Here is a 56693-nt window from a genome sequence, read left to right on the forward strand (position 1 = left end):
TGGGAGAGTAGGACGCCGCCGGACACCCTTCACAGCCAGGCCCCCCACACCACACGGTGCGGGGGGCCTCGCTGCATGTCAGGAGCGGGTCGCGGTTCCCACCGACTCGTCGATCTCGAACATTGCGGCCGACATCCCCGGTCGATGAGCGTGGGACAATCATTCACTGACCGGAACGAGAGGATGACAGTGAACGACACTCCGCGCGAGGACCGTCCTGCCCGAGGCGAGGACGGCCCGCGACGCCCCCAGGGGCAAGGGCGCGGCGACGGGCCGCGTCGCCCCCGGGACGACCAGCGACGTTCTGACGGTCCTCGTCGTGACGGAGGCGACGGTCGCGACGGATCGGACCGCCGCGGTGGCGCGCGTCGTGGCGAGACCGACGGCCGTCGCGGTGGCGACCGCCGCACCGGTACGGCAGGGCGTGGCGGCGCCAGCGCGCGGGGCGGTCGCCAGGACGGCAAGGCGTACGGCGGCGACAGGGGCCGGCGCGACGAACGGCACGGCGGCTCGCGTGGCCACAGCCCTCGCAGTGGCGCGGACCGCCCGGTGCGTCCCGAGCGTCCGCGGGACGCGGACCGCACTCCTGACCCCGAGATCCCCGAGGGCGTCGACGCACGCCAGCTCAGCAAGGACGCCCGAGCTCGCCTGCGTGGCCTCAGCAAGGACAACGCCGACGGCGTCGGTGCGCACCTCGTGATGGCCGGCCGGCTGCTCGACACCGACCCGGAGCAGGCCTACCTGCACGCGCAGGCAGCGGTCCGGCGCGCCGGGAGGATCGACGTCGTCCGGGAGGCCGCGGGTATCGCGGCGTACCGCACGGGACGCTACGCCGAGGCTCTGCGCGAACTGCGCACGGTGCGGCGGCTGAACGGCTCGTCGGAGCATCTGCCGCTCATGGCCGACGCGGAGCGCGGACTGGGACGCCCCGAGCGGGCGATCGCTCTGGCGCAGTCGGAAGAAGCGGCCACGCTCGACTCCGAGGCGCGGACCGAGCTGGCCATCGTCGTGAGCGGTGCGCGGAGCGACCTGGGCGACCATGACGCTGCGCTGACGGTCCTGGACCGGATTCCGGCCCCGGAGCGCCAGGGTGATCTCGGCCTGCGCGTGCTGCAGGCGCAGGCCGTCGCTCTCGAGGCGGCGGGTCGGGACGACGAGGCCGCGCGGGTGCTGTCCGGGCTCGACCCGGCGGCCCTGGACCGCGCTGCCGGTGTGCCCGAGGGCGACGAGGACTACGTGGTCTACGACGCCTTCGACGAGGAGGCGGACGACGAGGAGGCCGACACGTGAGCGCGTCGCTGCTCGGCAGCGACCGGCCGTTGGCCGACGTGCACGACCTGGCCCTCGTCGACCTCGACGGCGTCGCGTACCAGGGGCGGCTCCCGATCGCGCACGCTGCGGCGTCGCTGGGTGAGGCGCGCACGAGAGGTCTTCGCCTGGTCTTCGTGACGAACAACGCCTCGCGCGAGCCGGAGGAGGTGGCGAGCCGGCTGACCGGTCTCGACATCCCAACGGATCCTGACGAGGTCATGACAGCCGCGCAGGCGTGCGCGAACCTGCTCCGGACCCGCCTGGAGCCGGGCGCCAAGGTGCTTGTGGTGGGCGGCAAGGGACTGACCACGGCCGTGACCGAGGCTGGTTACGAGGTGGTGACGTCGGCCGAGGACGGACCAAACGCCGTCGCCCAGGGCTACTCGCCGGAGCTCGCCTGGCCGGACCTGGCCGAGGCGGCGTACGCCGTCGCCGGCGGAGCCTGGCACGTGGCGAGCAACCGAGACCTGTCGCTCCCGACGGAGCGAGGCCTCGCGCCGGGCAACGGGGCGCTGGTGGCCGCGGTCGTCGCCGCCACCGGGGTGGACCCGGACAGCGCCGGCAAGCCCGAGCCGACCATGTATCGCATGGCCGTGGAACGGGTCGGCGCCCGGCGCCCGCTGGTGATCGGGGACCGGCTGGACACGGACCTGGCTGGCGCGCGCGCCGGTGGCTATCCCGGCCTGCACGTGCTGACGGGCGTCTCGAGCGCTCGAGACGCCGTCCTGGCCGGACCGGGCATGCGCCCCGACTACCTCGGTGCTGACCTGCGGTCGTTGCTCGAGCCGCACCCGGCGCCGAGCGAGGCCGAGGACGGCTGGTGGCGGTGCGCAGGACGTTCCGCCCGCGTGGTGGACGGCTCGCTCGAGCTGGACGGCGAGGGCCCTGCCGGGATCGACGTGGTCCGCGCCGCCTGTGCCGCGGCGTGGTCCGCCGTCGACGACGGGGCGCTGCTGGACCCCGCCGGCGTTCCCGAGCTGACCGCTTGACGGCACCCGCCCGTGCGTCGTGCCGGGGCCGCCGCCCCCAGCAGGTAGCGTTGCCCCGGGACGGACGAGCAGCGAGGAGGGGACATGTCGCAGGACGCGGAGGCGCCGCGCGCGCCGGCACCGGAACGTCCTGAGTCACCTCTTGCGCCGCTCGACGGCCTGGACGAGCTCTCGACCGACCAGCACGTCGCACGCTTCGAGGCGGTCCACGACCGCCTGCGAGCGCGACTCGACGACGGCCCGGCGGACGACGAGGCGGGTGACTGATGCCCGAGCGTGCCGACGCCGAGCTCGTGCGGCGTGGCCTGGCCCGGTCGCGCAAGCAGGCCTCGGTCCTGATCGCCGCCGGCCGCGTCCGGATGGACGAGACGGTCGTGGCCAAGTCCTCGACCCCGGTACCGTCCGGTCGTGCACTGGTCGTCGAACCTGATCCTGACGACCCCGGCTACGCGTCCAGAGCCGGGGGTAAGCTCGCGAGCGCCCTCGAGGCTCTCGCGGGCGACCCCGCGGGACGCGAGCTGACCGACCGCCTGCCGGGCGGGGACTGCCTGGACCTGGGCGCCTCGACCGGAGGTTTCACCGATGTGCTGCTGCGGCGCGGCGCCGCGCACGTGACGGCGCTCGACGTCGGCCACGACCAGCTCGTGCCGGCGCTGCGGACAGACCCGCGCGTGACGGTGCGCGAGGGGTTCAACGTGCGACACCTGGGGGTCGACGACCTGGCCTCGCCACCGGACGTCGTCGTGGGTGACCTGTCGTTCATCTCGCTCCGGCTCGTCGTCTCCGCCGTCGCCGGGGTGATGGCACGTGGCTCGTTCACCCTGCTGCTGGTCAAGCCGCAGTTCGAGGTCGGTCGTGACCGGCTCGGCAACGGGGGGGTCGTCCGCGACCCCGACCTGCACGTCGGGTCGGTGGTGGACGTCGCCGCGTCGGCGGCAGCCGCGGGCCTCACCGTCCTCGGCGTCGTCCCGAGCGCGCTGCCGGGCCCCAGCGGCAACCGCGAGTACTTCTGCTGGATGCGCCGGGCGGACGCGGCGCCGGTCGACCGCAGCGCGTTGACGGAAGCCGCGCGAGCCGCTGTCGACTGGCAGCCCGGCGGTGGGGGCCTTCCGCCGGTGGTCCCGGTGCCGGCGGGCGTCTCCGGAGGTGCGTCATGACCCGTCGCGTGCTCATCGTGACCCACGGCGGCCGCCCTGAGGCCGTCGCCGCCATGGCCGAGGCGGTGGCGGAGCTGGAGAGGGCAGGCTTCGAGGTGGCCCTGCACGACGACGATCTCGCCGAGACCTTCGGCGACCAGATGTCGGCCACGCGGGTGCGCGAGGGCGTGGCCGAGTCGGAGATCGTGATGGTGCTCGGTGGTGACGGCACGATCCTGCGTGCCGCCGAGCTCACCCACGGCACCGACGTCCCCCTGCTCGGGGTCAACCTGGGCCACGTGGGCTTCCTCGCCGAGTCGGAGCGCGACAACCTCCACGACGCCGTGCGCCGGGTCGCCGCGCGCGAGTACGTGGTCGAGGAGCGCAGCGTCGTCGACGTCGTGGTGCACCGGCCGGGGGAGAGCGAGCCGGTCACCGGGTGGGCCCTCAACGAGGCCACCGTGGAGAAGGCGCAGCGGGACCGGATGATCGAGGTCGCGATCGCTGTCGACGAGCGCCCCGTCAGCTCGTTCGGCTGCGACGGCGTGGTCGTGTCCACCGCGACCGGGTCGACGGCCCACGCCTTCTCGGCGGGCGGGCCGATCATGTGGCCGGACGTGGACGCGGTGCTGCTGGTGCCGCTCTCCGCCCACGCGCTGTTCTCGCGTCCCTTGGTGATCGGTCCGCGCTCGGAGTTCACGGTCGACGTGCTGGCGCGCAGCCCGCTGCCCGCGGTGCTGACCTGTGACGGGCGGCGCAGCATCGACCTCCCGGTAGGGACAAGAGTGCAGGTACGGCGAGGGGCGGTGCCGCTGCGGTTCGCGCGGCTGGCGCACGCGCCCTTCAGCGACCGGCTCGTCTCGAAGTTCAACCTGCCGGTCATCGGCTGGCGCGAGGCCGCGGGTGAAGCGGCGGCGCGCCGGGCGGCGCGGTACGCCGTCGACCAGGACGACCAGGACGACAAGGAGGCATGAGGGTGCTCGAGGAGATCGCGATCGAGGACCTCGGGGTGATCCGCGCCGCCCGCGTCCCGCTGGCCCCGGGCCTGACGGTCATCACCGGTGAGACCGGTGCCGGCAAGACGATGGTCCTCACAGGGCTCGGTCTGCTCATGGGAGGCAAGGCCGACCCCGGGACGATCCGGTCGGGTGCGGACCGTGCCGTGGTCGAGGGCAGGTGGGACCTCGCCCGCCATCCCGCCGCGGCGCGCCGGGTCGACGACGCCGGGGGCACCGTCGACGACGACGGCTCCGTCGTCGTCCTGCGGACCGTCGCCGGAGGCCGGTCCCGGGCGCACCTGGGCGGGCGCGGGGTGCCGCAGGGCGTCCTTGCCGAGATCGCGGACGACCTGGTCACGGTCCACGGGCAGTCCGACCAGCTCCGTCTGCGCACCCCTGCCAAGCAGCGGGCCGCCCTCGACCGCTTCGCGGGGGCCGATCACGCGGCGGTGCTGGTCGAGCACCGCGCGGCATGGGCCGAGCGTGCGGCCCTGCAGGCGGAGATCGACGACCTGACCTCCCGTGCGGCGGAACGGGCGCGCGAGGCCGAGCTCCTGCGGCTCGGGCTCGCCGAGGTGGAGCGCATCGATCCTCAGCCGGGCGAGGACGTCGAGCTCGCGACGCTGGTCGCGCGTCTGGGCAACGCCGAGCAGCTGCGTCAGGCGGCCCAGCTCGCCCACGACGCGGTCGCCGGTGAGGACATGGACACCGAGGGGTCGGCCGTGCACGCGGTGGAACGCGCCCGCCGCTCGCTCGAGAGCGTCGTGGCCGACGACCCCGGGCTCGAGGACCCGGCGCGTCGGTTGGCGGAGGCGGGCTACCTGCTCGCGGACATCGCCACCGAGCTGTCCGGGTACGTCGCCGACCTCCAGGCCGACCCCGCGGCGCTGGAGACGGCCCACGCCCGGCTCGCCGAGCTGGGGACGCTGACACGCAGCTACGGCAGCAGCATCGATGAGGTGCTGCAGTGGGCGTCGGACGCCGGGTTGCGTCTGCTCGACCTCGACGACGGCGGCGGTCGGCTCGAGGGCATGCGGGAGCGGGTCGCCGAGCTCGACGAGCAGGTGGCCGACCTGGCCGCGCGGGTCACCGCAGGCCGGACCGATGCCGCGGGGCAGCTCGCTGCCGCCGTCACCGCCGAGCTGGCCGGGCTCGCGATGAGCGGTGCGCGGCTCGAGATCGAGGTGTCCGCGGCGGACCCCGGGCCGGCGGGCGCGGACCAGGTGACGTTCCTGCTCGTCCCGCACCCCGGGGCGCCGGCCCGGCCGCTCGGCAAGGGTGCGTCGGGCGGTGAGCTCTCCCGGGTGATGCTCGCGGTCGAGGTGGCGCTCGCCACGGCCGCGGACGAGGCCGCCGACACGGTGCTGCCGACGTTCGTCTTCGACGAGGTGGACGCCGGCGTCGGCGGCCGGGCAGCCGTCGAGGTCGGCCGCCGGCTCGCGTCGCTGGCGCGCAGCACCCAGGTCGTCGTGGTGACGCACCTCGCCCAGGTGGCGGCGTTCGCCGATACCCATCTGGTGGTGACGAAGTCGGCCGGCGACGACGGCGACGCGACCGTGACCGGTGTCCGGGCGGTGTCCGACGACGAGCGGGTCCGTGAGCTGGCGCGCATGCTTTCCGGCCAGGACGACTCGGAGACAGCACGTCGCCACGCCGTCGAGCTCATCGAGTCCTCCGTCGTGGGACGATAGCCCCGATGAGACTGACCCTGCGCCGGGCCGACCGCGGCCCTGAGACCAGCGACGACGCGACCGAGCACTGCGGTCCGGCTCGCGTCGGAGCACGTACGAAGGACCTCACGAAGCGTCTCTCCGCCGGTGACGTGGCCGTGATCGACCACGCCGACATCGACCGTGTCGCGGCCGAGGCCCTCGTCGCCGCACGTCCGTCGGCGGTGCTGAACGCCGCGCCGTCGACCACCGGCCGTTACCCGAACGCGGGCCCCGGCATCCTCCTCGAGGCGGGGATCGTGCTCGTCGACGGGCTCGGCCCTGAGGTGATGGACATCCACGAGGGCGCTCGCGTCGCCGTCGAGGAGGGCGCCGTCCTCGTCGACGGCAAGCCGTGGGCCACCGGTACGCGACAGACGCCCGAGACCGTCGAGACCGCCCTCGCCGCAGCCCGGGACGGGCTGTCGGACGAGATCGAGCGGTTCGCCGAGAACACGATGACCTACCTGCGCCGTGAACGGGACCTGCTGCTCGACGGCGTCGGCGTCCCGGACGTGCGGACCAGGTTCGCCGGCCGGCACGTCCTCATCGTGGTGCGCGGCTACCACTACCGCGAGGACCTGGCGATGCTGCGGTCCTACATCCAGGAGAACCGGCCGGTGCTGGTCGGGGTGGACGGCGGTGCGGACGCGATCCTCGACGCCGGCTGGCGTCCGGACATGATCGTCGGGGACATGGACTCGGTGTCCGACAAGGCGCTGGCCTGCGGTGCGGAGATCGTCGTGCACGCCTACCGGACCGGCGACGCCCCGGGCCTGGAACGCGTCCGCGAGCTCGGCGTGGACCCGGTGGTCTTCCCGGCGACGGGCACCAGCGAGGACATCGCCATGCTGCTCGCGGACGACAAGGACGCCGAGCTCATCGTCGCGGTCGGCACCCACGCCACCCTCGTGGAGTTCCTCGACAAGGGCCGTGCGGGCATGGCGAGCACCTTCCTCACCCGGCTCCGCGTCGGGGGCAAGCTGGTGGACGCCAAGGGCGTGTCCCGCCTGTACCGCACCCGCATCTCGAACCTTCAGCTCACGCTCCTGTCGCTGGCGGGCGTGGGGGCCGTGCTGGCGGCCCTGTGGTCGACGGCGGCCGGACAGACCGCCTTCGGACTCGTGGGCGCCCAGATCGACGACATCGTCTCGTGGGTCGGCAGCCTCTTCGGCGGCTGACCCATCGCGACCCCTGAACCAAGGAGTACCCGCACGCCGTGATCGATTTTCGCTACCACCTCGTCTCGCTGATCTCCGTGTTCGTCGCGCTCGCGGTCGGCATCATCCTGGGCGCGGGGCCACTGCAGAACGCGATCGGTGACCAGCTCACCGACCAGGTGGAGGCCCTGCGGTCCGAGCGCACCGACCTGCGCGAGATCCTGGTCGAGACGGAGTCCGAGCTGGCCGACCAGAACGCCTATGCGCTGGCCGCCGGGGCGGAGCTGGTCGACGGCTCGCTGACGGGCGTCACCGTCGCGGTGGTCGACGCCGGCGGCACGGCCGACACGCTCGAGGTCGACGTCGTCAGCCGGCTGGAGGACGCCGGAGCACGCATCGTCGCCCAGGCGTCGCTCACCGACGCCTGGAGCTCCGCCGAGGACTCCGTGCTGCGGGGGACGGTCGCGGACGGCCAGCGCGAGCACGTCGCCGACGCGATCGACGAGGAGGCCGGCACGGCCGAGGTCCTCGGCGCGGTCCTCGGTCTGGCGATGACCGAGGCGGACCAGCAGATGCCGTCGGCGCGCAGCGAGCGCTCCATGGAGCTGTATGAGCTGATGCTGCGCGTCGGACTCGTCGAGTCCCGGTTCGAACCGTCCGGACCGGCCGACGCCGTGCTGCTGCTCGGCGGCGCCGCTGCCGACGAGGACGCGACGGCTGACGGAGCCGGTTCCGAGGAGCCCGAGGACGTCGACGTCGTGGCGCTCGTCTCGGCGCTCCAGGCGACGGCGCAGGACGTCGTGGTCGCGGGGCCGACGGCCGCGGACGGCGACCTGGTCTCGGACGTCCGTGCCGACGACGACGTCGTGGCGCGAGTGAGCACCGTCAGCGGCACCGAGCGCGAGGTCATGCGCCTGAACGTGCCGCTCGCCCTGGCCGCCCAGATCGCGGGCGAGGTGGGTCAGTACGGGTTCGAGGAGGACGCCGCCGTGGTGCCGCCGGCCGTCGACCTGCCGGGCCCGGACGACGAGGCCGACGACTCGGGCGACTCCGGCGGTGACTCCTGATGGGTCTCGCACGGACGCTCGCCGCCGGCGTGGTCGCTGCCGCGGTGACGCGGGCGGCGCGCAGGGCGCTGGACGCCGCACCGCCTGGTGGCGCGGAGCGTTGGACGCGCACCAACCACGGTGGTGAGCCGGTGTCGATGCTGGAGGGCCCCGCAGTGGCCGCCGGTCTCGTGGCCGGTGCCGCCGTCGCGGGCGGCGGGCCGCGCGACCGGGCGGCCACCGTGCTGGCGTGCGCGGGGGCCGGGGTGTTCGGGATCCTCGACGACCTCGCCGAGGACACCACCCACAGTGCCAAGGGTCTGCGGGGGCACCTCGGGGCGCTGGCCCAGGGCCGGCTGACCACCGGCGGCCTGAAGGTGGTCGGCATCGGGGCGACGTCGCTCGTGGCGGCAGCGGTCGGGACGCGCCGGCGGGGCGGCGTCCTCGGGCACGCGGCCGACGTCGCGGTCAACGGGGCGCTGATCGCCGGGACGGCCAACCTCGTCAACCTGCTCGATCTGAGACCCGGCAGGGCGCTGAAGGCCTCCGCCCTGCTCGCCGCGCCGATGCTGACCGGCTCGGGCGGGCAGACGGGGGCGCTGCTCGGCGCCTCGGCGGCGGCGGCACCGGCCGACCTCGGTGCGCGTGACATGCTCGGCGACGCCGGAGCGAACGCTCTGGGTGCGTTCGTGGGGACCCGGTGGGCGCTGTCCGCGCCGCGGCCGGTGCGTGCCGTCGCGCTGGCCGCCGTCGTGGGCCTGACCCTGGCGTCGGAGCGGGTCAGCTTCTCCGCCGTCATCGAGCGCACGCCGTGGCTGCGTCGGATCGACCAGGCGGGGCGCACGCCGGCCGTCGCGCCGCCGCATGACCTGGAGGCGGCCTCGGACGAGGGTCCGACGGCGTGAGCATGCCGGGCGGTCGCCGCGCCGCCACGGCGGTCGCCGGTGCGGCGATCCTCATCACCGTGGTGACCCTGGCCAGCAGGGTCGTGGGATTCGGCCGCTGGCTCGCTCAGGCGCACTTCGTCGGGACCGACGGCGTGGACGGGCCGTTGAACGCGGCGAACTTCCTGCCGAACGTCCTGTTCGAGGTCGCGGCGGGTGGTGCGTTGGCCGGTGCCGTCGTCCCGTTGCTCTCCGGGTTCCTGGTGCGAGGTGACCGGGAGAAGGCCTCTCGGACGGCCTCGGCGCTGCTCGGTTGGACGCTCGTCGTGCTGGTCCCGCTCGGTGCGCTCGTCGCGCTCCTCGCCGACCCGTTGGTCCGCCTCACGGGTCTGAACGACCCGGTCAACGTCGCCGTCGCCGTCGACTTCCTGAGGGTGTTCGCGGTGCAGGTGCCCCTGTACGGGGTCGCCGTGGTGCTCGGCGGGATGCTGCAGGCCCACAACCGGTTCTTCTGGCCGGCGTTCTCCCCGCTGGTGTCGAGCCTCGTCGTGATCGGGGTGTACTGGCGGTTCGGGGCGTTGGCCGACGGCAACCAGCAGGACGTGGCCGAGCTGTCGTCGCAGGCGCTGGGCTGGCTGGCCTGGGGGATGACGGCGGGAGTCGCCTTCCTGGCGCTGCCGTTGGTCTGGCCGGTCGCCCGGTCCGGGCTCCGGCTGCGGCCGACGTTGCGGTTCCCGGCCGGCGAGGGACGCCGTGCCGCACGCCTCGCCTCCGCCGGGATCGGAGCACTGGTGGCCCAGCAGCTCGCGCTGCTCGCCACGATGAAGGCGGGCAACGAGGCCGGCGGGGACAGCACCTGGACGATCTTCCTCTACGCGCAGAACGTGTACTTCCTGCCGTACGCCGTGCTGGCCTTCCCCATCGCGACCAGCGCGTTCCCGCGGTTCGCCGAGCTTGCGTCGCAGGGACGGCGCGACGACCTGGCGCGTCTGGTCTCGTCGACGACCCGCGTGCTGGTGGTCGTCTCGGTGGCGGGTGCCGCCGCGCTGGTGGCGGCTGCGCCGCTCGTGGAGAACGTGTTCGACGGCATCGCCCGCCCGAACGCGGACGGGCTCGCCGCGGCGCTCGCCTGGATGGCGCCCGGGCTGCTGGGCTATGCGCTGATCCTGCAGCTCTCTCGTCTGCTGTACGCGGTCGACGCCGCCCGGGCCGCCGTCGTGGCGACAGCCGCCGGCTGGTTGGTCGTCGCCGTCGGGGTGTCGCTGGCGGTCCCGATGTTCTCCGGGGAGGCCGGTGGCACCAGGAGCGACGTGCTCGCCTGGCTCGGGGGCGCCACCACCGTCGGCATGACGGCGGCCGGTGTCGCTCTGTTCGTGGCCGTGCGCCGCGCGGTCGGCGCGGCGGCGGTGTCGGGCGTCGTCCGGACCGCGGCGGTGGCGCTCGGTGCGGGTGCCGTGGGTGCTCTGCTCGGGCGCTGGTGCGTCCCGGTGGCGGACCGCACGGCCCCGGTGGACCCGACCGGTGCGGACGGGGCGCCGGCCGAGACCCCGCTCGAGCTCGGCTGGTTCGCCGCGGACGTGGGTCTCGGGCTCCTCGCCGGCCTGATCGCGGCCGCCGTGGTGCTGCTGGCCGCGGCGTTGGCGGACGGCGCCGTGCGTGCTCGCCTCGCCGCCGTCGGACGGCGTGCCGCCCGCCTCTGACGGGCTACCCTCTGTGCCGCATCCCACCCCGGGACGGGCGAGTCCCGGACGCCGTGGCGCGAACTCTCGGATAGCATGGAGTTCCGTGGCTGACTCCGTGAACCGAACGTCCTCCCGCTCCTCCAGCCGCGCCGGTGCGACGCACCAGACGCGCCACATCTTCGTGACGGGCGGTGTGGCGTCCTCCCTCGGCAAGGGCCTCACGGCCTCCTCCCTGGGTCGCCTGCTGCGTTCCCGCGGGCTGCGGGTGACGATGCAGAAGCTCGACCCCTACCTCAACGTGGACCCGGGCACCATGAACCCGTTCCAGCACGGCGAGGTGTTCGTCACCGAGGACGGCGCCGAGACCGACCTGGACATCGGGCACTACGAGCGCTTCCTCGACATCGAGCTGCCGGCCTCGTCGAACGTCACGACCGGTCAGGTCTACTCCCGGGTGATCGCCAAGGAGCGCCGCGGCGAGTACCTGGGTGACACGGTGCAGGTGATCCCGCACATCACCGACGAGATCAAGCTGCGCATGCGGGACCAGGCGGGCCCCGACGTCGACGTGATCATCACCGAGATCGGCGGGACGGTCGGTGACATCGAGTCCCAGCCCTTCCTCGAGGCCGCACGGCAGGTGCGCCACGAGCTCGGCCGCGACGACTGCTTCTTCCTGCACGTCTCGCTGGTGCCGTACATCGGGCCGTCCGGCGAGCTGAAGACCAAGCCGACGCAGCACTCCGTCGCCGCGCTGCGCTCGATCGGCATCCAGCCGGACGCGATCGTGCTGCGCTCGGACCGCATCGTGCCCGAGAGCATCAAGCGCAAGATCGCGATGTCCTGCGACGTCGACAACGAGGCGGTCGTCAACGCGGCGGACGCCCCGAGCATCTACGACATCCCCCGTGTGCTCCACTCCGAGGGCCTCGACGCCTACGTCGTGCGGCGTCTCGACCTGCCGTTCCACGACGTCGAGTGGGGCGGTTGGAACCGACTGCTCGAGCGCGTCCACGAGCCTGAGCACAAGGTCGAGATCGCGCTGGTCGGCAAGTACATCGACCTGCCGGACGCCTACCTGTCGGTGACCGAGGCACTGCGCGCCGGTGGTTTCGACAACGACACGCGGGTCGCGATCCGCTGGGTCGCTGCGGACGACTGCAGCACCCCGGCAGGGGCGCAGGAGGCGCTCGACGGCGTCGACGCGATCCTCGTGCCCGGCGGCTTCGGCGTGCGCGGCATCGACGGCAAGATCGGTGCGCTGCGCTGGGCGCGGGAGAACCTGGTACCCACGCTCGGCATCTGCCTCGGCCTGCAGTCCATGGTCATCGAGTACGCGCGCAACGTGCTCGGCCTGGCGGATGCCTCGTCGACCGAGTTCGAGCCGGACACCGAGTCGCCGGTCATCGCGACGATGGCCGAGCAGCTCGCCATCGTGGGTGGCGACGGCGACCTGGGCGGCACGATGCGCCTGGGCGACTACCCGGCGGCGCTGGCCGAGGGGTCCGTGGTGTCGAAGGCCTACGGCTCCACCCAGGTCACCGAGCGTCACCGCCACCGGTACGAGGTCAACAACGCCGTGCGCGACCAGCTGGAGGAGGCCGGCCTGCGGTTCTCCGGCACGTCGCCCGACGGCACTCTCGTGGAGTTCGTCGAGCTCCCCGCCGACGTGCACCCGTACTACGTGAGCACGCAGGCGCACCCCGAGTTCAAGTCGCGGCCGACGCGGTCGCACCCGCTGTTCCACGGTCTGGTGGCCGCGGCGCTGGTGCGCCAGGGCGCGACGGCGTGACGGCACGACGGCCGGACGAGGAGCGCGTCGAGGACCGTGTCGCGCCGCGACAGGTCGTGCGTCGCACCGCCGTCCACGAGGGCAGGATCTTCGACCTCGTGCAGGACGACGTCGACCTCGGTGACGCCGGGGTCGTCGCCCGCGAGTACCTCGACCATCCCGGCGCGGTCGCTGTCGTCGTGCTCGACGAGCACGACCGGGTGCTGCTCCTGCGGCAGTACCGGCACCCGGTGCGTGCCGAGATGTGGGAGATCCCCGCGGGCCTGCTCGACGTCGTCGGCGAGCCCGCCGTCGAGGCCGCGGCCCGCGAGCTCGCCGAGGAGGCAGACCTGACCGCCGGGCGCTGGGACGTGCTCGTCGACTTCGCCACGACGCCCGGGGCGAGCAACGAGGCCCTGCGCGTCTTCCTGGCCCGTGACGTGCGGGAGGTCCCGCACGCGGACCGCCACACGCGCACCGGCGAGGAGTCAGAGATCGTCACCCGCTGGGTCCCCCTGGACGAGGCGGTCGAGCGGACCCTGGCCGGCGGACTGCACAACCCGTCCGCCGTCGTCGGCATCCTTGCCGCGGCAGCGAGCCGGGCCGACGGGTGGGCGTCGTTGCGGGACGTCGACGTGCCGTGGCCCTACCGCCGGGGCGAGCTGCCCGACTGACGGTCAGCGGGTGCGTAGCCGCAGCACGGCGTTCGCCGTGGCCCACACCAGCAGCCCGGCACCGAGCATGTGCACGCCCACGAGCAGCTCGGGGAGCCCGGTGAAGTACTGCGTGTAGCCGACGGCACCCTGGGCCAGCGTGACGACCAGCAGCAGCCAGGCGCCGCGGCGTGCGCGCCGGACGAGGTCGCCGGCGGGCTGGCGCAGCAGGAGGAGCAGGAGCAGGGCGAGCACGGCGACGAACAGCCAGACCGACGTCGAGTGCGCACGGGTCATCGCCAGGGGGTCCACGGCGAGCCGGTACCCGACCTCGGTGTCGCCCGAGTGCGGACCGGCACCGGTGACGATGACGCCGAGCACGACGACGGGCACCACGAGCACCCCGAGAACCCGGCCGGCGAGCGTCACGGCACCCGAGCCGACCGGCTGCGCGGTACCGTCGCCCTCGCCGTGCCGGTGCAGCAGGTAGGCGGACCACCACACGAGCGCCGCCGACACCACGAAGTGCAGGGAGACCCAGCCGGGGTGCAGGTCGAGCAGGACGACGACACCGCCGATGACGGCCTGCGCGGCCACGCCCACCAGCGGGACGACGCCGAGCCGGCGGTAGGCGTCCGACCGGCGCCGGTCCGTCCACACGAGCAACAGCACTGCGAGCGCGATCACCGCGAGGACGCCGGTCATGGTGCGGTTCCCGAACTCGACGAACGGGTGGTAGCTGGCCGCCTCGTGGAACACCGGGGTGAACTGACCCGGCTCGCACAGCGGCCACGTCGAGCAGCCGAGCCCGGACCCGGTCAGCCGCACGGCGCCACCGGTGACGATGATGCCGATCTGTGCGACGACGTTCGCGATCAGGATCCCGCGCGTCCACCCGCGGAACCGGGCGAGCGGGTCGGCGCGCCCGGCACGTGGCGGGGCGGACTCCGAGGTCGTGTCGGAAGGGGTGGCGGGCGCGGGCGTGCTCACGGCACCACGATAGTGGCCGACGGCGCCGCACCGGCCCGTGCGGGCGGCGTCGGGCTGTGAGATCGGTCGTCCACCGGTCAGTGCCAGCGGAAGAGCCTGCGCGCCCCGACCCCGAGGGCGGCGGCCCAGGCGAGCAGGACCACGGCGCTCAGCGGCGGCACTCCGGTGCCGAGCAGCGCACCACGCAGGCCTTCGCCGAGCGCGCCGGACGGCAGGAAGGTGGCGAGGGGAGCCAGCGGGCCCGGCAGCTCGGCGGGCGGCACGATCAGCCCACCGCCGACGACAAGCAGTACCAGCACGAGGTTCGCGACGGCGAGCACGCCCTCGGCGCGCAGGGTGCCGGCGAGCAGCAGGGCCAGCGCGGTGAACGCGGCGGTGCCCGCCAGGCCGAGCCCGATCGCGGGCACGACGCCGGAGAGCTCGGGCTGCCAGCCGAGGGCGAGCGCCACGACTCCGATCACCGCGACCTGCACTCCCTGGACCGCCAGGACCCCGAGGACCTTGCCGGCGAGGAGGCCGCCGCGACCGAGCGGTGTCGTGGACAGCAGCCGCAGCACACCGTTGCGGCGGTCGAACGCGGTGGCGATCGCCTGCGACGTGAAGGACGTGGTGACGCACGCCAGAGCGAGGATCCCGGGCGTCACGAAGTCCACGCGGTCGACGCCGCCGGTGTCGAGCCCGACCACCGACGTGCGCACCAGCCCCACGAGGAGCAGGACGGGCATCACGATCGTCACGAGCAGCTGTTCGCCGTTGCGCAAGATCGCCCGCGTCTCGAACGCGGCCTGCGCAGCGACACGCCGGTGGGCCGGGGCGGGGGAGGAGATCGTCATCGCAGGTGCCGTCCGGTGAGGTCGAGGAACACGTCTTCGAGGGTGCGGCGGCCCACGGTGAGGCGTGTGGTCAGGGTGTCCTGCTCGGCGAGCCACCCGGTCAGCTCCGCGAGCGTCGACGGTCCCACGGCGCCGGTGACCACGTACTCGCCGGGCTCCGGCTCGGTGGCCGACCAGCCGCCGTCGGGCGCACCGCGGGTCAGCCGCTCGGCCAGGGCGCCGACCGCCAGGCCGGGGCGCGCGGCGAACCGGACCTGGGGCGCGCTGCCGGAGGCGCCGTCGGAGAGGAGCGCCGGGACGTCGCCCGAGGCGATGACCCGGCCGTGGTCGACGACGTGGACCACGTCGGCCAGGTCCTCCGCCTCGTCCATCAGGTGGGTCGTCAGGACGACGGCGACGCCGTCGGCACGCAGCTCGCGCACGAGGTCCCAGACGGCGCGTCGTGACTGCGGGTCCATCCCGGCGCTCGGTTCGTCGAGGAAGACGACCTCGGGACCTCCGACGACGGCGGCGGCGAGCGCGAGGCGCTGCCGCTGGCCGCCGGAGAGCCGCCGCACGGTGGTGCGGGCGAAGGCATGCAGCCCGAGCCGCTCGGCGAGCTCGTCGACGTCGCGGGGGGCGGCGTACATCCGGCTGACGTGGCGCAGCATCTCCATCGCGCGCACGCCGGTCGGCAGGCCGCCGTCCTGCAGCATGGCGCCGACCCGAGGGCGCAGCGCCGCCGCGTCCGCGACCGGGTCGAGCCCCAGGACGCGCACGGTTCCAGCGTCGGGGGAGCGCAGGCCCTCGCAGCACTCGACCGTGGTGGTCTTGCCGGCACCGTTCGGGCCGAGCACCGCGGTGACGGCGCCGGCGGTAGCCTGCAGATCGAGGCCGTCGACGACGTCACGGCCGCCGTAGGTCTTGCGCAGTCGACGCACGTCGACGGCGACGCCGGGTGGCGTATCGGTGGTGGGCACCAGAAGATTCTACGGACGCTTCGAGACACCTGGAGTGACGATGACCTTCTCCCCGTTCACCCAGCCGGCTGACCTCGCGTCGCTTGCGCGTCGCATCTGGTACTGGCCGGTGGTCCGTGGCGTGCTGGCGGTGGGGTTCGGGCTGCTGGCGATCCTCCTGCCGGACAAGACCCCGGGACTGCTCGTGCAGGTCTTCGGAGCGTTCGTCGTCGTGGACGGCGTCGTCTCGCTCGTCGACGGGCTGCGTCGGCGCGGGAGCCAGGCCGGGTCGGTGAACGTCGGCATCGGCGTGGCGGCGGTCGTCTTCGGCGGTGTGCTGCTGTTCCTGCCGGGCCTGGCGCTCGGGCTCGTTCTCGTCCTGATCGCGGTCTGGGCGCTGGTCTTCGGGCTGCTGCAGATCGTCGGCGCCTTCGCCATGCGGTCCCGAGGCGGCACGTCGTGGCTGTGGACCCTGCTGTCGGGTCTCTTGTTCGTCGCGCTGGCGGTCGTCTGCTTCACGAACCCGGGTCGCACCGTCGAGGTGATGTCGGTGATCGTCGGCATCTTCGCCGTCGTGATCGGGGCCGCCCTGGTCACGCTCGGGATGAAGCTGCGGAGGCTGGGGACGCAGGGACCCACCGGGGGCGCCGTCATCGACGGCGAGGTCGTCGAGGGTTGAACCGCGCCGGTGAAGAGCCGGTGAAACGTGTGTGACCTGCGTCGCACGATGTGCGCCAGCCTGCGGTTTCCCGGGTTCGGTGAGGCATGCCTTGCTTGACATCCCTGATTACGCAACAAGGATGTTATCTATATCGACGACGGAGGTGAGCACGTGACGACCACCCAGGCACCCTGGGGTGCGCACGCTGCTGCGCACACCCCGCACGCGGAGAGCGACGGCACCCGCCGTCGTGTGCTCGCGCTCGTCGCGACCGAGGGCCCGGTCACCGCGGGTCGCCTCGCCGACGTGCTCGGGCTCACCCAGGCGGCCGTGCGCCGTCACCTGGCCGGCCTCGAGCGCGACGGCACCATCACGGTGCACGACGGCGGCACGGGAGCCGTGCCGGCCCGCCGCGGCCGGCCGGCACGGCACTACGTCGTCAGCCCCGCCGGGCAGGCCGAGCTCGGCGAGCAGGACTCGGAGCTCGCCACCCAGGTGATGCGGTACCTGCGTCGCACGGGCGGTGACGAGGCCGTCGAGGCGTTCGCCACCGAGCGCAACGACGCCGTCGTCCGCCGCTACGCGCCACGACTGACCGCCAGCGACCCCCAGGAGCGGGCAACCCAGCTCGCCGACCTGCTCTCCGCCGACGGCTACGCCTCCTCGGTGCGGCCCGTCGTCGGGCCGGTCGTCCCCACCGTCCAGCTGTGCCAGGGCCACTGCCCCGTGCAGCACGCCGCCGAGGACTTCCCCGAGCTGTGCGAGGCCGAGGCCCGCGCGTTCTCGGAGCTTCTCGGCACGCACGTCCAGCGGCTGGCCACCCTCGCAGGCGGCGCGCACGCCTGCGTCACGAACATCCCGCTGACTCCCCCCCACCCCGCCGGCCGCCCCGGCGGCACGCAGGAAGGATCACGATGAGCGCTCCTACCCAGGACGCCGCCACCAAGGCGGCAGAGGCACAGACCGAGAGGCCATCCGACGACGAGATCATCGCGTCGATCGGCTCCTACGAGTACGGCTGGCACGACACCGACGAGGCCGGCTCCGTCGCCGAGCGTGGCCTGAACGAGGCCGTCGTGCGCAACATCTCCGCGCTGAAGGACGAGCCGGAGTGGATGCTCAAGGCCCGGCTCAAGGCGCTGCGCCTCTTCGGCAAGAAGCCCATGCCGAGCTGGGGCGCGGACCTCACCGGCATCGACTTCGACCGCATCAAGTACTTCGTGCGGTCCACGGAGAAGCAGGCCACCAGCTGGGAGGAGCTGCCGGAGGACATCAAGGCCACCTACGACAAGCTCGGCATCCCCGAGGCGGAGAAGCAGCGCCTCGTCGCCGGCGTCGCCGCGCAGTACGAGTCCGAGGTCGTCTACCACCAGATCCGCGAGGACCTGGAGGAGCAGGGCGTCATCTTCGTCGACACCGACACGGGCCTGCGCGACTACCCGGAGCTGTTCCAGGAGTACTTCGGCACGGTCATCCCCGCCGGTGACAACAAGTTCTCGGCGCTCAACTCGGCCGTCTGGTCGGGCGGGTCGTTCGTCTACGTCCCGCCGGGCGTCCACGTCGAGATCCCGCTGCAGGCCTACTTCCGGATCAACACCGAGAACATGGGCCAGTTCGAGCGGACGCTGATCATCGCCGACGAGGGCTCCTACGTGCACTACGTCGAGGGCTGCACCGCGCCGATCTACTCCTCCGACTCGCTGCACAGCGCCGTGGTGGAGATCGTCGTCAAGAAGAACGCCCGCGTGCGGTACACGACCATCCAGAACTGGTCGAACAACGTGTACAACCTGGTGACCAAGCGTGCCACGGCCGAGGCCGGTGCCCAGATGGAGTGGGTCGACGGCAACATCGGCTCCAAGGTCACCATGAAGTACCCGGCGATCTACCTCCTGGGCGAGCACGCCCGCGGCGAGACGCTGTCCATCGCCTTCGCCGGCGAGGGCCAGCACCAGGACGCCGGCGCCAAGATGGTGCACGCGGCGCCCCGGACGTCGTCGTCGATCGTGTCGAAGTCCGTCGCGCGCGGCGGTGGGCGCACGTCCTACCGCGGGCTGGTGCAGGTGCTGGAGGGTGCCGAGGCGTCGGCCTCCAACGTGCTCTGCGACGCGCTGCTCGTCGACCAGATCTCCCGGTCCGACACCTATCCGTACGTCGACGTCCGCGAGGACGACGTGTCCATGGGGCACGAGGCGACGGTCTCCAAGGTGAGCGCCGACCAGCTGTTCTACCTCATGTCCCGAGGCATGGACGAGACCGAGGCCATGGCCATGATCGTGCGCGGGTTCGTCGAGCCCATCGCGCGCGAGCTGCCCATGGAGTACGCGCTCGAGCTCAACCGCCTCATCGAGCTGCAGATGGAAGGGTCCGTCGGCTGATATGACTGCCACCACCGATCGCACCACCGATCACTCGCGCGCCGCGGCCGACGGCGCCCACTCCCACGGAGTGGTCCCCGCCGGCAGCCGCGCCGAGCGGGTGACCTCCTTCGACCTCGCGGACATCCCCGTGCCCTCGGGGCGCGAGGAGGAGTGGCGCTTCTCGCCGGTCTCCCGGCTCCAGCCGCTCTTCGCGGACACCCTCGGAGCCGACGGCGTCACGGTCGCCGTCGAGGCCGCCCCCGAGGTCAAGGTCGAGACGGTCGCCCGTGACGACGCGCGCCTCGGCAAGGCCGGCAAGCCCGGTGACCGCACCGCGGTCAGCGCCTGGAACGCCGTCGCCGAGGCCACCGTCGTGACGGTGCCCGCCGAGGCGGTCGCCTCCGACGTCACGTCGGTCCGGATCGACGGCGTCTCGAAGGACGCGACGGCGCAGCACCTGCTGGTGCACGCCGAGCGGCACTCCGAGGCGGTCGTGGTCATCGACCACCGTGGTGACGCGCTGCTGAACCAGACCGTCGAGGTCGTCGTCGACGAGGGCGCGCACCTCACCCTCGTCTCCGTGCAGGACTGGGCCGACGGTGCCGTGCACGCGGCGGCGCACCGGTCCACGATCGGCCGCGACGCACGGCTCAAGCACGTCGTGGTGACCTTCGGCGGCGACGTCGTGCGGATCACCCCCGACGCGACGTTCACCGCCGAGGGCGGCGAGGTCGAGATGGTCGGGCTGTACTTCGCGGACGCGGACCAGCACCAGGAGCACCGCCTGTTCGTCGACCACGCCGTGCCCAGCTGCAAGTCGCGCGTGACCTACAAGGGGGCGCTGCAGGGCTCGGGCGCGCACACGGTGTGGGTGGGCGACGTGCTCATCCAGGCCGAGGCCGAGAACACGGACACCTACGAGCTCAACCGCAACCTCGTCCTGACCGACGGGGCCCGGGCGGACTCGGTGCCGAACCTCGAGATCGAGACCGGCGAGATCGCGGGAGCCGGCCACGCGTCGGCGACCGGCCGGTTCGACGACGAGCAGCTCTTCTACCTGATGGCTCGCGGCATCCCGGAGGTCGACGCACGCCGGCTCGTGGTGCGCGGCTTCTTCGCGGAGCTCATCGACGAGATCGGTGTGGAGTCCGTCGAGGAGCGTCTGCTCGCCTCGATCGAGGCCGAGCTCGAGAAGTCCATGAGCGTGATCACCGGCGTGCCCGCCGCGGCGGAGTGACGTCGTGACCAAGCAGATCGTCGCCACGACGGCTGACCTCGAGCCCGAGGAGGCCAAGCTCGTCGAGCTGGACGACGCGAACGGGGCCACCGTCCCCGTCGCGCTCGTCCGGGACGCCGACGGCGACTTCCACGCGATCAGCGACATCTGCTCGCACGGAGCGGTGTCGCTGTCGGACGGCGAGGTCGAGGGCTGCCGGGTCGAGTGCTGGTTGCACGGCTCGCAGTTCGACCTGCGCACCGGCAAGCCGCTGCAGCTGCCCGCGACCCGGCCGGTGCCCGTCTATCCGGTCACCGTGGAAGGCGACCAGGTCCTCGTCGACATCGACGCCCCGATCGCCGTCGCGTCCTGACCCCCACTTCTCTCGTCCCGAGACTTTCGAATCATTTGGAGAACCACTGATGTCCACCCTGGAGATCCGCGACCTGCACGTCAGCGTCGAGACCAAGGAAGGGCCGAAGCCGATCCTGCGCGGCGTCGACCTGACCATCAAGTCCGGTGAGACGCACGCCATCATGGGGCCGAACGGCTCCGGCAAGTCGACCCTCGCCTCGGCCCTCGCCGGCCACCCCAAGTACGAGGTGACGTCCGGCACCGTCACGCTCGACGGCGAGGACGTCCTCGCCATGAGCGTCGACGAGCGCGCCCGCGCCGGCCTGTTCCTCGCGATGCAGTACCCCGTCGAGGTCCCCGGCGTGTCGGTGGCGAACTTCCTCCGCACCGCCAAGACCGCCATCTCCGGCGAGGCCCCGGCGCTGCGCACCTGGGGCAAGGAGGTCAAGGGCGCGATGGAGAACCTGCGCATCGACAGCTCCTTCGCCGAGCGCTCGGTCAACGAGGGCTTCTCCGGTGGTGAGAAGAAGCGCCACGAGATCCTCCAGATGGAGCTCTTCAAGCCGCGCTTCGCGGTCCTCGACGAGACCGACTCGGGCCTCGACGTCGACGCGCTGCGCGTCGTCTCCGAGGGCGTGAACCGCGCCAAGGACACCACCGACGTCGGGGTCCTGCTCATCACGCACTACACGCGCATCCTGCGTTACATCAAGCCGGACTTCGTCCACGTCTTCGTGGACGGCCGGATCGCTGAGGAGGGCGGCCCCGAGCTCGCCGAGCGGCTCGAGGACGAGGGCTACGACCGCTTCCTGACCACCGGCGCCACGGCGTCGGCCTGACGGAGCGGACCATGACCGCCGCCGACACCGTGCGCCCGGCCCAGGCCGAGGCCCTCACCGCGAGCGAGCTCGCCGCGGTGCGGGCCGACTTCCCGCTGCTCGGGCGCACGGTGCGGGGCGGCAAGCCGTTGGTCTACCTGGACTCGGCGGCGACCTCGCAGAAGCCGAACGTGGTGCTGGAGGCCGAGGTCGAGTTCTACGAGCAGCGCAACGCCGCCGTGCACCGCGGCGCGCACCAGCTCGCGGAGGAGGCCACCGAGGCGTTCGAGTCCGCGCGCTCGGCCGTCGCCTCGTTCGTCGGGGCCGACGACGGCGAGATCGTCTGGGCGTCGGGCGCGACGGCGGCGCTCAACCTCGTGGCCTACGCGTTCTCGAACGCTACGGCCGGCCGCGGGGGGGCGGCTGCCGAGCGGTTCCGGCTGGAGCCGGGTGACGAGATCGTCGTGACCGAGGCCGAGCACCACGCGAACCTCGTCCCGTGGCAGGAGCTGTGCGCCCGCACCGGCGCCGTGCTGCGCTGGTTCGGGGTGGACGACGACGGCCGGATCGACCTCTCCGACGTCGACGACGTGATCACCGACCGCACGCGGATCGTGGCGTTCGGCCACGTGTCCAACGTGACGGGTGCCGTCGGCCCCGTGGCCGACCTGGTCGCCGCCGCCCGGCGCGTCGGCGCGTACACGGTGCTCGATGCCTGCCAGTCGGTGCCGCACCTGCCCGTGGACCTGCGGTCCGTCGGGGTGGACTTCGCCGTCTTCAGCGCGCACAAGATGCTCGGGCCGACCGGTGTGGGAGCCCTCTACGCTCGCCGCGAGCTGCTCGAGGCGATGCCGCCGGTCACCACGGGCGGGTCCATGGTCGAGGTCGTCACGATGGAGGGCGCCACCTACGCGCCGCCACCGCAGCGGTTCGAGGCCGGCACCCAGATGGTCGCCCAGGCCGTCGGCATGGGTGTGGCCGCGCAGTGGCTCGACGAGCTCGGCATGGCCCGGGTCGCCCGGCACGAGCACGAGCTGGCCGCCGAGCTGCTGCGGATCACCGAGGTCCCCGGCGTGCGCGTGGTCGGGCCGACGGACACGACCGACCGTCTGGCGGTCGTCTCGTTCGTCGTCGACGGCGTGCACGCGCACGACGTGAGCCAGGTGCTCGACGACCGCGGTATCGCCGTACGGGTCGGCCACCACTGCGCCCAGCCGCTGCACCGGCGGTTCGGTGTGGCGGCGACGGCCCGTGCCTCGGCGTCGGTCTACACCACCGTCGACGAGATCACGGCGTTCCGGGAAGCGCTGACGGGTGTGCGAGCGTTCTTCGGTGCAGAGTGAGCAGGGAGGACGCATGAGCGGTTCGTTGGAGCAGATGTACCAGCAGGTCATCCTGGACCACGCGAAGCACCCGCACGGCCGTGGGCTGGCCGAGCCTGCCGACGGCCACCTGCGGGGCGAGTCGCACCAGGTGAACCCGACGTGCGGCGACGAGGTCACCCTCCGCGTGGACGTCGTGGCGGACGGTGCTGGTGGCGCGGTGGTCTCGGGCGTGTCGTGGGAGGGTCAGGGGTGCTCGATCTCCCAGGCGTCGGTCTCCGTCATGACCGAGCTCGTGACGGGCCGCGGGCTGGCCGACGTCCGCGAGCTCGACGCGACCTTCCACGCGCTCATGGCCTCGCGCGGCAAGGGGCTGGACGACGAGGCGGCGCTCGAGTCGCTCGGCGACGGCGAGGCGTTCACCGGCGTCTCGCAGTACCCCGCCCGCATCAAGTGCGCGCTGCTCGGCTGGGCAGCGCTGAAGGACTCGCTGGCGCGCAGCGGCGCGCTGGCCGACCCGACCGGAGGAACCGATGACTGAGAACACGACCGAGACGGCCGCGCCGGCTGGTCCGACGCCGGGCGCGACGACCGCAGCCGACGTCGAGGAGGCCATGCGCGACGTCATCGACCCCGAGCTCGGGATCAACGTCGTCGACCTCGGCCTCGTCTACGGCGTCGAGGTGGACCAGAACAACCACGCCACGATCGACATGACCCTGACCTCGGCGGCGTGCCCGCTGACCGACGTCCTCGAGGACCAGTCGGCGCAGGCTCTCGAAGGGCTCGTGACCGGGCACCGGATCAACTGGGTCTGGATGCCGCCGTGGGGTCCGGAGAAGATCACGGAGGACGGCCGCGAGCAGCTCCGCATGCTCGGCTTCAACGTCTGAGTCCAGGGCCCGTCCCGGCCGGGTCTTCGACCTGGCGGCGGCCGCACCGCAGGACCCGACGTCCACCGCCACCTGGAGCTGTCTCCAGGCTGCGGTGGACGCTGGCGCGTGATAACGATGGCAAGTGGAGCCGGGGGACTGAAGCCCCCACGTCGCGTGCGCGACGTCCGTCCGGGACGAGAAGGCCTCGATGACCTCCACTGCCGAAGGCGCCGCTACAGCCAACAAGCTCACTCTTCCCGCCCTGACCGCGATGGTGGTCGGCTCGATGGTCGGGGCCGGGGTGTTCCAGCTGCCCGCTCGGTTCGCGAGCGAGACGGGCGTCTACGGTGCCCTCATCGCCTGGGCCGTCGCAGGGCTGGGCATGCTCACGCTCGCCTTCGTGTTCCAGTCCCTCGCCGTCCGCAAACCCGCACTCGACAACGGCGTCTACGTGTACGCCCGCGAGGGTTTCGGTGTCTACCCGGGCTTCCTGTCGGCCGTCGGGTTCTGGGCCTCGGCGTGCGCGGGCAACGCCTTCTACTGGGTGCTCATCATGACCACCCTGTCGCAGCTCTTCCCGGATCTGGGATCCGTCCTGGGCGACGGCGACACGTGGACGGCGTTCTTCATCTCTGCCGCGGCCGTCTGGGGCTTCTACTTCCTCATCCGCCGGGGCGTCAGGGAAGCAGCCGCGATCAACGCGGTCGTCACGGTCGCCAAGCTCGTGCCGCTGGCGCTCTTCCTGGTCCTGGTCGTCTTCTTCTTCGACTGGGACGTCTTCGTCGGCAACCTCACCGGTGGCTACGACGTGCCCGGCGGCGAGTCGTTGTTCGTGCAGGTGCAGGGCACCATGCTCATCACCGTCTTCGTGTTCCTGGGCATCGAGGGTGCGAGCGTCTACTCCCGGTACGCCAAGAAGCGACGCGACGTCGGGCGGGCCACGGTGCTCGGGTTCCTGTCGGTGCTCGCCCTGTTCGCGAGCATCTCCATCCTGTCCTACGGCGTCCTGCCCAAGAATGACATCGCGGCCCTCCCGCAGCCGTCGGTCGGCGGCGTGCTGGAGGACGCCGTCGGCCCGTGGGGCGGGGTGCTCATCCGGGTCGGCCTCATCGTCTCGGTGCTCGGTGCGTACCTCGCCTGGCAGCTGCTGGCCGCCGACGTCGTCTACGCGGCGGCCAAGGACAAGGACCTGCCGCGCTACTTCTCCCGGTTGAACGCACGCGAGGTGCCGCAGAACGCGGTGCTGTGGACCTCGATCTTCGTCACGCTCATCCTGTTCGCCGTGCAGTTCGTCAGCGACGCGCTCGACTTCACGCTCGACCTGACGGCGGCGCTCGCCCTCGCCCCGTTCGCCCTGGCCAGCGCCTACGCGGTCAAGATCGCGCTGCGCCGCGACGGGTACGGCAACGTCTCGGAGGGTCTCCGCACCCGCGAGCTGGTGGTGGCGATCATCTCCACGGTCTACACACTGTTCCTCATCTGGGCCGCCGGGTACGTGTTCGTGTTCCTCGCGTGCCTCCTGCTCGCACCCGCCACGGCGCTGTACTACGTCGCGCGTCGCGAGCAACGTGCGAGCATCTTCACCACCTCGGGCCTGGTGACGTTCGTCGTCGTCGCGGCCTTCGCCGTCGTCGGCGCCGTGCTCCTCGCCACGGGTTCCGTGCAGATCTGATCCAGTGCCCGGCCGGGACGCGACCACGGCGGACCCGTCCCGGTGCCGCCCCGCCGGGATGGTGTCATGCCCTCCCCAGCCGGATCATCGTCCAGGACACGGGCGGTAGCTCGGCGCGGACCCGGCCGTCGGCGGTCTTGGCGGTGGTGTTGGGGCGCGGGACCACGGTGGTGTCGTCGTCCGCGGTCGCGGCCCAGGTGTGGTCGGGGTTGGACAGGGTCAGCGCCTCCAGCACGGCGAGGCCGGGAAAGCCCCGCAGGTCGACGTCCAGGACGACGGAGTCCGTCACCGAGCGGTTGGTCGCGAAGAGGACGACCTCGCCGGTGGCGGGGTCGTGGGTGGCGACGGCGTCGAGCACGGCCACCTCGCCGAAGCGGGCGGTCTCGGTGACGGGTGAGTCGATCGCGAGGCGCAGCACGTCACCGGTGGCGTACCGGGAGGTGAGTGCGAAGGGGTGGAAGATCGTCTGCTTCCAGGCTCGTCCGCCCGGTTCGGTCATGATCGGGGCGATGACGTTGACGAGCTGGGCCTGCGAGGCGGCGTGGACCCGGTCGGTGTGGCGCAGCAGGCTGATGAGCAGGTTGCCGACCACGACGGCGTCGGCCACGTTGTAGCGGTCCTCGAGCAGCACCGGGGCCACGGGCCAGTCGTCGCCGGACGGCGGGCGGGACTCGGCCCGCTGCTGGTACCACACGTTCCACTCGTCGAAGGAGATGTTGATGCGCTTCGAGTGCTTGCCCGCCGCGCGCACGGCGTCCGCGGTGGCGACCACGGCGTCGATGAAGTGGTCCATGTCGACCGCGGAGGCCAGGAACGAGGCGAGGTCGCCGTCGGACTCGTAGTAGTAGGCGTGCGCCGAGACGTGGTCGACGTGCTCGTAGGCCTCGGTCAGGACCGTGTGCTCCCACGCGCCGAACGTGGGCATGGCCGAGTTCGACGAGCCGCACACCACCAGCTCCAGGCCCGGGTCGATCATCCGCATCGCCCGGGCGGTCTCCGCGGCCAGGCGACCGTACTCGTGCGCGGTCTTGTGCCCGATCTGCCACGGCCCGTCCATCTCGTTGCCCAGGCACCACATCGTGACCCGGTACGGGTCCTCGGCACCGTTCGCGCGGCGACGCTCGGACCACTCCGTGCCACCGGGCACGTTGCAGTACTCCAGCAGCTCCAGCGCCTCCGCGATACCCCGCGTGCCGAGGTTGACCGCCATCATCGGCTCCACCCCGGCCCTGGCCGCCCACCGCATGAACTCGTCCACCCCGACCAGGTTCGGCTCCGTGGAGTGCCACGCCAGGTCCAGGCGACGCGGCCGGTCCTCGACCGGACCGATCCCGTCCTGCCACCGGTACCCGGACAGGAAGTTGCCACCCGGGTAGCGCACGGTGGAGATCCCGAGCTCCCGGATCAGCTCCAACACGTCACCACGAAACCCGTCCGCGTCGGCGCTCGGGTGCTCCGGGTCGTGGATCCCGGTGTACACCGACCGACCCAGATGCTCGACGAACGAACCGAACGTGCGACGACGCACAGGCCCGACGACGAAGGCCGGATCGACGGTGACAGATGTGGGCAGCATGAGGCTTCCTCCGGGAACGGGGCGGGGAACGCTGGTGACGCAGGTCGGGGAACTACTGACCGAGCTCGTTCTGCAGGTCGGACTGCGTCTGGTCGAGAGCGTCCTGCGCGGGCACGCCGTTCTCGAAGATCTCGTTGAGGGTGACGGTGCGGAACGTGTTGTCGACGCTCGGCCAGTTCGGATCGGTGAAGGAGTCGAGGTGCCCGATCCCGCCCTTGACCTCGTTCAGGACGTCGAACAGGTTGGTCTGGAAGTACTGGTTGAACTTGTTGTCAGGATTCATGGTCACGGCCTCGTCCTCCCAGACGGCCATGTTCACCGGGTCGAAGCCGAGCACTTCCCAGACCGCGACGTTGGCCTCCGGCGACAGCTTGGCGAACGCGAGCCAGTCGGACGCGAGGTCTCGGTTCGGGGAGGCGACGGGTACCGAGGCGCCCGTGCCACCGCCACCGATGGTCTGCGCGGCACCACCCTCGATGACGGGCGCTGGCGCGATGGCGACCTTGCCCTCGAGGTCGGGCATGTAGTCCACGAACCGGGAGGTGTACCACGCCGGGTACACGATCGCCGCGTAGTCGCCGTTGTTGATGGCGCCGAAGGCTTCCTCGGAGTCAGGGCTGCCACCGGGGATCGTCGAGATCGCGCCGGCGTCCTGCATCTCCTGCTCCATGGAGAGTGCCTCGACGACCTCAGGACTGTTCACCTGCAGGTTCCCCTCGGGGTCGAAGAACTCCCCGCCCAGCTGGGCCGTGATGAGCGGCTCGACGAAGTTGACGCCGGTGCTGGCGACGCCGAACGCCTTGTCGGTGGCGGCGTTGTACTCGGCACCGGCCTCACGGAAGTCGTCCCACGTCTCGATCGTGGTGTAGTCGATGCCGGCGCCCTCGAGCAGCTCCGTGTTGTAGAAGGCGACGAAAGCGCCCACGTGCGTCGGGAAGCCGTACACCTTCCCGTCCTTGCTGTACAGGTCGAGACGTGCCTGGACGACGTCGTCCGCGTACGGCGCCGCGGCTTCGGTCAGGTCTACCAGCGGGGGAGTCGACCCCTTGACGAAGCTGGCGAACTTGTTGACCTCGATGTCGACGACGTCGGGAAGACCCTCGCCCGAGTTGACGGCGAGCTGGAGCTTGTTGTGCATGTCCTCGTAGGGGTACACGGTGACGTCCAGCCTGATCTCCTGCTCAGGGTTCGCGTCGTTCCACTGGTCGGCCATCTCCTCGTAGTACGCGGCGTGCACGTCCGCGAACGTCCACATGCTCAGGTTCGTGGAACCGTCGGAGTTCTGGGTCGGTGCGGCCTCACCGCTGCCGCCGCCGCTGCAGGCGGCGAGCGAGGCGACGGCGAGCCCTGCGACGAGCGCGGACATCTTCGTTCGCTGTGTGGTCATGAACTTTCTCCGTTCGGTCGGGCGGGAGGTCAACCCTTGACGGCCCCCGCGGTGATTCCTTCGATGAAGAATCGCTGGAATGCCAGGAAGAGGATGAGGATCGGGATGAGCGAGAAGAAGGCTCCGATGATGAGGAGCTCGTAGTTGTTGCCGTAGGGAGTCAGCAGGGTGTTGAGACCGATCGGCAACGTGAACTTCTCCGGTGTCCGCAGCACGAGGAGCGGCCACAGGAAGTTGTTCCAGCAGAGCATCCCGTTGAGGATCGCCATCGCTGCCATGGCCGGCTTGCTGATGGGGAGCACGAGGCGGAAGAAGATGCCGAACTCGGTCACGCCGTCCACGCGACCCGCCTCGAGGATCTCCTTCGGTATGCCGAGGAAGTACTGCCGGAAGAAGAAGATCGTCACGGCGGCCGCGAGGAAGGGCAGCACGATGATGAGGTAGGTGTCAGCCAGACCCATGTCGTTCACCTGGACGTACAGGGGCAGCATGAGCATCTCGAACGGCACGGTGATGAGCAGGAGCACCATGATGAACGACAGCGTCTTGCCCTTGAAGTGGTACATCGCGAACCCGTAGGCGACGAAGGAGCTCACCAGGAGCGTGCCCGCGACCTGGGCCACCGTCAGCAGGAGCGTGTTGGCGAACCAGCGGAAGTACGGTCCCGAGTCGGTGAACAGCAGGACGTAGTTGTCCAGGCTGAGGGTGCTGACGTCGACGTCGAACGTCATGCCTCGGCGGATGACGTCGTTGCCGTCCTGGAAGGTGCCGATGAAGATCGCGACGAGCGGCACGAGGGCGATCGCGGCGATCAGGAGGAGGAACCCGGACTGGATCCACGTCGCGGCCCGCGGCGAGAGGCGTCGTGGGCCGGCGGTCGTCCGGTCCGGCGGGGTCGAGCCGGTGCCGGACTCCTGGGGTGCGGATCCCCCGCGGACCGTGGTGGGTGGTTGGGCAGCCATCACGCGGCCTCCTTCTTGAACGTCCCGCTGGCGATGAGGTACGTGAGGTTGATCGTCATGACGATGACGAGCAGCACGACCCCGACGGCCGAGGCGAACCCGAGGTCGTTCTCCTCGATGCCCTTGCGGTAGAGGTAGCCGATCACCGTCAGGCCCTGGTTGTTCGGCGACGAGTTCCCGGCATAGAGCATGAAGCTCTCGAGAAACATCGCGAGCCCTCCGTACACGCTGATCGTCACGACGTAGACGATCGTCGGCTTGAGGTTCGGGATGGTGATGTGGAGGAACTGCTGGAACTTGCTCGCGCCGTCGATCGACGCGGCCTCGTAGTACTCGGTCGGGATCGACTGCATCCCGGCCAGGAAGTACATGGTGTTCACCCCGCTCCATCGCCAGAGCGCGAGTGCGAGGAGAGCGACGAGGCCGGTGATGTCCTCGCGCAGCCAGCGGACCGGACCGAAGCCGAAGAACTCGGCGACCTGGTTCATCATCGCGGAGTCGGACTCGGCGAAGATCAGCCGGAACACGATGCCGGCGACGACGACCGAGGTCAGCGCGGGGACGAACAACGACGCCTTGAAGAAGGCCTTCACGCGTGGGTTCCCGAGCTTCGAGTTCACGACCGCCGCGAGCACCATCGGGATCGGGACCAGCAGCACGATCGTCAGGATCATGTAGCGCATGCTGTTGTAGAGCGCCTGCCAGAAGACTCGGTCCCGCCAGAGCCGTTCGTAGTTGTCGGTGCCGATGAACGTGGCTTGGCCGTAGAGCACCTCCTGGAAGCTCATCACGAAGGATCTCCCGATCGGGACGATCCAGAACACGGCCAGCGTGACCAGGAACGGAAGGATGAAGAGGTACGGGGCGAGCCTCTTCGAGTACAGGATCTGTCTCACGACGGTGTGGTCCCTCCACGACGGGGGCAGCGATCGGTCAGCCGGACGGGCATCATGGGCGCGTGGTGAAGATGAGCGACGTGGCCCGTGAGGCCGGGGTGTCGAAGATGACGGTGTCCAACGTGATCAACGGACGCCCGGGAGCGAGCGAGGCGACCCGGGCACGGGTGCTCGCCGCCGTCGCCCGCCTCGACTACACGGTCGACGTGACGGCGCGGCGCCTGCGGGCGGGTCGCAGCGGCGCGATCGGCCTGCTGGTCCCGCATCTCGACGGGCCCTACTACGCGCACCTCGCGGCACGTCTCGACACGCTGGCGAGGGCGCGGGGGTACCACGTGATCATCGAGCGCACGGGGGCGAGCAGGGAGGGGGAGCTGGACGCCATCTCTCCCGAGCGCCTCCGCCCGTTCGACGGGGTGGTGTTCAGCCCTGTCCAGATCGAGACCGCGGACCTGATCGGTGCCGGCGTGGAGGTGCCGGTCGTCCTGCTCGGCGAGCGGCACCTGGCCGGCCCGTTCGACCACGTGATGATGGACAACGTGGGTGGCGCCGACCTCGCGACGGCCCACCTGATCGAAGGAGGTGCCCGCCGGATCGCCCTGGTCGGCGGGCGGCCCGACCGCGGCGTCGACAGCATGCCCACGCTGCGCACCCGCGGCTACCGGCAGGCGCATGCCGACGCGGGGATCGAGGTCGACGAGCAGCTCGTCGTCGATGCGGACTCGTTCACCACGAAGGACGGTTACGACGTCATCATGCGGCTCCACCGCGAGGGCGTGCGGTTCGACGGCGTCTTCGTCCTGACGGACGCTGCGGCGATGGGCGTGCTGCGCGCCCTGGCCGACCTGGGCCGCCGCGTCCCCGAGGACGTCCAGGTGGTGGGGTTCGACAACGACGACGAGGGCGACTACCTCGTGCCCCGGCTGACCACCGTCGACCCGGACAACGACTCGATGGCCCGCAGCGTCATGGAGCTGGTGCTGCGTCGCATCGATGCCGGTGCGCCACGGGTGTCGGACGCCGCTGAGGTGGTGACGTCGGCGCGCGTCGTCGTGCGTGAGTCGACGCGCCCTCGCGCCTAGCAGTGGAGCTGTCACCGTGCCTCTTCCTCGAGTCACCCGACCGGGTGGTGTACCGATAAAGTAGGCCGGTGCACAGGCCGTGTCAACGACCTTCGGGAACCTGCTTCGCCGCCGTGCGGAGGGCGCTACGAACGCCCCGCCGCGAGCCCGGCCAGCTTCGCCACGGTGTTCATGTTGCGGGTCGTGACGCGGGCGGTGCCGGTGGGTACCCTCAGGCGGCTGCTGCCCATCCCGTGCGGGTAGTGCACGTAGACCTCCCGGTCTCCGAGGACGATCTCCTCGTCGGCCCTGCCCGTCGCACCCCCGGCGGTGCCGTCGGTGGGCGAGGTGTCGAGGAACATGACGCCCACGCGGCTCGGCGAGGCGTCCGGGAAGGGGTTGCGGTCCCGCACCTGGTCGAGCTCGTCCGGCGTCCGGACCAGGACACCCACCGGTCTGCCCGCGTGCTCATGCAGCGCGCTCTCGAGGGCCTCTCGTGCGCCGTCGGACCCGAGGCCCGTGGTGAACAGGACGTTCCCGCTGGCGATGTACGTACGCACGTCGGTGAACCCGATCGTCTCGCACAGGGCGCGCAGGTCGCTCATCGGCAGCTTGCCCGTGCCGCCGACGTTGACGGCGCACAGCAACGCGACGAGCAGGGTCCTGTCCCGGGCGGCGGTCACCGGACCACCGTACGACGTGCGGGCGCCGGACCTGCCTGCCGTCAGTAGCCGAGCGGGGTCTCGACAGACTCCCAGTGCCAGGCCTCCGGGAGCCGCCCGTCCGGCTCCGCCCAGGCCGGATGGGTCCAGCCGTGGTCCTCGGCGTGCTCCTTCATCCAGGCGTACCGGGCGCCGTCGAAGCTCTCCGGGCCCATGCTGAGGTCGACGGCGGTACCGAGCCCGTGATTGGAGCAGCCCGGGGGAGCGGCGAGAGGGTTCGGGTCGTCGGGGTCGTAGACCGCGACCTGCTCCTCGTACGAGCGGTACGCGGAGTTCACGGTGAGGTGCTCGCCGAACTCCGCCCGGAACGCCTCGTCGAGAGCCACCAGCCCGTCGACCAGGTCCGCGCGCACCGAGTGCTCCGGCGCCCAGGGGATGGGCGCGAGCCGCTTCGCGGGGAGCTTGCCGGCCTCCGGGAACCAGACCTGGTCCGGTTCGGGACAGACGGCGGCGTCCTGTGCCGACATCAGGTCGGTGGTGGCCACGTCGAGGTCGTCGCGGTGCGTGGCCAGCGTGCCGGCGATGCTCTCCAGGTCGGCCAGCGGCAGCTCGGCGAGACGGTCCGCCTGCGTGGTGCCGAGCGTGTCGGCGGCGACGTCGAGGGCGTGGCGCAGGTCGGACCGTGCCGTCTCGTCGGCCCCTCGGCCGGCGTCGGCGAGCTCGTCCGTCGCGGAGAGGATGCGTTCCGCCCGGCGTTGCACCGGCCCGAGCGTCTCGCGCACCTCCGCCGCCTCGGACGTCGCGAACGCACGGCGGGACCCGTGCACCGTCGTGACGGCTCGCTCGAGCCGGTCACCGGCGCGAGCGGCGTCACCCGGCCGCCGGTCGAGGACCGGGCGGCCCTCCAGGACCGTCCCGGCCTCGTCGATCACGCCGGACAGCTGCGACCGGACGCCGTCGTCGGCCACCCTGTCCGCGGAGTCGGCGAGCTCGCTCCGCGCGACGTCGACCTGCGCGGCCAGCTCCTGCGCCTCGATCGACAGGCTCCGCCCGACGCCGACACCTGCGGCGACGAGCACGCCGACCAGCGCCAGCGGAACGAGGATGGCCGCGGCGCGCCGTCCGGAGCCCCCGACCCGGTCCGCACGCACGTGCCGCAGCGCCTCGTCCACCGCCGGCGCCCGAGGGCTGAGCAGGGTCAGCAGCGCCCCGCCCAGGAACGCTCCGAGGGCGTACCAGGCGAGGTCCGCCGCCCCGAAGTCGGTCCCCAGGACGAACCGCGCGGCGGGGACGCGCTCGAGCAGCTCCCCGGGCATCCCGGTCAGGTGCGACAGCTCGATCGCCGTGCACACCGTGAGGGCGGTCACGGACGCCACGACGCGCGGTGCGCGCGGAAGCACCAGGACGACGAGCCAGACGACGAGCATCGCGTACAGGACGTCGCCCAGCGGGCCGCCGACGTCGCCGGGCAGCCAGGCCCGTCCCGCGAGCCCGGCCGCCACCGTGGCGCCCGCCAGGAGGAGCGCCGTCACCCGCGGCAGGCGGGGCGCCGGCCCGCTCACCGGACGGCGGCGCGGTGCTGGAACGGCTGCACGACGGCTCGCGCCCGGGGCGTGTCGGAGGAGTTCACGGGGGAACCTTACCGACGAGCGGCGTCGTGTGACCCAGACCGCGGACCCGGGAGCGTGCGACCCGTAGACTGGCGGCTGATCCCGCACCCACTTTCTGAAGGACACCCCTGCCTTGATCACCGCCCACGGCGTCGAGCTGCGCTTCGGCGCCCGCGTCCTGCTGCACGAGGCCACGTTCCGCGTGGCTCCGGGCGACCGCATCGGCCTGGTCGGCCGCAACGGCGCCGGCAAGACCACGCTCACCAAGACCCTCGCGGGCGAGACCCTGCCGGCAGGGGGCACGATCACCCGCGGCAACGAGATCGGCTACCTGCCGCAGGACCCGCGCACGGGCGACCTCGACGTCCTGGCGATGGACCGGGTGCTCAGCGCTCGCGGACTCGACAAGATCGTGGCGAAGATGCGTCAGGCGGAGAAGGAGATGGCGAGCGAGGACGCTGACGTCCAGGTGTCGGCGATGGAGCGCTACCCGAAGCTGGAGACGCGGTTCCTCGCCGCCGGCGGCTACTCGGCCGAGTCGGAGGCGCACCGCATCACGAGCAACCTCGCGCTCGACGACCGCATCCTCGGCCAGCCCCTGCACACGCTCTCCGGCGGTCAGCGCCGACGCGTCGAGCTCGCCCGGATCCTGTTCTCGGGGGTCGACACGCTGCTGCTCGACGAACCGACCAACCACCTGGACGCCGACTCGATCGTCTGGCTGCGTGACTACCTCAAGTCGTACTCCGGCGGGTTCATCGTGATCTCCCACGACGTGGAGCTGCTGCGCGCCACGGTGAACAAGGTCTTCCACCTGGACGCCAACCGCGGCGAGCTGGACCAGTACAACCTGCGGTGGGACCCGTACATCGCGCAGCGCGAGCAGGACGAGCGCCGTCGCCGGCGCGAGCGCGCGAACGCCGAGAAGAAGGCTGGCACGCTCCTGGCGCAGGCCAACAAGATGCGGGCCAAGGCGACCAAGGCGACCGCCGCGCAGAACATGATCAAGCGCGCCGAACGGATGCTCGCCGGCACCGAGGGCGAGCGCCAGACCGACAAGGTGGCGGCGCTGCGGTTCCCGAAGCCGGCACCCTGCGGCAAGACGCCGCTCACCGCCCGGGAGCTGTCCAAGAGCTACGGCTCCCTCGAGGTGTTCGCGGGGGTCGACCTGGCGATCGACCGCGGGTCACGGGTGGTGATCCTCGGGCTCAACGGTGCCGGCAAGACGACGATGCTGCGGTTGCTGGCCGGCGTCGAGACTCCCGACACCGGCGAGGTGCTGCCGGGTCACGGGCTCAAGATGGGCTACTACGCCCAGGAGCACGACATGCTCGACATGGACGCCACCGTCGTGGAGAACCTGCGGCACAGCGCCCCGGACCTCACCGACACCCAGGTGCGCACCACCCTCGGGTCCTTCCTCTTCAGCGGGGACGACGCCGAGAAACCGGCGCACGTCCTCTCCGGCGGGGAGAAGACGCGGCTCGCGCTGGCCACGCTGGTGGTCTCCAGCGCCAACGTCCTGCTGCTGGACGAGCCCACGAACAACCTCGACCCGGCGTCACGCGCGGAGATCCTCGGCGCGCTGAACACCTACGAGGGCGCCGTCATCATGGTCACCCACGACGACGGGGCCGTCGACGCGCTCAACCCGGAGCGGGTGCTGCTGCTGCCGGACGGCGACGAGGACCTCTGGTCGGACGACTACGCGGAGCTCGTGTCCCTCGCCTGAGGGCCGGGTCGCGCCGCGTCGACGAGCGCGTCCTCGTGGTCCTCGTCCACCCGGCGGGACGGGCGGCGCTCGCGGCGCGGACGTGAGGACCCCTCCGGGTCCGCGGCGGCGATGAGCTCGCCGGCCGTGACGGTGGCCGCTCGGGTCTCGCGCCGCCACAGCAGCACGAATCCGCCGACCGCCCCGAGCGCGAAGATCGCCCACTGGAACGTGTAGCTGAGGTGGGAGCCGGGGTCGGTGTCCGGGCGTGGCGCCGGCACCAGCGCCTCGTCGGCGGCCGGGGCCTCGCTGCGCATCTGCCCGTACGCGCCGACGGTCCGGTCTGCGGACGCGGGTCCGTCGGCCGGCCCGGCCGCCAGGACCTGCGCGGTGTTGACGCGCGACACCGTCCCGGCCTCGGCGCCGCGGTCGGCCGCGGGCTCGTCGGCCCGGAGCGTGACCGTCACGGCGACCTCGCCGTCCGGGGGAGCGGGGACGGACGCCGGCTCGGTGGCGTCGGCGCCGAGCGGGACGAACCCGCGGTCGACGACGATCACCACGGGCTCGCCGGCGAGCTCGGTGCGCAGCGGCACCAGGAGGTGGAAGCCGGGGGTGCCGTTGACGGGCCGGTTGCGCAGCAGCACCGTCCCGGACGGGTCGTACTCACCGACGACCACGGCGGGCCGCCACACGTCGTCGGCCGTCAGGGTCGCTCCGGGCGTCGCGACGAGCTCCTCCAGCGGCACGGGCGCCGCCGCGTAGTTGACCTGGACGAGGTCGATCTGCTCCTGCCGGTCGGTGTACCGGTGCCACTGCCAGAACGCCGCGAGCACGCACAGGCCCGCGAGCAGGACCGCTGCGAGACCGAGCGTGGCCCACTGCCGACGAGTCCGCTTCACACGTGCTCCAGCTCGCCGACGGGGACGGTCTGCTTCCAGAACGACCGCGCGCCGAGGAACTGCTCGAGGTGCTCACGGTGGTCGTCGCACGCGAGCCACACCTTGCGGCGTTCGGGAGTGTGGAGGCGCGGGTTGTTCCACAGCAGGCCCCAGCGCGCGTCGGCGCGGCATCCCTTGGCCGAGCACACGAGCTCGTCGGCGGTCACGGGGTCGGCGCCCAGGCCGAGCACGTCCATCAGTCGTCCTTCCGGCCGTCGGGTGCCGCCGACGGCGTGTCGTCGGTGTGGTCCACCACGCGTGGGCCCGGATCGTCGAGGGGTGTCGGCGTGGCCTCGATCTCGGACGGCTGCACGGGCTGCACCGCCGACGAGTCGCGCGTCGACCGGTCGCGCCCGGCGTTGACGAGCAGCACCGCGGAGTAGGGCAGCACGACGGCGCCGGCGAAGCAGACCCACATCAGCCAGCCGTCCACGAGGAGCGCGGCGGCCAGGATCAGGACGATCCTCAGACCCATCTGGAACAGGTACTGGCGCAGCCGTCTCCGCTGGTCCTCGGCAAGGCTTGCCGGGACGCCCGTGATCGAGGTGACCTCGTGGGGCCGGGGCGTGCTCACCCGTCCAGTCTACGGCTGCACCCGCGCTGCTCGGTCTTTGGAGGAAACCGACAATCCCGTTCGGCGACGTGTGCCTCGCCGTCAGCGCGGGACCGGCACGGCACCGGGGTACGGTCGCACAGGCGCACCGCCGTGCACCCGGACCGCAGGGTCCGTCGTCGAGAGGAGCATCCGTGGCAGAGCAGGCAGCATCCGGCCGTGTGGTCGTCGTGACCGGGGCCGCACGCGGCATCGGCCGTTCGATCGCCGAGCGATTCGTCGCCGCAGGGGACGTCGTCGCGACGATCTACCGGGGCGGCGACCTGCCTGAGGGCGTCCACGGCTTCGTGGCGGACGTCACGGACAGCGCGGCGGTCGACGCCGCCTTCGGCGAGATCGAGGCGCAGCTCGGTGCTCCCACGGTGCTGGTCGCCAACGCGGGCGTGACCCGCGACCAGCTCCTGATGCGGATGAGCGACGAGGAGTTCGAGCAGGTCGTCGACGTGAACCTCACCGGGACGTTCCGGTGCGTGCGCCGCGCCTCCAAGCCCATGATCCGCGCCCGGTCGGGGCGCATCGTGCTGATCGGGTCGGTCGTCGGGCTGTATGGCGGTCCGGGCCAGGTCAACTACTCCGCCACGAAGGCCGCCCTGGTGGGCATGGCCCGGTCGATCACCCGTGAGCTCGGGGGGCGGGGGATCACGGCCAACGTGGTCGCCCCCGGTTTCGTGGAGACCGACATGACCGCCGCGCTGCCCGAGGGCACCCAGAAGAAGTACCGGGAGTCGATCCCAGCGGGCCGGTTCGCGACCCCCGACGAGGTCGCCGGCGTCGTGGAGTTCCTCGCTTCGGACGCCGCGGCCTACGTCTCCGGCGCGGTCGTGCCGGTCGACGGCGGCCTGGGCATGGGCCACTGAACTGTCCCTCGGGCGCACGGCCCGATACGCTCCCACCAGAACTTCACTGAAAGGTCACCATGGCTCTGCTCGACGGCAAGAAGCTGCTCATCACGGGCGTCCTGACGGACAGCTCGATCGCCTTCCACGCCGCGCGGCTCGCGCAGGAGGAGGGTGCCGAGGTCGTCCTGACGTCCTTCGGGCGGCAGATGAAGCTGACCCAGGCGTTCGCGAAGCGGCTGCCCGTCACCGCGCCCGTCGTCCAGCTCGACGTGACGAGCTCCGAGGACCTCGCCTCGCTCGCCGACCAGGTGCGCGAGCACACCGACCGGCTCGACGGCGTCGTGCACTCGATCGGGTTCGCGCCGCAGAGCGTGATGGGCGGCAACTTCCTGTCCGCCGAGTGGGACGACGTCGCCACCGCGGTGCAGGTCTCGACGTTCTCGTACAAGTCGCTCGTCACGGCGGCCCAGCCGCTGATGGCGGACGGCGGGGCGTACGTCGGCCTGACGTTCGACGCCGGCTTCGCGTGGCCCGTCTACGACTGGATGGGTGTGGCGAAGGCCGGGCTCGAGTCCGCCAACCGGTACCTCGCGCGGGACTTGGGGCCGTCCGGCATCCGGGCCAACCTGGTCTCGGCGGGCCCGATCCGCACGACCGCCGCCAAGTCCATCCCCGGCTTCGAGGCCATGGAGGACGCCTGGCCGCGCCGTGCGCCACTCGGTTGGGACCAGACGACGGCAGAGCCGGCGGCCCGCGCGGTCGTGGCGCTGCTGTCCGACTGGTTCCCGGCGACGACGGGCGAGATCGTGCACGTCGACGGCGGCGTCCACGCGATGGGTCAGTGAGCGAGGTCCCGTGAAGCAGCCGAAGCACGCCGTCGCCGTCCCGGACAAGGGACGTCGGCTCGTGCTGCTTCGGCACGCGAAGGCCGAGCCCGGCAAGGGCACCGTGCTCGACGCGGATCGCGCGCTCGCGTTGAACGGGCGCAAGCAGGCCGGTCGGGTCGGGATGGCCCTGACGGCGGCGGGGCTCGTCCCGGACCTCACCCTCGTCTCGTCCGCGCTGCGCACCCGCCAGACCTGGGAGCTCGCCCGAGCCCACCTGGGCAACCACGGAGAGCGCAACCATCTGGCGGCCGAGGTACGCGACGAGCTCTACGCGGCGAGCATCGGTGACGTCCTGGAGCTCGTCCGGGGCGTCGACCCGCGGGTCAAGACGCTGCTGGTCATCGGGCACGAGCCCACGATGGCGGCCACCGCCGCCTATCTCGCCGACACGTCGTCGGACGACGCCGCTCTCGCGCAGGTCCGTGTCGGGGTGCCGACCGCGACCTACTCGGTGCTGCACGCCCTCAAGCAGCCGTGGGCTGAGTGGGGCAAGCGGTCCGCCACGCTGCTGCGGGTCGGCCGCCCGAGCTAGGCGCTCGGGCAGCTAGTCCTGCGGGGAGGCGACCGGAGCGGCGGCGTCGACCTCGTCGACGATGCGCAGCACCTCGTCGAGCCGCGGCCCGTCGATGCTGTACGGCGCCTGCTCGCGCACCAGCGGCTTCGCGGCGAACGCGATACCGATCCCGGCGGCCCCGATCATGTCGAGGTCGTTGGCGCCGTCGCCCACCGCGACGGTGTCCGCCATGCCGAGCCCCAGCTCGGCCGCCCACTCGCGGAGCGTGGTTTCTTTGTGGGCCCGGTCCACGACGGGGCCGACGGTCCGGCCGGTGAGCACGCCGTCGGCCACCTCGAGCCGGTTCGCGCGCCAGCGGGTGATGCCGAGCGGCGCGGCGAGCGGAGCCAGGATCTCGGCGAACCCGCCGGAGACGAGAGCGAGCTCCCACCCGCGGCGCTGCACCTCGGCGGTGAGCTCGGCCGCACCCGGCGTCAGGATGACCGCCTCGCGCACCGCGTCGAGCGCGGACACCGGCACGCCGGCGAGCGTGGCGACGCGTTCACGCAGCGAGGCGGCGAAGTCGAGCTCGCCTCGCATCGCGCGCTCGGTCACGGCGGCGACCTCGTCGCGGGTGCCGGCGTGCTCGGCGATGAGCTCGATGACCTCCTGGGTGACGAACGTGGAGTCGACGTCGGTCACGACGAGTCGTCGACGACGCGGTCGGCCGGACAGTTCTGGTCGGGGCGCGGCGGTGGCGCTGTCAGGCAACGTGGGAACCCTTCGGGACGACGGTGATCCCCGAGTCGGTGACGGTGAAGCCCCGGGCCCGGTCCTCCTCGTGGTCGACACCGATCCGGGCGCGCTCGTCCACCACCACGAACTTGTCGAGGATGGCGCGGTGCACCTGGGCGTGCCGGTGCACCTGGACGCCGTCCATCACCACGGAGTCGGTGACCGTCGCCCAGGAGTGCAGGTGCACGCCCGGGGACAGGATGGACCCTGCGACCGTCGCGCCGGAGACGAGGACACCAGGTGAGACGATCGAGTCTGCGGCGTGCCCGAGGCGGCCCGGGCCCGCGTGGACGAACTTCGCCGGGGGCAGGCCGGTGTAGCCGGTGTACAACGGCCAGTCCTCGTTGTACAGGTTGAAGACCGGCTGGACGGCGATGAGATCCTTGTTCGCGTCGAAGTACGCGTCGATCGTCCCGACATCCCGCCAGTACGCGCGGTCCCGGTCGGTAGAGCCCGGGACGTCGTTGCGGATGAAGTCGTAGACGCCGGCCGTGCCCTCCCGGACGAAGGCCGGGACGATGTCGCCGCCCATGTCGTGCCGGGAGTCGGGGTCCGCCGCGTCCTTCGTGACCGCCTCGACGAGGGCGTCGGCGTCGAAGACGTAGTTGCCCATGGAGGCCAGCACCTCCTGCGGGGAGTCGGGCAGGCCGACGGGCGCCACCGGCTTCTCCAGGAAGTCGCGGATCCGCGTGGGGTCCTCGGGCTCGACGTCGATGACGCCGAACTGGTCTGCGAGCGCGATCGGCTGGCGGATCGCCGCGACCGTGGCGCGGGCACCCGACTCCACGTGCGCGTCGACCATCTGCGAGAAGTCCATGCGGTACACGTGGTCCGCGCCGACCACCACGACGATGTCGGGACGCTCGTCGTCGATGATGTTCAGGCATTGGTAGATGGCGTCCGCCGAGCCCAGGTACCAGTGCTTGCCGACACGCTGCTGCGCCGGGACCGAGGACACGTAGTTGCCGAGCAGGGAGGACATGCGCCAGGTCTTGGAGATGTGCCGGTCCAGGGAGTGCGACTTGTACTGCGTCAGCACGATGACCTGCAGGTAGCGCGAGTTGATGATGTTCGACAGGGCGAAGTCGACGAGCCGGTAGATCCCGCCGAACGGGACCGCTGGTTTGGCGCGCTGGGAGGTCAGCGGCATGAGTCGCTTGCCCTCTCCGCCGGCGAGGACGATGGCCAGGACCCGCGGGTGTGACGACGCCATGCCCCGACCCTAGGACCTCGCGGCGGCGGATGCCGCGCGACGCGGCCGGGAGCGCTACGTTGAGGTGCGTGAGCCACCCGTTGAGGATCGACCTGCTGACCCGCGAGTTCCCGCCCCACGTCTACGGTGGCGCCGGGGTGCACGTCGCGGAGCTGTCCGCCGTCCTGCGCAGGCATGCCGACGTCCGCGTGCGCTGCTTCGACGGGCCGCGGCCCGGCGTCGAGCAGGTCACCGGCTACGACGAGCCGGCCACCCTCTCCGGGGCGAACGCGACGCTGCGCACGCTGGGGGTGGACCTGGCGATCGCGGACGACGTCGCGGGCGCCGACGTGGTGCACTCGCACACCTGGTACGCGAACATGGCCGGCCATCTGGGCGGCATGCTGCACGGTGTCCCGCACGTGGTCACGGCGCACTCGCTGGAGCCGCTGCGCCCCTGGAAGGCCGAGCAGCTCGGGGGCGGCTACACCGTCTCGAGCTGGGCCGAGCGCACCGCCTATCTCGGCGCGGCGGGGATCGTCGCGGTCTCCGCGGGCATGCGGGCCGACATCCTGCGCTGCTACCCCGAGCTGGACCCCGACCGGGTGCACGTGGTCCACAACGGGATCGACCTCGACGGCTGGGTGCGTCCGCCGGACGACGTCGTGGCGCGGGTCGCGGGGAAGCACGGCATCGACCCGACCCGGCCCGCGGTGGTCTTCGTCGGGCGCATCACTCGGCAGAAGGGCCTGCCGGACTTCCTGCGGGCGGCCGCCCGGCTGCCGGACGAGGTGCAGGTCGTCCTCGGCGCCGGCGCCCCGGACACCCCGGAGATCATGGCGGAGGTCCGCGACCTCGTGGACGAGCTGCGGGCCACGCGCGGGGGCGGAGCGGCGGCCGGTGTGGTGTGGATCGAGGAGATGCTGCCCCGGGAGGAGCTGTGCGCGGTGCTCGCCGCCGCGACGGTGTTCGCCTGCCCGTCGGTCTACGAGCCGCTCGGTATCGTCAACCTCGAGGCCATGGCGGTGGGCCTGCCCGTGGTGGCCACGGCCACGGGCGGCATCCCCGAGGTGGTCGACGACGGCGTCACCGGCGTCCTCGTGCCGATCGAGCAGGCGGACGACGGTACGGGGACACCGCTGGACCCCGCGCGGTTCGTGGACGACCTGGCCGCCGCCCTGACCGCGGTCGTCGGCGACCCGGCCCGTGCCGCCGCGATGGGTGCCGCGGGGCGCCGCCGGGCCGAGGAGCACTTCGCCTGGGCGTCGATCGCCGAGCGCACGATGGACGTCTACCGGTTGGTGCTCGATGGGTCGTGACGGTCCGGGGCGCCGCGCCTCAGGGCACGGACCCGTAGGTCGCGGCGCTCAGCGCGCGGCGGGCCGTGCGCTCGACCTCGCGCAGCGCCGTCGACCGCTGGTCCATCTGCCACAGGTTGACTGCCGCGCCGTCGTCGTCGGTCGCGAGGTCCACGATGGCCAGCAGGCGGGTCGCGAGCTGCATGACGCGGGCGCGGCGCCCGTCGAGGTCGGGGACGGGCCAGCCGGACGTGCTCGAGCTGCGGACCCGCTCGATCGCGTCGGCGGCGTCGTCGCGCCACCGGGCGACGTCGAGCGCGTCGAGGGCGTCGGTCGCGACGACGAGGCTGCCGCGCAGCTCGCGCTCGGCGTCCGCGAGCGAGCCGAGCGTGCCGGCCACGAGGGTCGACCACGGGGGGACCTCAACGACCTGCCACGACACCAGGTGCCCCGGCTCGAGAGCGGTGCCGAACGCGGTGACGCGGGGCACGGCCGCCCAGGAACCGGCGGAGGTGGTCACGAGCAGGCACTCGCCGGACTCCGTGGCGGCGGCCGTGGCGGCCGCGGGCACGCCGGAGGGGTCGCCGGGTGCGGGCAGGACGGCGCAGACCTCCCGGGGCCCGTCGGAGAAGGTCGCGACGAGCTCTTTCAGCGTGACCTGCTCGGCCTCGGCGCCGGGCAGGCCGAGGACGGCGTGCGGCTCGTCGTCGTCGGTCACCGAACGCACCGCGAGGCCGTGCGACGCGCCGAGCGCCTGGAGCCACAGCGCCAGCACGACGCTGCGGGGCAGGGTGGTGGTCTCGCTCACGCCTCGCACGATAGACGCCTGACGTGCCTCGGCGCCTGTCGCGACGCCTCGTGGACCGCTTCGGCGAGGTGGCCCACGGTGGGCCGGGTGGGCTCCCCGCTCCGGTAGGGTCGGGCACCATGAGCGCGGTACTCGACCTGCAGGGCGTCACCGTCCGACGCGGCACCTCCACGATCGTCGACTCCGTCGACTGGACCGTCTCCGAGGGGGAGCGCTGGATCGTCCTCGGTCCCAACGGGGCCGGCAAGACGACGCTGCTGCAGATCCTCGCGGCACGTTCGCACCCGACGTCCGGCACCGCGGACCTGTTGGGTGAGCGCCTCGGGAAGGTCGACGTCTTCGAGCTGCGTCCCCGGATCGGCTTCTCGTCGTCGGCGCTCGCCGACAAGATCCCGCACCACGAGTCCGTGCGTGACGTCGTCGTGACCGCCGCGTACGGCGTCACGGGCCGCTGGCGCGAGGAGTACGAGGAGCTGGACACCGAGCAGGCGCTGGCGCTGCTCGGGGCGTTCGACGTCGCGGACCTCGCGGACCGCCGCTACGGCACGCTCAGCGAGGGCGAGCGCAAGCGCGTGCAGATCGCTCGGGCGCTCATGACGGACCCGGAGGTGCTGCTCCTCGACGAGCCGGCCGCCGGGCTGGACGTCGCCGGGCGCGAGGAGCTCGTCGGCGCGCTGGCCGAGCTCGCGGGGGACGAGTCCTCCCCGGTGCTGGTCGTGGTCACCCACCACGTGGAGGAGATCCCGCCGGGCTTCACGCACCTGCTGCTCCTCGGGGACGGCAAGGTCGAGGCGGCCGGCCCTCTCGAGGAGGTCCTCACGTCGGAGAACCTCTCGCGGGCCTTCGGCATGGACCTGCTCGTGGCGCACGGCGGCGGCCGCTGGCTCGCCCGGGCGGCACGACCTGCTCGACGCTGAGCCGCTGCCCGATCCGGCGAAAATTTGGTAAATTCAGAGCAAAGCAGACGGCGACCGCGGAGGTAGGGCCATGGACGGCTGGTTGTGGTGGATCGGCGGGGCGCTCGTCCTCGCGGTCGTCGAGATGCTCTCGCTCGACCTCGTCTTCATCATGCTCGCGGGCGGTGCCGTCGCGGGCGGCGTCACGGCGGCCGCCGGTGGACCGTTCTGGCTGCAGATCGTCGTGGCGTGCGTCGTCGCGGTGCTGCTGATGATCACGCTGCGGCCGTGGCTGCTGCAGAACCTGCGACGCCGGACCGACCTCGTCGAGACGAACGCTGCCGCACAGGTCGGCAGGATGGCCGTCGTCGTCTCCGACGTCACCGAGACCGGAGGGCGCGTGAAGCTCTCCGGCGAGGTCTGGTCCGCGCGGCTGGTCGACGACGGGCTGCCGAACAGCTCGGGTCTCGTGCCCGAGGGCGTCGAGGTCCGCGTCGTGAAGATCGACGGAGCCACGGCGGTCGTCGCGCCGGCCGGGGCGACGAGCCAGAACGTCGACGGATCCGTCTGACGACGGCGTCCTCCAACGGAAAGAGAACTCGTGGAAGATCCAGGAACAATCATCGGCTACATCGTCCTGATCGCGCTCGTCATCTTCGTGGTGGTGACGCTGTTCAAGATGGTGCAGATCGTCCCGCAGGCGACGGCCTTGATCATCGAACGGCTCGGCCGGTACCAGAAGACCTTCGAGCCGGGTCTGCACTGGCTGATCCCCTTCATCGACAAGGTGCGCGCCGGCGTCGACCTGCGTGAGCAGGTCGTCTCGTTCCCGCCGCAGCCGGTGATCACCTCGGACAACCTCGTGGTGAGCATCGACACCGTCATCTACTTCCAGGTGACCGAGCCGAAGTCCGCGGTCTACGAGATCGCCAACTACATCAGCGGTATCGAGCAGCTGACGGTCACGACCCTGCGTAACGTCGTGGGTTCGATGGACCTCGAGCAGACGCTGACCAGCCGTGACCAGATCAACGGCCAGCTGCGCGGTGTGCTGGACGAGGCGACCGGCCGGTGGGGCGTGCGCGTCAACCGTGTGGAGCTGAAGTCCATCGACCCGCCGGCCTCCGTGCAGGGCGCGATGGAGCAGCAGATGCGCGCCGAGCGTGACCGTCGTGCCACGATCCTCACGGCCGAGGGTGTCAAGCAGTCGGCGATCCTCACCGCCGAGGGTGAGAAGCAGTCGCAGATCCTCAAGGCCGAGGGTGACGCCCAGGCGGCGATCCTCACCGCCGAGGGTGAGGCGCGGGCCATCCTGCAGGTGTTCGGGGCCATCCACGAGGGCAACCCCGACCCCAAGCTGCTTGCCTACCAGTACCTGCAGATGCTTCCGGAGATCGCGAACGGCTCGTCCTCCAAGCTGTGGGTCGTCCCGACGGAGTTCACCGCAGCTCTCGGCTCGATCGCCAAGGGCTTCGGCGGGACGCCCGGCACCCCCGGCATCCCCACCGAACCGTCGGACGACGACAGCGGCAGCGGCGTGAGCGCCGCCGTACGGTCGGCGCTCGGCCAGTCGGGCCTGCAGGACCCGGGCGAGGCGCTCGCCGAGGCCCGCCGGCAGGCGCAGGCCGCGACGGCGGACGCCACGAGCTCCGGCACGCGGTCCGGTGCCCCGTTCGAGCCGAACGTCGAGCGCGGGCAGCGGCCGGTCGGCGAGCAGCCGCCGGCCCCGCCCGCCCCGCCGGCGCCGCGCACGCTCGGCGCCGAGGACGAGGGCACGCCGCCGGCACCGCAGCAGTGAGCCGACGGCCGTCCAGCGGCCCGCGGAGCCCCGTCGCCCCTCGTGGGCGGCGGGGCTCCGTCGTGCCCGGGCAAGGTCGCCCTGCGACGGCGTCGCTTGCGGAGTGAGGACTCACTCACTTACGCTGTCGCGGTGAACGACCCTGCTCCGACGCGCGCCCCCCGGATGGACCCTGACGAGCGCCGTACGGCGATCATCGCCGCCGTGCTGCCGGTCGTGGCCGAGCATGGCGTCGACGTCACCTCCCGCGAGCTGGCCCGCGCGGCGGGCGTCGCCGAGGGCACCCTCTTCCGGGCGTTCGGCGACAAGTACTCGCTCCTCGGCGCCGTCGCCGTCGAAGGGCTGCACCGCGCCTCGGGAGCCGACCAGACCCGCGTCGAGCTCGCGGACATCGACCGGACGCTGCCGCTCGCGTCACGCCTGGCCGAGGTGATCGAGCTCGGGCGGCGCCGGATGGGGGAGGCGGTGCGCTGGATGGGCATCCTGCGGGTGCTGCACCACCGTCCGGGCGCTCGCGACGGCGCCACCGATCCCCAGGTGCGCGATTTTCGTGCACGACTGGCCGAGCAGCGCGAGAAGCAGCGCGAAGCGACCATCGAAGGGCTCACCGACGTCCTGGCACCCGACGCCCACCGGCTGCGGGTCCCGGTCGACGTCGCCGTCGCCCTCGTCGAGGCGAGCATCGCCGGGACCCACGCCCGAGTCGACCACCTGATGCCCGCGCCGTCGGTCGAGGTCATCGCCGACGCGCTCGTCCACGGCATCGTCACCTCGTCCGACAGCCCGGAGGCCTGATGCTCGTCGCGCTCGTGCGCCGCTACCTCCGCCCCTATCAGGGCGCGGTCGTGCTCCTGCTGCTCCTGCAGCTCGTCGCCACGCTGGGATCGCTGTACCTGCCCTCGCTCAACGCGGACATCGTCGACCAGGGCGTGACGCTGGGCGACACCGGTTACATCATGCGGACCGGCGGCTGGATGCTCGCCGTCAGCCTCGCGCAGGTGCTCTGTGCGATCGGTGCCGTCTACCTCGGCGCCCGGGCAGCCACCGCGCTCGGCCGGGACCTGCGCCGGGACCTCTTCGACTCCGTGCAGCAGTTCTCGGCCCGGGAGCTGGACGGGTTCGGGGCGCCGTCGCTCATCACCCGCACCACCAACGACGTCCAGCAGGTCATGATGGTCGTGCTCATGACCTTCACGGTCATGGTGATGGCGCCGATCATGATGGTCGGCGGTGTCGTCATGGCGCTGCGCGAGGACCCGACGCTGTCGCGGCTGCTGCTGGTCGTGGTGCCGATCCTGGGTGCCGCCGTCGGCCTGATCATGTGGCGGATGGTCCCGTACTTCCGGGGGATGCAGGCGCGGATCGACGTCATCAACGCGGTGCTGCGCGAGCAGATCACGGGGATGCGCGTGGTGCGCGCGTTCGTCCGCGAGGAGCGCGAGGAGCAACGCTTCGGCGCGGCGAACACCCGCCTCTACGACGTCTCGCTCGGCGCCGGCAAGCTCATGGCCCTGGCCTTCCCCACGGTCATGCTCATCATGAGCCTCTCGCAGGTCGCCGTGCTCTGGTTCGGTGCCGGCGAGGTCTCCGCCGGCGAGCTGCAGGTGGGCTCGCTGATGGCGTTCCTGTCCTACATCATGTTCATCCTCATGGCCGTCATGATGTCCACGATGATGGTCATGATGGTGCCGCGGGCCGCGGTCGCCGCAGGCCGTATCAGCGACGTGCTCGGTACCCGGTCCACGGTGGTCGAGCCCGCGGAGCCGGTCGCGCTCGCGTCGCTCGCGGGCGACCAGGGCCCGCGGGGGCGCGTGAGCTTCGCCTCGGTGGAGTACGGCTACCCCGGAGCGGACGAGCCGGTGCTCCACGACCTCACCTTCACCGCGGAGCCGGGGCGGACGACGGCGATCATCGGCTCCACCGGAGCGGGCAAGACGACGCTCCTGAACCTCGTGCCGCGGCTCTTCGACGTGACCGGCGGCAGCGTGAGCATCGACGGTGTGGACGTCCGGGACCTGTCGCTGCACGACCTCGGGTCGTTGACGGGGCTGGTGCCGCAGAAGGCGTTCCTCTTCTCCGGCACGGTCGCGGACAACCTGCGGTACGGCAAGGCCGACGCGACCGAGGCCGAGATGTGGGCCGCGCTCGAGGTGGCACAGGCCCGCGACTTCGTCGAGGCGCTGCCCGAGGGTCTGCACGCGCCCGTCTCCCAGGGCGGCACGACGTTCTCGGGCGGCCAGCGGCAACGCCTCGCCATCGCTCGCGCCGTGATCCGCCGTCCGCGGATCTACCTCTTCGACGACTCGTTCTCCGCGCTCGACTACGCCACCGACGCGCGCCTGCGTGCGGCGCTGCGCCCGCGGACGGCGGACGCCTCGGTCATCGTCGTGGCGCAGCGGGTCGCGACGATCCGCGACGCCGACCAGATCCTCGTCCTCGACCACGGGAGGATCGTCGGGCGCGGCACGCACACCGAGCTGCTCGAGTCCAACGAGACGTACGCCGAGATCGTCACGTCGCAGATGTCCCTGGAGGAGGCAGCATGAGCCACCCGCACGCGGCTGCCGGCATGCCGACGGCCAAGCCCATGGACTTCTCCGGTTCCTTGCGGCGCTTCGCCACCACGATGCGTCCCGAGCGCGCCCGGGTCGTGCTGCTGACCCTGTGCGGGGTGGTCTCGGTCGCGCTGACCGTGACCGGCCCCAAGATCCTGGGCGACGCGACGAACGTCATCTTCGAGGGTTTCGTCGGCCAGCTCCTCGGCCGGACCATGCCTGCGGGGACCACCACGCAGGAGGCCGTCGCGGCTCTGCGTGCGTCCGGCGACGACTCCCAGGCGGACATGGTCGCCGCGATGGGCGACGTGGTGCCCGGCCAGGGCGTGGACGTCGACCGGCTCGCGCAGATCCTCGGCGTCGTCGTCCTGATCTACGTGGGGGCGTTCGCCTTCGGCTGGCTGCAGGCCCGGCTGATGACCGTCGCGGTGCAGAACACGGTGCGCCGGCTGCGTGACGACGTCGAGGCCAAGCTGCACCGGATCCCTCTCAGCCATGTCGACAAGCAGGCTCGTGGCGACATCCTGTCCCGCGTCACGAACGACATCGACAACGTGGCGCAGTCGACCACGCAGACGCTCGCGCAGCTCGTGACGTCGCTGCTGACCGTCGTCGGCGTCCTGGCGATGATGTTCTGGATCTCCTGGGTGCTGGCCCTCGTGGCGCTGGTCACGGTGCCGCTGTCGGTCGTGCTGACGATGGCGATCGCGAAGCGGTCCCAGCCGCAGTTCGTGGAGCAGTGGGCGGCGACCGGCCGTCTGAACGCTCACGTCGAGGAGATGTTCACCGGCCACGCCCTGGTCAAGGTGTACGGCCGCCAGCAGGACGCCGCACGGACCTTCGCCCGCGAGAACGAGGCGGTCTACGACGCGACCCGGCGCTCACAGTTCATCTCGGGCACCATCCAGCCCTCGATGGGCTTCCTGGCGAACCTCAACTACGTCCTGGTCGCCGTCATCGGCGGGCTGCGGGTGGCGTCCGGGCAGTTGTCGATCGGCGACGTGCAGGCGTTCATCCAGTACTCGCGGCAGTTCACCCAGCCACTGACCCAGGTGGCCTCGATGATGAACCTGCTGCAGTCCGGCGTCGCGTCCGCCGAGCGGGTCTACGAGCTGCTCGACGCGCCCGAGCAGGACCCGGACCCCGTCCCTGCCCGGGAGCTGACCGACGTGCGGGGCAGGGTCGAGTTCTCCGGAGTCTCCTTCTCCTACGATCCGCAGGAGCCGCTGATCGAGGACCTCGACCTCGTCGCGGAGCCGGGACAGACCGTCGCGATCGTGGGTCCGACCGGCGCCGGCAAGACCACGCTGGTGAATCTGCTCATGAGGTTCTACGAGATCGACGGCGGTCGCATCACGCTCGACGGCGTCGACACCCGCGAGCTGACCCGCCACGCGCTGCGCTCGCGGATCGGCATGGTGCTGCAGGACACCTGGCTGTTCCGGGGCACCATCGAGGAGAACCTGCGCTACGGCGTCCGCGACGGCACGGAGGTCTCGACGGAGACCTTCCTCGAGGCGACCCGGGCCACCTCGGTGGACCCGTTCGTGCGGACGCTGCCCGACGGCTACGACACCGTGCTGGACGACGAGGGCACCGCGTTGTCGGCGGGGGAGAAGCAGCTGCTCACGATCGCCCGGGCATTCCTCGCCGACCCGGAGATCCTCGTGCTCGACGAGGCGACCAGCTCTGTCGACACCCGGACCGAGGTGCTCGTGCAGCAGGCGATGAACGCGCTGCGCTCGGGGCGCACGGCGTTCGTCATCGCGCACCGGTTGTCGACCATCCGCGACGCGGACGTCATCGTCGTCATGGAGCACGGCCGGATCGTCGAGCAGGGCGACCACGACGACCTGCTCGCCGCCGACGGTGCCTACGCCCGCCTCTACGCGAGCCAGTTCGTGGCGCCGGCCGTCGAGGAGTCGGAGGCGGTCCAGGACGTCAGGACGGCAGCACCATGAGCCGGACCGGCGGAGCGCCGGCCTGCTGCCAGTCGAACCGTGCCTCACCGACGATCCGCCAGCCCTTGCGCAGGTAGACGGCGTGGGCCACGCCGTCGCGGTCGTCCTCGTCGAGCACGGGGGTGCGTCCGGTGCCGCAGATCCACTCGGTGGCCGCGTCCAGGAGTCGTCCGCCCACGCCCTGGCCCTGGCCCTGGGCGACCCGGTGCACGTTAGAGGACCGAGACGCAGGACGGCTCGCTCACCGGCCGGCGACGTGCTCCGGGTTGATGCGCCGGCAGCGGTGGCGTGCCAGAGTGGGCCCGTGATCGCCCACCGCCCCCACCATGCGTCGGGACCGTCCACCGGCGAACGAGGCGGCACGGGGCGGGACGCACCCCGCCGTCCGAGCGTCACGGTGGGGATCCTGGTCGTCCCCGCCGTCCTGCTCGCCGTCGCGGCGGCCGGGGCGCTGCTGCCGGGCGTGCCGTGGCTCGGGCAGGTCGGCGGGTATGCCGCGGCCTGGGCCCCGTGGCTCGTCGTGGCCGGGCTGGCGGTGACGGTGTGCGCGACCGTGGCGCTCCTGCGTCGCGGTTCGGTCACCAGGGTGGTGGCCGTGGCGGGCGGGCTGGTCGCGGCGGCGCTGTCGTTCGTCGTGGTCACCCAGCAGCTGCGCGTCGCGCAGGAGCACGCGGTCGGGGTGCAGATCGCCGAGCTCTTCCGGTTCACGCCGGGCGACACGGAGGCCGACCTGGACGCCCGGTACGGCGAGGCCGACGGCGAGCCGCAGGACCTGTCGTTGTGGCTCCCGGAGGGCGGGGCGGCCGGTGAGGCGCCGGTCGTGGTCCTCGTCCACGGTGGTGGCTGGGTCGCGGGCGAGCGGTCGCAGACGACGACGGCGTCGCACGCGGCCTGGTTCGCCGCCCAGGGCTACCTGGCCGTCAGCATCGACTACCCGCTCTCCGGCGACGACCGGCACCTGTGGGACGCCGTGGAGCCGCAGGTGGCCTGCGCGCTGGTGTGGGTGGGCGAGCACGCTGCCGAGCACGGGGGCGACGCCGACAGGGTGTTCCTCGCCGGGGACTCGGCGGGCGGCAACCTCGCGCTGGAGGTCGCCTTCCGTGCCGCCGCCGGGGACCTGGACCCGGCGTGCGACGGGACGGTGCCGCCCGTGGCCGCCGTCAGCACGCTGTACCCCGTGGCCTCGCCCGGCGGCCTCCACGGGAACACCGACCCCGTGATGGGCAGCCGGGGGCGCGAGCTGACGGAGCAGTACACGGGCGGGTCGCCGTCGGAGTACCCGGAGCGGTACGCGGCGATCACGCCGGCGGAGCACGTGACGCCCGACTCCCCGCCGACGCTGATGGTCGCCGGGAAGGCCGACCACCTGGTGCCGGCGGCCGGGGCGGAGGAGCTCGCCGCGGTGCTCTCGGGCGCGGGCGTCGCACGGGAGCTGGTCCTGCTGCCCGCGGCGGACCACGTGTTCGACAGTGCGCCGGGCGGGATCGGCACCCAGGTCTGGCGCGATCTCACGCTGAGGCTGTTCGAGCGGTCGTGACGTGGTGCGGCACCATGGTCGTGTGACTCTCTTCACCGCACCCACCGACCACACGCCCGACCCCTCCCTGGCGCACCGGCGCGCGCAGGCGGAGGTGACCGTCACCGGGCCGGACGGCGTGCCGCTGGCCGGCACCGACGTCGTCGTGGCCCAGAGGCGGCACGCGTTCGGGTTCGGCTGCATCGGCTTCGAGCTCGTGGACCACGCGAACGGCCGTTCTGCCGACCCTGCCTACGACAACGATTTCGCGGACCGCTGGCTCGACGTCTTCAACATCGCCACGCTGCCGTTCTACTGGGGCACGTTCGAGCCCGCCGAGGGCGCGCCCCGCACGGCCGAGACGCTGGCCGCGGCCCGCTGGTTCGCCGACCGCGGCGTGACCGTCAAGGGGCACCCGCTGGTGTGGCACACGGTGCAGCCGCGGTGGCTCCTCGGCAGGCCGCTCGACGAGGTCGAACGGTTGCAGCGCGAGCGCATCCGGCGCGACGTCGGCGACTTCGCCGGGGTCATCGACACCTGGGACGCGATCAACGAGACCGTCATCATGCCGGTGTTCACCGCCGAGGAGAACGCGATCACGCCGCTCGCGCGGCTCAAGGGCCGCGTGGAGACGATCCGGATGGCGTTCGACGAGGCGCGGGCCACCAACCCGGGCGCCACCCTGCTGCTCAACGACTTCGACATGTCGACGGCCTACGAGTGCCTCATCGAGGCGGTGCTCGAGGCGGGCATCCGGATCGATCGGCTGGGCCTGCAGTCGCACATGCACCAGGGCTACTGGGGCGAGGAGAAGACGCTGCGCATCCTGGAGCGGTTCGCGCGGTACAACATCCCGATCCACCTCACCGAGAGCACGCTGCTGTCCGGCGAGGTGATGCCGGAGCACGTCGTCGACCTCAACGACTGGCAGGTGGAGTCCTGGCCGTCGACCCCGCAGGGGGAGGAGCGTCAGGCCGACGAGGTGGAGCGGCACTACCGCACCCTGCTCAGCCACCCGGCGGTGGAGGTCGTCAACTACTGGGGCCTCGGGGACCGCGGCATGTGGCTGGGTGCCCCGGGCGGGCTGCTGCGCGCGGACGGGTCGCCCAAGCCGTCCTACGACCGGCTGCGCTCCCTCGTCAAGGGCGAGTGGTGGTATGCACCGACGACGCTGCGCACCGACGACGCCGGACGGGTCCGCGTCGAGGGGTTCCTCGGCGACTACGAGGTCTCGCTGCCCGACGGCGGCGACGCGGCGGCGCTGAGCCTCGACCGGGCGGGGGAGCAGACGGCGCAGGTGCGCCTGGCGGGCTGAGAGAATCCCCGGGTGACCTCGCCCGCCGACCCTCGTCCCGCCGTCGTCCGTGTCACCGATCCCGGCGACCCGCGGCTGCGCGACTACACCGACCTGACCGACGTGAAGCTGCGCACCGTGCGGGAGCCCGCCGAGGGACTGTTCATGGCCGAGTCCTCGAACGTCATCCGGAGGGCTCTCGCCGCGGGGCACCGGCCGCGCTCGTTCCTCATGGCCGACAAGTGGCTCGACTCGATGGCCGACGTGCTCGATGCCCACCCCGAGGCCCCGGTCTACGTCGCCGACGAGCGGGTGCTGCGCGAGATCACCGGGTTCCACCTGCACCGTGGTGCGTTGGCCGCGATGCACCGCCCCGAGCTGCCGGCCGTGCACGAGCTGGTCGCCGGGGCACGCGGGGGAGCCGGGGCGCGGCGCGTGGCAGTGCTGGAGGACATCGTGGACCACACCAACGTGGGCGCGATCTTCCGGGCGGCGGCGGGCCTGGGTGTCGACGCCGTCCTCGTCTCTCCACGGTGCGCCGACCCGCTGTACCGCCGGTCGGTACGGGTGTCGATGGGAACCGTGTTCCAGGTGCCGTGGACGCGGCTGGCCACGTGGCCCGGCGGCCTGCACGACCTCCAGGACGACGGCTTCACGGTGGCGGCGCTGGCGCTCGCCGACGACGCCGTCTCGCTGGACGACCTGGCGGCCGACCCGCCGGAGCGTCTCGCGCTCGTCCTCGGTGCCGAGGGGGACGGGCTGTCGCGCGGTGCCGTCGCGGCCGCGGACCGGGTGGTGAAGATCCCGATGGCCGGCGCCGTCGACTCGCTCAACGTGGCGGCGGCGTCGGCCGTGGCATTCTGGGCGACCCGCTCATGAGGCGGACCGCCTCGTGGCTCCGGCCTCGCCCCGCGCTCGGTCAGGCCGGACGGTCGGACCGGTGGCGCAGGCGCTCGCGGGCGGTGCGTCCACGCCTGGCCGCAGGGACGACGCCGGTGGCGGACGCGAGGCCCATCGCTCCGGGGACGTCGGCGTAGAGGGTCTCGTGGCCGCCGGCCGGGACGGAGTAGGTCTCGTGCCAGACGCCGACCGCGCCGGGCACCTTCGTGGCGCGGCGGTAGAACTCGAGCCACGCGGGGCGGTGCCGGCGCTCGTCGGCGTTGGCGTACCGGTAGACGTCCGCGACGGTGCGCCAGTACTGCACCATCGTGGGGCCGCGCGCCCCGACCAGCGTGGTGGCACCGAGGAACCCGGAGTCCGGGTCCTGGTACAGCTCGCGGAGCATCGGCCTCATGGCGGCCAGGGCCGGCCACCAGGCGTCCGGCCGCCAGAGCTTGTTGATCCGGGCGCCGATGAGGAAGACGGCGAGGTCGCCGTCGTGGTCGTGCGTGGTGAGGTCCACCATGACGTCTCCTTGGATAGTTAGACTCTCCATTATTGGAGAGTGTTACTCTCCATTATTGGAGAGTGTTACTCTCCAATGTCAAGAGGTGGGGGAGGACCGATGCGCATCTCAGGGCTCGCGGCAGCGACCGGAGTGCCGGTGGCCACGCTGAAGTACTACCTGCGCGAAGGTCTGGTGCCGCCCGGGGCGGCGACGTCGCGCACGCAGGCGGACTACGACGACACGCACGTGGCCCGCGTGCGGCTGGTGCGGGCGCTCACCGAGTCGGCCGGGCTGAGCCTGGCCGCCGTCCGCGACGTCCTCGCGGCGCTGGATGATCCGCCGATGTCGAGGCACGGCCTGCTGGGAGCCGCGCACCACGCGCTGGTGGCGGCCGAGGGTGAGGGGATGTCGCGCGAGGAGCCGGGTGCCGTGGGCGACGACGAGGCCAGGCGGCGCGTCCTCGAGCTCGTGGCGGAGCGCGGGTGGTGCGACGACCCGCTGCTCGTCGACCGGCTGGGCGAACAGCTCCGGGCCGCCGACGCCGCCGGGGTCGCGGTCTCGGACGGGTACCTCCGGGCGCTCGCGGCGGCAGCGGACCGCGTCGCGGCGGCCGACCTGTCCACCGTGCGCGGCGAGCCGGCGGGCGCCCTGCGCCAGGTGGTGCTCGGCACGCTGCTGACCGACCCCCTGCTGGTCACGCTGCGGCGTATGGCCCAGGAGCGAGCGAGCCGGGAGGCGGCCGAGGGCTGACGACCCGTCGTCGACCCCTGTGATCCCGGTCACGGAGCTTGCCGCGGGCGCATCAAGTGAGGTTAGGCTGGCCTGCGTGACTGAGAGCGCCGCTGTGGCTACCGTGACCGAACCGACCGGCGTCGTCGCGCCGCAGCCGTGGCGCATGTTCGACGTCGAGGTCGAGCGGATCACGCGCCTGTGCCCGTCGTTCGTCCGCATCACCTTCACCGGCGCCGACCTGGACCTCTTCGCGGACAACGGCGCCGACCAGCGGGTCAAGTTCCTGCTCCCGGCCCCGTGCGGTGGGTGGGAGTACCTCGACCGGCAGAGCCCCGACTGGTTCACCTCCTGGCGCGAGCTGCCCGAGGAGCGGCGCAACCCGCTGCGCACCTACACGGTGCGCGCGGTGCGGCCGGACCTGCGCGAGGTCGACGTCGACATCGTCCTGCACGGGGACACCGGTCCGGCATCCCGCTGGGCCAACGGTGCTCGCCCCGGCACGCCCCTGGTCATCCTCGGGCCCAACGCCGCCCACAGCGGCGCTCACGGTGGCCGCGAGTTCGCCCCGCCGACGACGAACCACGCGCTGCTGCTGGCCGGTGACGAGACGGCCGTGCCCGCGATCGCCTCGATCTGCGAGGCGCTGCCCGCCGACGCCGTCGGTGAGGTGTTCCTCGAGGTTCCGCACCGCGAGGACCGCTGGACCCTCGCTGCGCCGGCCGGGGTGCGGGTCACCTGGCTGGCTCGCGAGGAGGCCGAGCACGGCACGCACCTCGTGCCCGCCGTCCAGGAGGCGGCCGACCGCATGCTGGCGATGGGCGTGCGGGCGACGGCCGGCGAGGCGCCCGCGACTCCGGACCTGGAGGACGTCGACGTCGACCACGGCATCCTCTGGGAGGTGCCGGTGGACGCCTCGGGCAGGCCGCTGGCGCAGGACACGGTGCTGTACGCCTGGCTGGCAGGCGAGGCGGGCGTCATCAAGGCGCTGCGTCGCTACCTGGTCGGCACCAAGGGCGTGGACCGCAGGTCCGTGGCCTTCATGGGCTACTGGCGGCGCGGTCGCGCCGAGTGCTGAGCCTGTCGCGGACCGGTTGTGCCGCTCACCGCTGGTAGGTCCCGGTGAGCGTCGCCCGCGCGAGCGTGTGGAAGTAGACGTTGAACGCGGCGTGGACGTTCGTGTTCTCGGGCGTCAGCTCCAGGGAGTCCACGTCGAGGGCGTGCACGGCGAAGATGTAGCGGTGCGCGTGGTCCCCGGGAGGGGGACCGGCGCCCTCGAAGCCCTGCGCGCCGCCGTCGGACGTGAGTTGGAAGGCGCCGTCGGGCAGGCCCGAGCCGTCGGCCGCTCCCGCGCCGCGAGGCAGCGAGGTCACCGAGGTCGGCAGATCGAGGACGTGCCAGTGCCAGTAGCCCGACGGCGTGGGGGCGTCCGCGTCGAAGCAGCTCACCAC

57 protein-coding genes (1 of these 57 running past the window's edge) are annotated in these 56693 nt (G+C 72.1%); 39 read left to right on the forward strand and 18 right to left on the reverse strand.

Annotation, left to right across the window (positions count from 1 at the left end; all coding sequences use genetic code 11):
• The first annotated feature begins 549 nt into the window (after positions 1–549).
• The 12 genes from ACWAT2_RS16595 to ACWAT2_RS16650 all read left to right on the forward strand — a co-directional run bounded on the left by ACWAT2_RS16595 (position 550) and on the right by ACWAT2_RS16650 (position 13360).
• Positions 550–1290 (forward strand): tetratricopeptide repeat protein, encoded by a 741-nt coding sequence (locus ACWAT2_RS16595; protein ID WP_402377139.1) that lies wholly within the window; start codon positions 550–552, stop codon positions 1288–1290.
• Positions 1287–2300 carry an HAD-IIA family hydrolase gene (locus ACWAT2_RS16600; protein WP_402377141.1) on the forward strand — a complete coding sequence of 338 codons (1014 nt, stop codon included), beginning with the start codon at positions 1287–1289 and terminating at the stop codon, positions 2298–2300. Before ACWAT2_RS16595 ends, ACWAT2_RS16600 begins: the two co-directional genes overlap by 4 nt.
• An 84-nt stretch (positions 2301–2384) precedes the next feature.
• The gene (locus ACWAT2_RS16605; RefSeq protein ID WP_402377144.1) at positions 2385–2567 is read left to right on the forward strand and encodes a hypothetical protein; all 183 of its coding nucleotides are present in this window, start codon (positions 2385–2387) and stop codon (positions 2565–2567) included.
• Positions 2567–3457, forward strand: a complete 891-nt coding sequence (locus ACWAT2_RS16610) for a TlyA family RNA methyltransferase (protein ID WP_402377147.1) — start codon at positions 2567–2569, stop codon at positions 3455–3457. Before ACWAT2_RS16605 ends, ACWAT2_RS16610 begins: the two co-directional genes overlap by 1 nt.
• Positions 3454–4410, forward strand: coding sequence for an NAD kinase (locus ACWAT2_RS16615; protein WP_402377150.1), 957 nt, complete (start codon positions 3454–3456; stop codon positions 4408–4410). Before ACWAT2_RS16610 ends, ACWAT2_RS16615 begins: the two co-directional genes overlap by 4 nt.
• A 2-nt stretch (positions 4411–4412) precedes the next feature.
• Complete coding sequence (gene recN, locus ACWAT2_RS16620) at positions 4413–6125, forward strand: DNA repair protein RecN (protein ID WP_402377386.1); 1713 nt, start codon at positions 4413–4415, stop codon at positions 6123–6125.
• A 5-nt stretch (positions 6126–6130) separates the two neighbouring features.
• Positions 6131–7324, forward strand: coding sequence for a putative cytokinetic ring protein SteA (steA, locus tag ACWAT2_RS16625; RefSeq protein WP_402377153.1), 1194 nt, complete (start codon positions 6131–6133; stop codon positions 7322–7324).
• A 38-nt stretch (positions 7325–7362) separates the two neighbouring features.
• Positions 7363–8370: a copper transporter gene (locus tag ACWAT2_RS16630; protein ID WP_402377155.1), complete on the forward strand. Its 1008-nt coding sequence runs from the start codon at positions 7363–7365 to the stop codon at positions 8368–8370.
• Complete coding sequence (locus tag ACWAT2_RS16635) at positions 8370–9254, forward strand: hypothetical protein (protein ID WP_402377157.1); 885 nt, start codon at positions 8370–8372, stop codon at positions 9252–9254. Before ACWAT2_RS16630 ends, ACWAT2_RS16635 begins: the two co-directional genes overlap by 1 nt.
• A 2-nt stretch (positions 9255–9256) precedes the next feature.
• Positions 9257–10933 carry a murein biosynthesis integral membrane protein MurJ gene (gene murJ, locus ACWAT2_RS16640; protein ID WP_402377388.1) on the forward strand — a complete coding sequence of 559 codons (1677 nt, stop codon included), beginning with the start codon at positions 9257–9259 and terminating at the stop codon, positions 10931–10933.
• A gap of 85 nt (positions 10934–11018) precedes the next feature.
• The gene (locus tag ACWAT2_RS16645; protein ID WP_402377160.1) at positions 11019–12707 is read left to right on the forward strand and encodes a CTP synthase; all 1689 of its coding nucleotides are present in this window, start codon (positions 11019–11021) and stop codon (positions 12705–12707) included.
• Positions 12704–13360 (forward strand): NUDIX domain-containing protein, encoded by a 657-nt coding sequence (locus ACWAT2_RS16650; RefSeq protein WP_402377162.1) that lies wholly within the window; start codon positions 12704–12706, stop codon positions 13358–13360. Before ACWAT2_RS16645 ends, ACWAT2_RS16650 begins: the two co-directional genes overlap by 4 nt.
• A gap of 3 nt (positions 13361–13363) precedes the next feature.
• On the opposite strand, the gene ACWAT2_RS16655 is transcribed toward ACWAT2_RS16650, so the two are convergent.
• The 3 genes from ACWAT2_RS16655 to ACWAT2_RS16665 form a co-directional block, all read right to left on the reverse strand.
• On the reverse strand, positions 13364–14329 hold the full coding sequence (locus tag ACWAT2_RS16655; RefSeq protein WP_402377165.1) for a COX15/CtaA family protein: 966 nt from the start codon (positions 14327–14329) through the stop codon (positions 13364–13366).
• Between the two features lie 77 nt (positions 14330–14406).
• Positions 14407–15162 (reverse strand): ABC transporter permease, encoded by a 756-nt coding sequence (locus ACWAT2_RS16660; RefSeq protein ID WP_402377167.1) that lies wholly within the window; start codon positions 15160–15162, stop codon positions 14407–14409.
• On the reverse strand, positions 15159–16121 hold the full coding sequence (locus ACWAT2_RS16665; RefSeq protein ID WP_402377170.1) for an ABC transporter ATP-binding protein: 963 nt from the start codon (positions 16119–16121) through the stop codon (positions 15159–15161). The genes ACWAT2_RS16660 and ACWAT2_RS16665 overlap by 4 nt, the downstream gene beginning before the upstream one ends.
• A 40-nt stretch (positions 16122–16161) precedes the next feature.
• Between ACWAT2_RS16665 and ACWAT2_RS16670 the strand changes: the two genes are divergently transcribed.
• The 10 genes from ACWAT2_RS16670 to ACWAT2_RS16715 all read left to right on the forward strand — a co-directional run bounded on the left by ACWAT2_RS16670 (position 16162) and on the right by ACWAT2_RS16715 (position 25378).
• On the forward strand, positions 16162–16779 hold the full coding sequence (locus tag ACWAT2_RS16670; protein ID WP_402377173.1) for an HdeD family acid-resistance protein: 618 nt from the start codon (positions 16162–16164) through the stop codon (positions 16777–16779).
• Positions 16780–16932: 153 nt separating this feature from the next.
• The gene (locus tag ACWAT2_RS16675; protein WP_402377175.1) at positions 16933–17679 is read left to right on the forward strand and encodes a helix-turn-helix transcriptional regulator; all 747 of its coding nucleotides are present in this window, start codon (positions 16933–16935) and stop codon (positions 17677–17679) included.
• Positions 17676–19139: a Fe-S cluster assembly protein SufB gene (gene sufB / locus ACWAT2_RS16680; RefSeq protein ID WP_402377178.1), complete on the forward strand. Its 1464-nt coding sequence runs from the start codon at positions 17676–17678 to the stop codon at positions 19137–19139. Before ACWAT2_RS16675 ends, sufB begins: the two co-directional genes overlap by 4 nt.
• 1 nt (position 19140) lies before the next feature.
• Positions 19141–20358 (forward strand): Fe-S cluster assembly protein SufD, encoded by a 1218-nt coding sequence (gene sufD, locus ACWAT2_RS16685; RefSeq protein WP_402377181.1) that lies wholly within the window; start codon positions 19141–19143, stop codon positions 20356–20358.
• A 4-nt stretch (positions 20359–20362) separates the two neighbouring features.
• Positions 20363–20710, forward strand: a complete 348-nt coding sequence (locus tag ACWAT2_RS16690) for a non-heme iron oxygenase ferredoxin subunit (protein WP_402377184.1) — start codon at positions 20363–20365, stop codon at positions 20708–20710.
• A 49-nt stretch (positions 20711–20759) separates the two neighbouring features.
• Positions 20760–21530, forward strand: coding sequence for a Fe-S cluster assembly ATPase SufC (gene sufC, locus ACWAT2_RS16695; RefSeq protein ID WP_402377187.1), 771 nt, complete (start codon positions 20760–20762; stop codon positions 21528–21530).
• A gap of 11 nt (positions 21531–21541) precedes the next feature.
• Positions 21542–22852: a cysteine desulfurase gene (locus tag ACWAT2_RS16700; RefSeq protein ID WP_402377189.1), complete on the forward strand. Its 1311-nt coding sequence runs from the start codon at positions 21542–21544 to the stop codon at positions 22850–22852.
• 13 nt (positions 22853–22865) lie between these two features.
• On the forward strand, positions 22866–23372 hold the full coding sequence (gene sufU, locus ACWAT2_RS16705; protein WP_402377191.1) for a Fe-S cluster assembly sulfur transfer protein SufU: 507 nt from the start codon (positions 22866–22868) through the stop codon (positions 23370–23372).
• Positions 23365–23724: a metal-sulfur cluster assembly factor gene (locus ACWAT2_RS16710; RefSeq protein ID WP_402377193.1), complete on the forward strand. Its 360-nt coding sequence runs from the start codon at positions 23365–23367 to the stop codon at positions 23722–23724. The genes sufU and ACWAT2_RS16710 overlap by 8 nt, the downstream gene beginning before the upstream one ends.
• A 190-nt stretch (positions 23725–23914) precedes the next feature.
• Positions 23915–25378, forward strand: a complete 1464-nt coding sequence (locus tag ACWAT2_RS16715) for a basic amino acid/polyamine antiporter (protein WP_402377196.1) — start codon at positions 23915–23917, stop codon at positions 25376–25378.
• Between the two features lie 64 nt (positions 25379–25442).
• Here the strand turns inward: ACWAT2_RS16715 and arfA are convergent, their stop codons facing one another.
• From arfA to ACWAT2_RS16735, 4 genes are read right to left on the reverse strand one after another with little or no spacing between them, the layout of a single operon-like run.
• The gene (gene arfA / locus ACWAT2_RS16720) at positions 25443–26954 is read right to left on the reverse strand and encodes an arabinosylfuranosidase ArfA (protein ID WP_402377198.1); all 1512 of its coding nucleotides are present in this window, start codon (positions 26952–26954) and stop codon (positions 25443–25445) included.
• A 52-nt stretch (positions 26955–27006) separates the two neighbouring features.
• Entirely contained in the window at positions 27007–28341 is a 1335-nt protein-coding gene (locus ACWAT2_RS16725; protein WP_402377201.1) for an ABC transporter substrate-binding protein, read from the reverse strand.
• 29 nt (positions 28342–28370) lie between these two features.
• The gene (locus ACWAT2_RS16730; protein WP_402377203.1) at positions 28371–29303 is read right to left on the reverse strand and encodes a carbohydrate ABC transporter permease; all 933 of its coding nucleotides are present in this window, start codon (positions 29301–29303) and stop codon (positions 28371–28373) included.
• Positions 29303–30199, reverse strand: coding sequence for a carbohydrate ABC transporter permease (locus ACWAT2_RS16735; RefSeq protein WP_402377206.1), 897 nt, complete (start codon positions 30197–30199; stop codon positions 29303–29305). Before ACWAT2_RS16735 ends, ACWAT2_RS16730 begins: the two co-directional genes overlap by 1 nt.
• A 71-nt stretch (positions 30200–30270) precedes the next feature.
• Here ACWAT2_RS16735 and ACWAT2_RS16740 point away from each other — a divergent pair, with 71 nt between their 5' ends.
• On the forward strand, positions 30271–31281 hold the full coding sequence (locus ACWAT2_RS16740; RefSeq protein WP_402377390.1) for a LacI family DNA-binding transcriptional regulator: 1011 nt from the start codon (positions 30271–30273) through the stop codon (positions 31279–31281).
• A gap of 125 nt (positions 31282–31406) precedes the next feature.
• Here ACWAT2_RS16740 and ACWAT2_RS16745 read toward each other — a convergent pair whose 3' ends face one another.
• Positions 31407–31943 (reverse strand): DUF1697 domain-containing protein, encoded by a 537-nt coding sequence (locus ACWAT2_RS16745; protein ID WP_402377209.1) that lies wholly within the window; start codon positions 31941–31943, stop codon positions 31407–31409.
• A 41-nt stretch (positions 31944–31984) separates the two neighbouring features.
• Positions 31985–33454: a DUF2809 domain-containing protein gene (locus tag ACWAT2_RS16750; protein ID WP_402377211.1), complete on the reverse strand. Its 1470-nt coding sequence runs from the start codon at positions 33452–33454 to the stop codon at positions 31985–31987.
• Between the two features lie 211 nt (positions 33455–33665).
• Between ACWAT2_RS16750 and ACWAT2_RS16755 the strand changes: the two genes are divergently transcribed.
• Positions 33666–35264: an ABC-F family ATP-binding cassette domain-containing protein gene (locus ACWAT2_RS16755; protein WP_402377214.1), complete on the forward strand. Its 1599-nt coding sequence runs from the start codon at positions 33666–33668 to the stop codon at positions 35262–35264.
• Here the strand turns inward: ACWAT2_RS16755 and ACWAT2_RS16760 are convergent.
• The 3 genes from ACWAT2_RS16760 to ACWAT2_RS16770 are packed head-to-tail and all read right to left on the reverse strand — an operon-like array spanning position 35237 to position 36755.
• Positions 35237–36142 carry an SURF1 family cytochrome oxidase biogenesis protein gene (locus ACWAT2_RS16760; RefSeq protein WP_402377217.1) on the reverse strand — a complete coding sequence of 302 codons (906 nt, stop codon included), beginning with the start codon at positions 36140–36142 and terminating at the stop codon, positions 35237–35239. The two genes, ACWAT2_RS16755 and ACWAT2_RS16760, sit on opposite strands and share 28 nt — an antisense overlap.
• Positions 36139–36378 (reverse strand): hypothetical protein, encoded by a 240-nt coding sequence (locus ACWAT2_RS16765; RefSeq protein ID WP_402377219.1) that lies wholly within the window; start codon positions 36376–36378, stop codon positions 36139–36141. Before ACWAT2_RS16765 ends, ACWAT2_RS16760 begins: the two co-directional genes overlap by 4 nt.
• Positions 36378–36755: a DUF3099 domain-containing protein gene (locus ACWAT2_RS16770; RefSeq protein WP_402377222.1), complete on the reverse strand. Its 378-nt coding sequence runs from the start codon at positions 36753–36755 to the stop codon at positions 36378–36380. The genes ACWAT2_RS16765 and ACWAT2_RS16770 overlap by 1 nt, the downstream gene beginning before the upstream one ends.
• 173 nt (positions 36756–36928) lie before the next feature.
• Here ACWAT2_RS16770 and fabG point away from each other — a divergent pair, with 173 nt between their 5' ends.
• The 3 genes from fabG to ACWAT2_RS16785 are packed head-to-tail and all read left to right on the forward strand — an operon-like array spanning position 36929 to position 39052.
• Positions 36929–37651, forward strand: coding sequence for a 3-oxoacyl-ACP reductase FabG (fabG, locus tag ACWAT2_RS16775; protein ID WP_402377225.1), 723 nt, complete (start codon positions 36929–36931; stop codon positions 37649–37651).
• 59 nt (positions 37652–37710) lie between these two features.
• The gene (gene fabI, locus ACWAT2_RS16780) at positions 37711–38478 is read left to right on the forward strand and encodes an enoyl-ACP reductase FabI (protein WP_402377228.1); all 768 of its coding nucleotides are present in this window, start codon (positions 37711–37713) and stop codon (positions 38476–38478) included.
• A 10-nt stretch (positions 38479–38488) separates the two neighbouring features.
• Positions 38489–39052, forward strand: a complete 564-nt coding sequence (locus tag ACWAT2_RS16785) for a SixA phosphatase family protein (protein ID WP_402377230.1) — start codon at positions 38489–38491, stop codon at positions 39050–39052.
• Between the two features lie 12 nt (positions 39053–39064).
• Here the strand turns inward: ACWAT2_RS16785 and serB are convergent, their stop codons facing one another.
• Entirely contained in the window at positions 39065–39784 is a 720-nt protein-coding gene (serB, locus tag ACWAT2_RS16790; RefSeq protein ID WP_402377232.1) for a phosphoserine phosphatase SerB, read from the reverse strand.
• Positions 39777–41021: a glucose-1-phosphate adenylyltransferase gene (glgC, locus tag ACWAT2_RS16795; RefSeq protein ID WP_402377234.1), complete on the reverse strand. Its 1245-nt coding sequence runs from the start codon at positions 41019–41021 to the stop codon at positions 39777–39779. The genes serB and glgC overlap by 8 nt, the downstream gene beginning before the upstream one ends.
• An 80-nt stretch (positions 41022–41101) precedes the next feature.
• Between glgC and glgA the strand changes: the two genes are divergently transcribed.
• Positions 41102–42319: a glycogen synthase gene (glgA, locus tag ACWAT2_RS16800; protein WP_402377392.1), complete on the forward strand. Its 1218-nt coding sequence runs from the start codon at positions 41102–41104 to the stop codon at positions 42317–42319.
• Positions 42320–42338: 19 nt separating this feature from the next.
• On the opposite strand, the gene ACWAT2_RS16805 is transcribed toward glgA, so the two are convergent.
• The gene (locus ACWAT2_RS16805) at positions 42339–43106 is read right to left on the reverse strand and encodes a hypothetical protein (RefSeq protein WP_402377236.1); all 768 of its coding nucleotides are present in this window, start codon (positions 43104–43106) and stop codon (positions 42339–42341) included.
• Positions 43107–43225: 119 nt separating this feature from the next.
• Here ACWAT2_RS16805 and ACWAT2_RS16810 point away from each other — a divergent pair, with 119 nt between their 5' ends.
• The 6 genes from ACWAT2_RS16810 (at position 43226) to ACWAT2_RS16835 (ending at position 50316) form a co-directional block, all read left to right on the forward strand.
• Positions 43226–44023: an ABC transporter ATP-binding protein gene (locus ACWAT2_RS16810; RefSeq protein WP_402377239.1), complete on the forward strand. Its 798-nt coding sequence runs from the start codon at positions 43226–43228 to the stop codon at positions 44021–44023.
• Positions 44024–44093: 70 nt separating this feature from the next.
• A complete protein-coding gene (locus tag ACWAT2_RS16815) occupies positions 44094–44573 on the forward strand; it encodes an NfeD family protein (RefSeq protein ID WP_402377241.1) in 480 nt (159 codons plus the stop codon).
• Between the two features lie 30 nt (positions 44574–44603).
• On the forward strand, positions 44604–45800 hold the full coding sequence (locus ACWAT2_RS16820; RefSeq protein ID WP_402377243.1) for an SPFH domain-containing protein: 1197 nt from the start codon (positions 44604–44606) through the stop codon (positions 45798–45800).
• A gap of 132 nt (positions 45801–45932) precedes the next feature.
• On the forward strand, positions 45933–46595 hold the full coding sequence (locus ACWAT2_RS16825) for a TetR/AcrR family transcriptional regulator (RefSeq protein WP_402377246.1): 663 nt from the start codon (positions 45933–45935) through the stop codon (positions 46593–46595).
• Complete coding sequence (locus ACWAT2_RS16830; RefSeq protein ID WP_402377249.1) at positions 46595–48346, forward strand: ABC transporter ATP-binding protein; 1752 nt, start codon at positions 46595–46597, stop codon at positions 48344–48346. The genes ACWAT2_RS16825 and ACWAT2_RS16830 overlap by 1 nt, the downstream gene beginning before the upstream one ends.
• Positions 48343–50316, forward strand: coding sequence for an ABC transporter ATP-binding protein (locus ACWAT2_RS16835; RefSeq protein WP_402377252.1), 1974 nt, complete (start codon positions 48343–48345; stop codon positions 50314–50316). Before ACWAT2_RS16830 ends, ACWAT2_RS16835 begins: the two co-directional genes overlap by 4 nt.
• Here ACWAT2_RS16835 and ACWAT2_RS16840 read toward each other — a convergent pair.
• Positions 50297–50527 carry a hypothetical protein gene (locus ACWAT2_RS16840; protein WP_402377255.1) on the reverse strand — a complete coding sequence of 77 codons (231 nt, stop codon included), beginning with the start codon at positions 50525–50527 and terminating at the stop codon, positions 50297–50299. The two genes, ACWAT2_RS16835 and ACWAT2_RS16840, sit on opposite strands and share 20 nt — an antisense overlap.
• Before the next feature lie 93 nt (positions 50528–50620).
• Between ACWAT2_RS16840 and ACWAT2_RS16845 the strand changes: the two genes are divergently transcribed.
• The 3 genes from ACWAT2_RS16845 to ACWAT2_RS16855 are packed head-to-tail and all read left to right on the forward strand — an operon-like array spanning position 50621 to position 54005.
• Positions 50621–51853 carry an alpha/beta hydrolase gene (locus tag ACWAT2_RS16845; protein ID WP_402377256.1) on the forward strand — a complete coding sequence of 411 codons (1233 nt, stop codon included), beginning with the start codon at positions 50621–50623 and terminating at the stop codon, positions 51851–51853.
• A gap of 22 nt (positions 51854–51875) precedes the next feature.
• On the forward strand, positions 51876–53147 hold the full coding sequence (locus tag ACWAT2_RS16850) for an endo-1,4-beta-xylanase (RefSeq protein ID WP_402377259.1): 1272 nt from the start codon (positions 51876–51878) through the stop codon (positions 53145–53147).
• 12 nt (positions 53148–53159) lie between these two features.
• Entirely contained in the window at positions 53160–54005 is an 846-nt protein-coding gene (locus ACWAT2_RS16855) for a TrmH family RNA methyltransferase (protein WP_402377262.1), read from the forward strand.
• Between the two features lie 40 nt (positions 54006–54045).
• Here ACWAT2_RS16855 and ACWAT2_RS16860 read toward each other — a convergent pair whose 3' ends face one another.
• Positions 54046–54531 carry a DUF4188 domain-containing protein gene (locus ACWAT2_RS16860; RefSeq protein WP_402377265.1) on the reverse strand — a complete coding sequence of 162 codons (486 nt, stop codon included), beginning with the start codon at positions 54529–54531 and terminating at the stop codon, positions 54046–54048.
• Positions 54532–54630: 99 nt separating this feature from the next.
• Between ACWAT2_RS16860 and ACWAT2_RS16865 the strand changes: the two genes are divergently transcribed.
• The gene (locus tag ACWAT2_RS16865; protein ID WP_402377267.1) at positions 54631–55263 is read left to right on the forward strand and encodes a MerR family transcriptional regulator; all 633 of its coding nucleotides are present in this window, start codon (positions 54631–54633) and stop codon (positions 55261–55263) included.
• Between the two features lie 145 nt (positions 55264–55408).
• Positions 55409–56320, forward strand: a complete 912-nt coding sequence (locus tag ACWAT2_RS16870) for a siderophore-interacting protein (protein ID WP_402377394.1) — start codon at positions 55409–55411, stop codon at positions 56318–56320.
• Between the two features lie 25 nt (positions 56321–56345).
• On the opposite strand, the gene ACWAT2_RS16875 is transcribed toward ACWAT2_RS16870, so the two are convergent.
• A protein-coding gene (locus ACWAT2_RS16875) for a YbhB/YbcL family Raf kinase inhibitor-like protein (protein WP_402377270.1) crosses the window boundary here: on the reverse strand, positions 56346–56693 show its 3' portion. It continues 183 nt past the right edge of the window; 348 of the gene's 531 nt are visible here — the last part of the coding sequence; its start codon lies beyond the right edge, outside the window; the stop codon is at positions 56346–56348.

This window comes from Isoptericola sp. GX10416 (genome assembly GCF_056590155.1).

Coding starts and splice junctions, on each gene's coding strand:
- ACWAT2_RS16605 (WP_402377144.1), top strand. CDS start 2,385: ATGTCGCAGGACGCGGAGGCGCCGCGCGCGCCGGCACCGGAACGTCCT.
- glgC (WP_402377234.1), bottom strand. CDS start 41,021: ATGGCGTCGTCACACCCGCGGGTCCTGGCCATCGTCCTCGCCGGCGGA.
- ACWAT2_RS16715 (WP_402377196.1), top strand. CDS start 23,915: ATGACCTCCACTGCCGAAGGCGCCGCTACAGCCAACAAGCTCACTCTT.
- ACWAT2_RS16670 (WP_402377173.1), top strand. CDS start 16,162: ATGACCTTCTCCCCGTTCACCCAGCCGGCTGACCTCGCGTCGCTTGCG.
- sufU (WP_402377191.1), top strand. CDS start 22,866: ATGAGCGGTTCGTTGGAGCAGATGTACCAGCAGGTCATCCTGGACCAC.
- ACWAT2_RS16740 (WP_402377390.1), top strand. CDS start 30,271: ATGAGCGACGTGGCCCGTGAGGCCGGGGTGTCGAAGATGACGGTGTCC.
- sufB (WP_402377178.1), top strand. CDS start 17,676: ATGAGCGCTCCTACCCAGGACGCCGCCACCAAGGCGGCAGAGGCACAG.
- ACWAT2_RS16725 (WP_402377201.1), bottom strand. CDS start 28,341: ATGACCACACAGCGAACGAAGATGTCCGCGCTCGTCGCAGGGCTCGCC.
- ACWAT2_RS16865 (WP_402377267.1), top strand. CDS start 54,631: ATGCGCATCTCAGGGCTCGCGGCAGCGACCGGAGTGCCGGTGGCCACG.
- ACWAT2_RS16860 (WP_402377265.1), bottom strand. CDS start 54,531: ATGGTGGACCTCACCACGCACGACCACGACGGCGACCTCGCCGTCTTC.
- ACWAT2_RS16615 (WP_402377150.1), top strand. CDS start 3,454: ATGACCCGTCGCGTGCTCATCGTGACCCACGGCGGCCGCCCTGAGGCC.
- ACWAT2_RS16815 (WP_402377241.1), top strand. CDS start 44,094: ATGGACGGCTGGTTGTGGTGGATCGGCGGGGCGCTCGTCCTCGCGGTC.
- ACWAT2_RS16830 (WP_402377249.1), top strand. CDS start 46,595: ATGCTCGTCGCGCTCGTGCGCCGCTACCTCCGCCCCTATCAGGGCGCG.
- ACWAT2_RS16700 (WP_402377189.1), top strand. CDS start 21,542: ATGACCGCCGCCGACACCGTGCGCCCGGCCCAGGCCGAGGCCCTCACC.
- ACWAT2_RS16835 (WP_402377252.1), top strand. CDS start 48,343: ATGAGCCACCCGCACGCGGCTGCCGGCATGCCGACGGCCAAGCCCATG.
- arfA (WP_402377198.1), bottom strand. CDS start 26,954: ATGCTGCCCACATCTGTCACCGTCGATCCGGCCTTCGTCGTCGGGCCT.
- ACWAT2_RS16635 (WP_402377157.1), top strand. CDS start 8,370: ATGGGTCTCGCACGGACGCTCGCCGCCGGCGTGGTCGCTGCCGCGGTG.
- ACWAT2_RS16610 (WP_402377147.1), top strand. CDS start 2,567: ATGCCCGAGCGTGCCGACGCCGAGCTCGTGCGGCGTGGCCTGGCCCGG.
- murJ (WP_402377388.1), top strand. CDS start 9,257: ATGCCGGGCGGTCGCCGCGCCGCCACGGCGGTCGCCGGTGCGGCGATC.
- ACWAT2_RS16810 (WP_402377239.1), top strand. CDS start 43,226: ATGAGCGCGGTACTCGACCTGCAGGGCGTCACCGTCCGACGCGGCACC.
- ACWAT2_RS16730 (WP_402377203.1), bottom strand. CDS start 29,303: ATGGCTGCCCAACCACCCACCACGGTCCGCGGGGGATCCGCACCCCAG.
- ACWAT2_RS16710 (WP_402377193.1), top strand. CDS start 23,365: ATGACTGAGAACACGACCGAGACGGCCGCGCCGGCTGGTCCGACGCCG.
- steA (WP_402377153.1), top strand. CDS start 6,131: ATGAGACTGACCCTGCGCCGGGCCGACCGCGGCCCTGAGACCAGCGAC.
- ACWAT2_RS16870 (WP_402377394.1), top strand. CDS start 55,409: ATGTTCGACGTCGAGGTCGAGCGGATCACGCGCCTGTGCCCGTCGTTC.
- fabI (WP_402377228.1), top strand. CDS start 37,711: ATGGCTCTGCTCGACGGCAAGAAGCTGCTCATCACGGGCGTCCTGACG.
- ACWAT2_RS16765 (WP_402377219.1), bottom strand. CDS start 36,378: ATGGACGTGCTCGGCCTGGGCGCCGACCCCGTGACCGCCGACGAGCTC.
- sufC (WP_402377187.1), top strand. CDS start 20,760: ATGTCCACCCTGGAGATCCGCGACCTGCACGTCAGCGTCGAGACCAAG.
- ACWAT2_RS16660 (WP_402377167.1), bottom strand. CDS start 15,162: ATGACGATCTCCTCCCCCGCCCCGGCCCACCGGCGTGTCGCTGCGCAG.
- sufD (WP_402377181.1), top strand. CDS start 19,141: ATGACTGCCACCACCGATCGCACCACCGATCACTCGCGCGCCGCGGCC.